The following is a 54313-nucleotide window of genomic DNA, read 5'->3' as shown; positions in this document are numbered from 1 at the left end:
CTTGCTGACTTAATTCCATTCAAGCTAAATGGTTTCGCATCATTCTCACCTGTATTATCTAGCGTGTAGGTAACGGTTACAGTAAACGTGCTATTTGCTGGAACGGTAATCGCAGCACTGCCATTTTCAATTGTGAATAATGTGCTAGAAATCTCTTTAATGGTATATTTATGTGTATCCGTCTGCTTATCCGTAATAAATTGATAATCTAACGTAACATCCTGTTGGTATGTATTCGTAAAAGTGTGTTCAACGACAATCGTTTTCACCATACCGTTTTCTTTTTGAGACTTAATGCTAGCTTCCGCTTTTACCTCACCTTCGGTGTAGCCTACACAGAAATTTTTATCGCCCGACTTAGCAAAAGCTAAACTTGCAATATTTTCTAAACCGATTTTTTGAATGGCGTCAAATGTCATTGCTTGAGATTCTGCGCCTGTGCTCACGGCAAATAAACCATCATCTTTCAATTCAATGATATTGCCTTCTTGTGCGGAAACTTGCACATCGACTTTGTCATTTAAAATATCTAAGGCTTTACCTAAGTCTAATTCTGTTACAACTTTTACTGTTGCCATAATTTAATTTTCTCCTGTTACATTTGTAATCGTTTCACCGCCTAAACTTTCCCCTTTTTCAACATTTAAACTTTCACAATCAGGGTTATCTTTCAAACCATAATAGATTGTTTCACCATTTAAACGTACTACTGGGTCAAGATATTTCGCCAATACATCACATTCTGTCGGCTGTGCTGTTAGTTGTTTTTCAAGCTCTGCGATGCGTTCATTGGCGATATCTAAGTCAGCTTGTTTTTGTTCAGCTTTCTGCGTCATATTTTTTAAGTCTGACTTTAATTGGTCGATTTCTTCCGCATTAGCCAAAATAACATCATTCGCTTTTGCCATATCGACTTGAGCCTTGTCTAGCTCAGTTTGTTTCTCCGCAATCGTTTCATCTTTTGCGACTAAATCTGCCTGAGCTTGCGCCAATTCTGATTCAGTCGCTGAACAATCTGCGGTTGCTTTGCAGCTAAGTTCGCTTAACTTTTCTGCATATAAAGGTTTAATTGCCATAATTAGCACTCCGTAATTTGTGGGGCGGTTGCCGAATTGTTTACCGCATAGCCGATAATGCCATTTTCACATTCTGCAATCGGGACAGTATGCCCATCGCCTGCTTGTGGGTACGCATAACCGACAATGCCGTTACAATCGCTAATCGCTACCGTTGCGTCAGGGTCTCGGGTTTCATCAGGGTGGAATAGATAACCGATTTGCTTATCGCCACAACAGCTATCGTCCACATCAAACACAATCGGCACGCTAGCGTAATAACCGCAACGTTTTTTTGTTCGTGCCCAGCGTACATTACCGCAATTACTGATTTCTTCCTGTTCCACAAAATGCTGATTGCAACGTTCTGCCCCTGTGGTTTCCCACGTTTTGTCTAAACAGAATCCACAAGGATCGACGCCGACTTCTGCCTCAGTAAAAGTGCGGTCAGAAACGGGTTCTATTTCCACGACTAAATCCGTTGGGTTTCCATTCACCACAGGAATGTAATTGCCAGAGTCTGGAATAATAATGGTGTTGCGTTCTGGGGTAAGACTCGGTTCGCATGTGCCAATTTGATATTCAATCGCTGATGATAATTCGCTTTTGCTAGGGCTAATCAACGCACAGCCATTACGTTCAAAGCGTGGTTGCGAACTGCAATAATGCACTCTTTGGAAAGTAATGGTATCTTCGTTAGTTAAGCCGTAAGCCGTAACACGCACAGCGCTTTGTACCGAAAAGCCTTGGATATCCACAATATCAGGAGCAATCACCGTTAAGATATTTTTATCGCAACTCATGATTTACCCCCATACAGATTATCAAACAGCACGGCCACTAAGTCATGGAACTTGGTGTAGTCCTGCCCTTTGCGTGGTGTAAAGGCAATCGGTTGTTGCCACCACAATACTTTAAATCCACTTGCGTAACCGCCGTCTGTAAACGTCAGTACTTTAGTGGATTCGTTAAATTTCACGTCACAGGTATGAGTTTGAACACGTTGTACAATGCCGTAGCCGTAGCGGTCGTGCCAAACTTGGTCGCCCTGTTTGACTTCATCTAAATCAATTTTCATTTACATCATCCTTAAACTCCGTCCATCTAATCCGCTCGTTTGGCTTGCCATTTGAGCGTTGTTCAGGTCAGACTGCACACCATTACTTGGCATATAGCGGTCAGTATCAATGCCTGCTGATTCAAAATAATCTCGTACCATATCTTTTATCATCTGTTGTGGTACAAGCCCTTGTTGTGCGAGTTCACTTGCTTGTGGCACAAGACCTGCAAGCTCTTTCGCTTTATTCAACTCGGTTTTCAGCCCTAAAAGCCCAGTTGGTATAATTTCCGCATCCGCTTTTACGCTGTCGTCATCACCCAATAAATTATGAGCGTACATCAAAGTAATGGCGGGTCGGATAAAATATTCATCAATATTAAAGGCACAATCCTCTAGCCCTAACACTGCGTTGTCCGTCATCATGGCTAAACCGCCTAAGGTTTGCCCAGCTCCTTGTAATCCAGCATTGCCATTTAAGAATGACGGTAAACCGCATTCATCATCCGCAAGGCGAATTTCGTTAGTCATGAAAGTGAATAATTGCGGAAAGGTCAGTTGAATACTATGTTGAGTAATCCCTCGTCCATTATTTTCCCGAGTTGGATTGGAGAAAATTCTCGTGTAAGGTTCAAAAGTGATTTTGCTTGGGTCATTGAACTTATCCGCATCAATCTCCAACATAGGACCTGCCGAATACAAAGCATTCAGCAACATGGAATATTGCGTACGATTAATGGATTGTTGACGGTCGTAAATCATCATGCCTACCGATACGCCATAAGGTTCGCCGGCAATTCTCTTGTAGCTTGCACTAAAATAAGTGCGTTCCCCTTTCGGGTGTGCCACGATTTGGCAACGAATAACACGGTTATCGCATACTTCAATATCTACATTAAAAAAGTCACGACATTCACTGTCTTTGAGTTTCACCCCATAATCCATCAGTTCTTCGCCTTGAATCATCATCTGACAGCGTAATGTATGGATTTCATCATCGACTAACAGATAATCCAACACACCTTTGTCATCCGCATCTAAGCCTAGCCAATGCGTATCGCCATTATCAATCACCTCTTTCAACACATCATCATCGTAACCTAATTCTTCTTTGCCGATGAAAGATGACAACTGAGCCTTGGTGCGTTTAGTTAGCTCAATAAAAAAAGAACCGTCCTGAGCATTGGTGCTGTCAGGTGCGAAGAATGCGTTAACTGGATTAATTCGCCGAAATGTCGGACGAATCACTGTTACTTTCTCAAATTTGTTTTTGTTCCACTGGTAATCTACCACCGCCTCATTTTCATAGCCCACCACCATCACAGGATATAAGGCAATATCAAACAAGGTTTCGCTAAGCGTTTGAGCAAAATGGCTTTCCACCAACTGGTCTTTAATCAGTTTCACCATTTTTGCCGTAGCATCAGTCGCAATTTGCAATTCTTCCTGACGTAATAATTCTTTCGCTTGTTTACTTTGTTCTTCAATAAACCTTGCTACCTCAGGTAATAAAAAACCGTCTTCACCCATAATGGCCTCCGACGGTATGCCTGATTCAATCAGCTTGCTTAATAATTGCCCTTTCACTTTTTCCAAGCCTTGCTCTCGTTTGTTTTCGGGCAATTCCACAATCGGTGTAGGTGAAATATTAAACGGTGGATTGGCAGGGTTAGCGTATTTCGACCGCATATAACTGCCTACTGCATTAGTCTTAATCTGAACCAAGCCAAAGTAAGAACGCATATTCGGACGACTTGCTAATTCCTCAGGGTCGTGGATTTTATGGTACGCATCCTCTAGTCGTCTTATCCAATCTTCCACAGTCTTACCTTGAACCAACAAAGAAGAACGGTAGCTTTTTGCCTGTCGGAAACATTCCATCACCTTTTCAGCCAGTGAATCATGAACGTCTTCTAATTCTTCTTCGTTATCTGGCAGGTCAATTTGTTCTTTGTTTGTTGCCATTGGAAATCCTTAAATAAAAAATGCAATTAAACCTTAGCCCCAATCATACTGCCCCCATAAGTCGGAGCTTTACGCAATCCCTCGTATTCTTCGGATTGCTCCGACTTCGGCATCACATAATTTAATGCAAAAGTAAATGACAAGGCATCCGCCAAATCAGGCGAATGAGCCATTTCTTTTTTACTCTGCATTTTCAGCCGCCGTGAGCTGTCGTATTCTGCTGACAACATCAGCAAATCACTTTCGAAAATATCGTTATCAGGAATGTCAGCACCATTTTCAAGCCACTGATTCATTCTATCCCACATTTCCGCACGCTTATTAAAATACGCATCAGGTTCATCCGCTTTACGGCTTGCCTTAACATCCATTACACGGTCAGTATAACCGAGTTCAACCAAGCGAGAATGTACGCCCAAACCTAATCCCACGGCATCTACAAACATCATATCGACTTTATACTCGTGGATCACATCAACACAACGTCCTACAATCGCCATTAAATCGGGTTGTTTGAACCGCCACGCTTTTAACACCTTGCGTCCTTGACGTAACACAATGGCCGTGCTGTCTTTGCCACCTGCTGCGGGGTCAACACCACATACAATCGCACCAAACGGCTCAAATTCTGCCTTACGAGCCTCTCGTACTGCAATGCTATTAACAAACGCATTCTCACTAGATTGAAATGCCTCTTCAGGGGTAATGGGATATTGCTCACGAAACAAACTCAAACGTTCTTCAGGTGACCCTTTAAACTCTCGCATTTTGGCTTGTCGCCACGCTAACTGCTCGTCATCAATACCATACAAGGCTTGATAATCACGTTCTTCAGAACTAAACTCAATTCCCACCGCACTTTGTCGATATTCTGCCATGGCCGTCCACGGATAAAACACAGGGGTATATTCGTTTTCACCACGTAAGGCTTGTTCCCACGTTTGATGAAAATATTCACCAATACCATTCGCTGTACTCTCAAGGAAAATCATGGAGTTGTCGCCACTTGGTACAGTCTGCATTACCCCTGCCGTCATATCTGCTTGGTTTTTACTACGAGAAACTTCAGACCAATGCAAGCATTGAATAGTAGAACCGTGTCCCACATTCTTACTGCCAGCCGTAGCTGTTTTAAACGCACTATCAACATCCGTAAAGGCTAATTCATTAGTGCTATTGCGGTGAGCCTTTGGCTTAAATTCATCAGGGGCGTTGTCGTGGTAACGCTTAATCATCTCAAACAGCTCTTTAGTCGCACTGTCTAAATGCGTCAACACAAGGGCTTTCGTCCCCCTGTGGTAAATCGCCCACCAATAATACAACGCCCCAATAAAGGTCGATAACCCCATTTGTCGAGCTTTCAACACAATAAATCTTGCCCGATGTTGCATCTGCATTTGGTCGTAGAACTTATCCAATAAATCCAACTGCACCGAATTTAACGCAAAGGGAATCACACCTTTGTTTTTAGTTCGAATCTTCAAACAGTAATACGCAAAGGCCTGAAAGTTACGTCGAAATTCATCACGCAGACGATCGACTTGTTCCGAGTTCGCCATTATCAATATTCTCCAACCATTGAGCAAAATCCGTTGTAGTGCCAGTGGCTTGGTTTTCTGTGCTGGCTCCTAGGGCTAAGCGACTAATTATTTGTGTATCTTTCAATGTTCCCGATAAGGCTTTCAATGCCATAGGGCTATCTATTGACGGCAGTAACTCAATAACTTTTTTGTTAATCAATTCTGCCGTTTTGACACAATCATCGTCAACCTGAGCAAGTTTTGTAGCACGATTATTAACAGAAAACTCAATGCTTTTTTGTTCCGTTTGTGATCCAATCGTGATCCGTTCATCAAGCCATTTTCCTGCTCCAGCCTTTTTGCGTAAGGTTCCGTAAGGTATGCCATTTTGTTCCGCAAAGTCTTGCATTGGTAAATTAGAATTGATGAATTGAACTTTAATTGCTAACCAATCATAAGACTTCGCCATAACCTACCCCAACAAATACCCAACGATACCGCCTAACAGCAACCCTGCCATAATCCGATACCCTAAACAACATTGACAATTCGTCCCATAAGCAAATAACAATGCTAACTGCTTGCCTTGCTTAAATGGAAACGGCAACTCTTCTACAGGCTTATCACAAATCCATGCAATCTTTTGTTCAGCAAATAGATCTTCTTCCACTTCATCATAGCCCACATAGACTAATTCCGAACTAATCGCCCTTGCTTTGGATTTCGCTTCTCGCACCGTTTCCGCTAGAATGGCTAGGGTCTGATTTTCATCGTAGAATTTATAGATAAAATAACAATTTAACATTACACACTTTTCTCTCTGAATTAAAAAAGGCGACCTTTCAGTCGCCTAAAACAAACTGCGGTCGTTACACAGTTGGTTTTTGTTGGTTAGCATAGCAAGGTAGCAAGGCTCTTCACTGTAAAATCATCTTAACTACCTGCTCCCTGCCACGCCTTGCTATTTATTGCCTTTCTTTCGATTGGCGGTACGGGATAACACTTGCAAATTACCCCTTGCATTACTGCCCCCTTTGGATAAGGGACGCTTATGGTCAACTTCTTTTCCTTTCAATGCTGACTTACCTACTTCCTTTTCCATCTCTCGACGTGCTTGATTACGTTTCGCACGGTTGGCAACCTGCTCTGGTTTACCGTGGTATTCCCGATATTCTTTTTTGTAATCTCGTTTCTTTTTAGTTGCCATAAATTTACCCAAAACAAAAAGCCCCAAGCATCTCTGCTCAGGGCTGTAAATTCTTTCGTGCGTTTAAAATGCAAAAACCGCACTATAGCTAGAATCATACAACTTCCCTGCACCGATTACAACACTTTTTTACATTTTTTCTGCAAATTCTTTCACTAATTTTGTAATCAATTGATTTTGTGGTAAACCTGTCTTTACTGATAACATTTCAATCAACGAAATCGTTTCTATATTCAACTTAAACGACTTATTCTTAATGCCACGTTTTTCTTCTGAACGTTTTTGAATTTCTGCTAATGTCATTGCCATAATAAAAATCCCTTGCTTTTTCTGCCGCACTTAGTTAATATTGGAAACCGCAGGGGCAACTCCTACATCGCCCCTTTGGATTGTCTCTAATATGCTGGCATTACCAACATCAACAAGACAATTAAGAGAAAGATTTTAGTGTACATCTCTTAATTCCTTTGTAAGCCCCACTCTACACAGCGTGGGGTTTACTGTATCTAGCACCCTTGCTAGATGTGATTATTATAGGAATTCCTACAATAAAGTGCAAGGAATTTTTTAATCTATTTATGCCAACATCACACATTGATGACAATGCAACATCAATTTTAAACTCGTTTCAGCCGTTCGAATGTGGTAACGATATGTTCTATCACTCAATCCAAATCTCGTTAAAATCCCCCTTTGCGTCACCACCTTATACTTATTCCGCAAATCATACACTGGCAACCGATACGCATAAGTCGCCATAAACAAATCATACAACTCAGGTGTCACCTTTTTCATCACGCAAACACAACGGTCAATCTCCATTGCCAACTCGTCCTTAATCGGTACCACTCTCCTTGATTTCATCACTGGCGGAACAGGAATACTCACCGACAAATTCGGATATTCTGTACCTAATCGTGGCGTGGCCCAATAACCCCATTGAATACAAACGTCTTTAAAACTCATACTACCGCCTCAATCCGCATTCTAATCATCCCACCATCACGTACCACTAACTGCTTTCGCACTCGTAAATCAACAATCAGGCTATCATCTTCAATAATCCCTGAATGAGTCAACCCATCTAACAACGCTTTCAAAATATTATCCACATCACGCTTTCGCTTATCAGGCGGAAACATCAAAATATCAATAGACACATTGCCTTTTATCAACTTAAACGGCTCACAGGCTTGTTTACAGCTTGCCTGAAAGGCTTTCCCTTTCTCTGAAATATAATGCCGTCCATCTCTCGTATGTCGCCAATAGGTATTCACACTAGGCGGATAAGGCAAGGTGATTTCGACCCATTCGCTCATAGTTTCCCCTCTCGCTGCAAAATCGCTTGTGTACGAAATACACCCTCAGCATGAGCTAATCGTACAAAATCCGTTTCCAGTTTTCTTGTTCGACGGTCGCATTCGTCGTGGCAGCTACTGCAACACCACGCCCCGAAAATATCATTCGGCTTTTGCCCCATACCATTTAAGCCCGCCATACGATAATGAGCCAATACCACGGTTTCAGGATTGCCATTACACACACCGAATAATCGTACTTGGCACTCACGGCCTTTGGCCTCTTTTCTTAGATTTATTGTCATTGCTCACCCTATAAACGCTGTTTCAGTTCGTCAGTAAAAGTCTGATCTATGTCTAAAGATCGGGCTTTTTTCTTAAATTCTCGCTGATTAAAATAAACAGCAATATCTCTGCACCAATAATCAAACCGACGTTGCGGTCGCTCCATTGAAAGCAACTCATCCACAGAAAATTCATCACTAAATTCTCGTGAGAAAGTTTGTCCATCAATCGTCATCTTAATTTCAACAATTACTTTTTTCATTTTTCATCTCCCCTATTGACACCCATAATTTTTTCGTTTACTCTTTTTAACAGGTCTCAAAACCTTACAAGCGGTAATCCGCAACCGAAATCCTTTGCGGTTTTTTTATATCTAAAAAATGGTAAAACAATTTAATCTATGATCGAGTGGGCGACTAATACAATACCCGAAAGGGGAATACGTCCAGCTTCTTGTAGGCTTTTGAGCCACTCGATCACCCTATTTCGTAGGGTTTATTACTCAAAAAATTACAAGGATTTCTTATGTCACATTTAACCATTCTCAACACTTCAATTCGTACTATTGATAATCTTTATTCTCTAAACGATCTTCATCGTGCAAGTGGTGCTGAAGATAAACATTCACCATTCCGCTTTATGCGTAATGAACAGACAAAAGATCTTATTACCGAGATAAATAGCCAAACACCAAATTTGGTGGCTAGTAAAATTATTCGTGGTGGAACAGATTTAACAATTCGTGGCTACTGGGTCTGTAAAGAACTCGTTATCGCCTATGCTGCTTGGGTAAGTTCCAAATTTCATTTAACTGTGCTACAAGTATTCTTAAATCAAATGGAATCTCAACCCAAACAACCTACACTGCCAACACCCAAACCCGAACCATTGCTTTATCGAGCATTAACCGAAAGCGAATGGTTGCAATTTGCCGCTCACTGGTTCGCCTTGTATAACACCCTAAATCTACTCTCAGACTTAGAAGAACCATTGCGAGCTATCGGCTCTACTTTCGCCGTCACGGCTTATACACACGCTCACGAATACGCCAACAATTTAGGGCTAATGAAACGTATTCTTGAACCAATGCTAGAAGATTTAGAAGTCGACCCGATTGACGAACCTTTTAAATACAACGCTCTCAAAACCCTAAGAGAGTTCAAAGTAAAAGGCATTGCCAATGCGGTACGCCTATCAAATCAAACCCCAAGACCAGTTAAAAACTACGCCTTGCCCCAAAACTAACCCTAAATCAACCGCACTTCGGTGCGGTTTTTTATAGCCACAACACCGCCACCGCTAAGGAAAGGCAAGTTAAAAACACCAACATCTCTAACATATCAATCATTATTTCCACCGTTCAGGAACCCACTTCCAATCATTAAACCGTACCCTATTTTCAACGCCCCAACTGGTTACATATTCAATCAAACTCGCCATACGGCTAACGCTCATTTGTGCTGAACTTTCCCGAATATTGACAAATTCCCCCTCTAACCCTGCCACAATCTCAAAGCCCTGTTTAGTGGCTTGTGCGTGAGCAGAAATAAACAACACTTTCCATTGCTCCATACTGAGCTTTCTACCGTGAAATTCGCACTGATTCGCCACGTCTTGGCACATTGCATGGAACTTAGCATTCTGTTCAAGGTTACGAGTAATCGGCTTAATCTGCACCACTGACGGCTTTTTATCATCAATGGGCAACGTGCGGATAAACTCAATTAAATTTTACCGCACTTGCTCGGAGCGTAGGAAATATTGTTGATTCGCCATTCGCTACCCTTAAACCCGAAACTGATACCCAACAGTCATGAAAAACTGACTTGTACAGGCTTTTAAATCCCATAGGTAATAACCTAAAGTCATATTTTCATATTCATCATCGACTAATACTCTAGCAAATGCCACAGTATCATTTAACGCATTCGCACAACGGATATTGCTAGATAAAATAATATCAACCAACTCATAATTCAGATTCACCTTGGCGACTTTTGCCAATTCAACAAATAATTCTTTCAAACGTGAACGGCACTCTAAAACATTGTCTTCTTGAATATCCACACCATAAAGCGATCCTAGGCTTTCATAAAACATAGCTGTTAATTCAGGATCTGTTTCCCTGTCTTCAATAATAAACCACAGCTTACGATTTAAAATCTCCACTAAAAAATTCCCAATTCCACAAGATGGCTCATAAAACGTAGTACGATGATTAAGACAATTGTCGTAAACCATATCCAACATTGCTTTCACAATTTTCGTTGGCGTAAACACTTCACCAAAATCTTTCACTCGTTGTTTTGAAATAATCAAATCTTGTTCTGCCATTAATTCCCTCTCCCCGAATAATCTTTAGTAAAATTCTTCTTGCCGCTTGGCTGTTCATTTAACGCCTCTTGGGCCATTCGCTGGTCGCATTCGATAAACTGCCCTTGCTTAAATTCCACATACACCGTTCCCACCGTGCCAAAGCGGTTTTTGGTCACAATCCATTCGGTATATTGATTCGGCTCGCCGTCCTCTTTGTTGCGTTTGTTATGCACCATAATAATTTGGCTTGCATCTTGCTCCAGACTACCACTATCACGTAAATCGCCATTGCTTGGGCGACTGCCGTCAGCATTACGGTTTAACTGGGCCAACAACACAATCGGGCAATGTTGGTCTTTGCAGAACGTTTTTAACCGCTCCATGGTTTCCCCGATTTGATAAGTGCGGTTAATTCTGCCGTCTAATTTGCCGTGACGAATCAAGCCCACATAATCAATCATAATGGCTTTCGGCTTGCCGTGTTCCTGAATATGCCGTTCTGCAATAGCCAAAATATCGTCCACGGTTAAACCGCTTTTATCCACAATGAAAAACGGCTTATCTTGCAAAATCGTAATCGCTTGGCCAACCGCAGAATAATCCGTGTTCGTCATCCATGTTGGGTTACGCAATCGCACCGAACTCACACCGCTCACACTAGCAATCATTCTGTCCATAATCTGCTCACGGCTCATTTCCAACGAGAAAAACAACACTGCTCCGCCTTGGGTAATAATATTTTTCGTGAACGTAATCGCCGTTTCGGTTTTACCATTCCCCGCACGACCGGCCACAATGCAAATATCCGTGTCTCCAATGCCACAAAGTTTATCGTCTAAACAAGTCACCCCAGTAAACAACAACTGCTCTTTGTAGCTCGGCTGACTGCGTTTTTCCATCAAATCTACATAACCGTTTAACAAGCTCGACATGGCCACTGGCAACACCTTGCCGTCACGGACAAGCAACTTGCTTAACTCTGCCAACCCTTGTGTGGTAATCTCGTCCAGTTTATCGTCACGAGAACGGTTTAATTCATCCGCCACTTTCAAGATAATTTCCTGAGCTTTGCGGCGTTGGTGAAATAACCGTACTTTCTCCGCATAACCGTCCAAATTGGCGGCACTCGGTGTCTTGCGTGTAATATCCGCCAACATGGCCAAGTCCTGACCATAATCCGAATTCAGCAACACAATATCAATCACGTTGTCTTGCAAGGCTTGACGCTGAATCGCCTCGTACATAAACCGTAAATTGGCCGTAGCAAACATCTCAGGCATAAGCCATGTCAATACATCACGAGCGGCTGCGGTTAAGCCACCAAGCAATAACGAGCCAACCACGCTAAATTCCACCTCAAAGGTCACGGATTGAATATTTTTAGGGTTTGTCATAGCGAATCCTCAAGTGTCTTGGTGAACGTCTCCGCACGCATCACATAATCGAAATTGGCGACCCAACCAGTTTTGCCACCACCGAAATAAAACCGGTCTTTTCTGGCACTGACCTGTCGCAAGAAATCATTAAAATAATTTCTAAACGTCTCCACGTCACAGGTGCCGAATTGCTGATTGAGCAGTTTGGCAAGGCTGAGTATCTGTCGCCGTCGTTTGTCGTTCAACACTCGGACTTGTGAGATTGGGGTATCTTCCACACAATCATTAAATTCAACCACAATCCCAGCGTAATCCACGCTCAGTTTTTTATTTTTAGGCAAAGATGATTTCTCTGCCAACGGCGGCCCGTCGTCCTCTGCGTTAGCAGATTCCCCATTTGGGGGTAAGGGGGAGTTTTTATTTATATTTTTATTTATATTATTATTTATATATTTATCTGTCGGATTTGAATCCGAGTTTTTCGGATCTATTTCCGAGTTTTTCGGATCTATTTCCGAGTTTTTCGGATCTATTTCCGAGTTAAAGCTGTTCCAATCCTTACCCTTTTCAGTTAAACGGATTAAATCTTGACCATCAATTTTGCAATATTCAATCAATCCCTTTTGTTTCAAATCAATAAAGTGACGATAAACAGTATCTTTTTTGCTATAAAACAATGGTAATTGTTCAATTATTGCACTTCGAGAAACCCAATAAAAAACCGCACCGTCAACAACAATTTCTTTTGCCCAAGAACTTGCCTGATTAAGCAAATCAAATAATGCCCCCTGATTAGCATTTAAGCCCCATTCAAGGCATTTCTGGTTATTAATGTATGTGGAAAATCTCATTGTATTTCTACCTTAGTTCCTTTGCGTGAATTGCAAGAACGGCACATTGTTTGTAAATTATCTAGTGTGGTTTCTCCACCTTTAGATTCTGGGTGAATATGATCGCAGGTTAAATCAAGGTGAGTACCGCAAGAAACACATCTATATTCATCACGTTCAAAAACCTGTTTTCTTAAACGATTGGGTATTTTTTGTTTTTTAGGTTTAATTATGTTATCGGCATTTCTATGTTTATAGCGAGTATCTAAATCTAATTCATTTGATATAACTTCCAGAATCTCACTACCATATCCATCACCATAACGCCAAAAATGCTTAATGACATCACTATATTCATCAATCATATCTTTCAGTAATTCTTTTGCGTAAGAATCGGATAAAATCCCGCATTCATATAATGCTTTATTAAATATATCTTCTGATACTCCAAGTTCTTCCAGAACTTCATCAGGAGGAACGCCACAATAACGATAATATACGGTGACGATTCTTAATTCTTGATCAGATAATTGCGACATGTATTCATCAACAATAGAATTTGGCATGAAAAAACTATCAACAAACATCAAAAATCTCCTTATTCAATTCTGCTAGGCGTTTTTCTAACAACCGCTCCCAATAACGTTGCAACAGCACATCAATCCGCACAGGGCGATTAAAGCGTTTTAGTTGTTTTTGATTATTCATTCATCCCCCAAATACTTCTCACGCAAACGGCTATCCAAGCCATTTAACGCCAGTAATAACAATTCAAATTCCTTACGTTCAACGGCAATGTGCGTGGACTTATCCACTAACCCAAAACCATTGGCCGCAATGAAATTCAAAGCGTTTGTTAATTTCTCACCATTCTCACCCGTCAAACGGCAAAGCGTGGACGGATCGCAATCCATACGGTCTGCCACCTCCACTTGCTTTTGTGAGCGGTATTTCTTCATCAAAGGATCGGCAAGTTGCCTTGCGGATCTGGTTAACGTATTGCGTGCCATTGCGTTTGCCTTTCGGTAAATTAGTTCTCAACAGGGAAAATATCTTCCAGTGACACATTTGCACCTTGCTCATTTAGCTTTTTCACAATCTGTTGAGCAGTGAACAAAGAGGGAGTACGTAAACCTAGCTCATAATATGAAATACTATTTTGCTTACGTCCGATCATCTCTGCGAGCTGATACTGTGTCATACCAACTTTTTCCCTTGCTTTAGCAAGATTACTCATTTAAAACCCTTTTTGTGATTAAATTACCTTATATTAAATCACATTAAGTGATGCAAATCAAACACATTTTGATATTAGATGAATATAACAATGAGTGATATGATCGACTAAATTTGAATGGAGAAACCAAAATGAAAACATTAGGCGAAAAAATCAAAGAATTCAGAAATCAAATTGGGCTAAATCAAGCAGATTTTGCAAAGAAATGTGGAGAACTAGATAGACGTGATCGAGCATGGGGACAATCTCGTATAGCCAATTATGAAACCAATGCCAGAGAACCAAGCCTAGATGACATCAGAATTATTGCCAGAGCGTTAGGCATTAGCCCTGCTGATTTGGCTTTTACCGCTGATAATGTTACTCCTATAATCTTAAGATCAAATAAAGTCCCATTAATCAGCTACGTCCAAGCGGGCATGTGGACAGAAGTCAACTTAATGCAAGACAGCGAAGATTTTGAATATATCCTTACCGATTTAGATGTATCTGGTGATGCCTTTGCCTTGAAAATCAAAGGCGACAGCATGGAACCTGATTTTATCGAGGGTGATACCATTATCGTTGACCCGAAAGTTAAACCCCACGCAGGCGAATTTGTGGTGGCCCAAAATGGTGAATATGACGCTACATTCAAGAAATACCGTCCACTACAAGACTTTGACGACTACGGCAATCAACACTTTGAACTGGTACCACTTAACCCTGATTACGACAAACTCACCACGTTAAAACAGGATATTCGTATTGTGGGAACTATGGTTGAGCATCGGATCTATCGGCGGAAACGGTAGGAAAAATATGGCAAGTATTAATGAATTAATCATTCCACAATGGGAAATTGATGACATTATGCAACAAGAAAAGATTGTCAATTTCAATCATGCTATATGGAGTAAAAAGCAATTTAATCAGCCAGAGCCAGCCTGGTTAAAATTGACGTTACCTGTTTTTGATGAAAATCAACTACCTATTACCCATTTAAAATTACAATGGCAATATCGTCCAGCAAGAAGAACAGGCTTAATCCCTGAAATGAATTTTATGGCAATGTATAAAAACCGACGATTATTTGCGGTAGATCAGGGGCAAAATATCGCTCACCACAACGCATTTATTGATGTTTTTCCTACGCCACCAACACGTATTGAAGGCTGTCACTATCACTTATTACACGAAAAATACAACCAAGAAACGGGTTACCCCATAGAAAAAAAGATTGAAAAAACAGATGACTTTTTCTTTTTTTCGGAGTATTTTTTAGAACAATTTAATTGCTCTTATACGGGTAAAATCCCCCACCCAATTTATAGCAATAATGGACAAATGGAGTTAAGTTTATGATATGCAATAGTGTTTTATCGCATTTAGGCTATGATTGCCAACCGTTATCAAGCGGATTGGTAAGAATTAATACGCCATTTTTCCAAGATGATGGTGATGTTATTGGCGTGTATATTGAACAATTAGGCGATGATAAATTTTTAATTACTGATGACGCAAAAACCTTGATGAACTTAGAAAGTCGTGGTGTTTCAATTTCCACCAAACGCTTTAACTATATCAAACAAAATTTATCATATAGGGGGATTGAACTCAATCAACGGGCGGAAATAAACAGTGTAAGCAATTCTGTTACGCTTGCTCAACAGTTACAAAAAGTAATCCAAGGCTCAATTATCACGGGTGGCATGGCTCTAGATTGGTTTAGCTTGCCTGAAGATAAATTTGAAAAAGAAGTGAAAGGCTTATTTCGTCAAAAGAAAGATGATTTTAGTCAACAGCTCACCTTTGACAATAAATTTACAGGACTAAGCGGTCACATTGTAAATGTCCCTATTCTGCTACAAGGTTCAAACAAACCCAATAAACAAATTTTTACTGTTAGCGTAAAGGCCCAAGGAAACTGGAATAGTGCGTATAGTGTATTAGGTAAAATGACTGATTTGACCGATCCTACAAGCAACGCTCAAAACACTCAACAATTTGTCATTATTGACGACCACAATGTAGGCGACCAATTTAACAATCTTGTCTTACTTTTTAACGCACAAGCTCAAGTACTGCCTTATCAAAAACAGAATATTTGGCTGAATAAGCTCGCAGCATAACCCAAACCGCCCCACGGCGGTTTTTCTTTGCCAACAAAAAAGCCCCACATAATGCAGGGCTTGAACTTAGTTTTTTAAACAGCAGGTAGGGATTGGAAATGGGCGACTTTTCGCACGAATAATTCTCCCTGTTTTAGGATGCTTATACGACCAACGAAAAATCACACCGTGGCAACCACCACAATGTGAACAGTAAAAATGTTCCATTATAATTGCTCCGTCGAAAGGAGCTTACAAAACTTTCACCTTTACTTAACGCTTAAATATCTGTAAAATATTCAAACTTTCTCTTCCAAGAAAGGCAAAAGAGAACCAATAGCTCCACGAGAAATGGCTCTTTTGCGGTTAAGGTCATCACAAAAGATTTTGAAAGGTTCCATTGTGATAACCGTTTATTTGGCCCTAAGGGTTGCAGCCCTTAGGGTTTTCCTATATCTAGTAGCTAGAAAAGATTAATAACCACTAGATATTGTGTATGCTACGACAAACTGAGAATAAGATCAAGTGTAAAACATTGAATTTGATCACATTTTAGCGAGAATAAACGCCATACAGCCGATTTAATCAAAAATCCTATTCATCCTATCACTTCAAAACAAAACCTCTCAAATCGCCCCAAATTTGCTTTAATCACGTTCCAATAATTCATATCACATTTTCCTCACCATTAGGGGAATATTCCCCTAAATAAAAGAATATTCCCCTAAATTTCCACCGCACTTTTCCCCAATTAGCCACTTTTAGCTATTCATCTGTTTAAAAAACAAGCAATCAAACACATTTCTTAAAATTTTATTTCCTTAAAAATCAACCAAATAAACACAAAATGAAATTATTTTAATAAAAATATCACAAATTGTTATTTACAATTAAATCACATTGAGTGATAATACACACATCAAAACAAAACACCCACTAAGGAAAACAAAATGAACATCGAATTAGGCACAGAAAACACCCCATACTTAAGAGGCAAAACAATGGGAACTTGCAGAATTGAAGCAGCTTACAACTACTTAACCGAAAAAGTCATCATCAAAATTATGTCAATGGTTGATAACCGAGTAAAACAAGCTGAATTTGACCACGCAGAAGCCAACGCTACTTGGGCAAACTTAACAGGCGACAACGAACCCTTATTAACGTTCTGCTAAGAATCTTTATCAAAGCCCTTACCAAAGGGCTTGAATAAAGGTTTTTAACCACCCGAAAGGGATTGCTCTTTAACAATTTAATCAAAACTTGCTATTGCCAGATGGTGATGAGTTAGTCAAAGCGTGGAAGACCCTATAGACCCACCGCTCAAACAGTGCTATGTGAAAGCCATAGCCCGATAGCAAGTTTAGGCGAAATCTGGTCGCACATAATAAGGTGCAAGAAAGTAGCCGAAGATAACCCTAGGGTTGGGGATTCCCCTAAAAATCCCCATTCAAAACCGCATTTATTGCTTAATTTAAATTAGTAGGAAGGGTAAGTTAATAATTGAAAGGTGGCTTTAAGTGCGGTTTTGAATAACATCTCAATGGTCGGAAAGAGATAAAATACCACCATCCGTCACTACTAATGACATACCCCACGCAAGTGGGGATTTTTTAAGAGACTAGATAAAAATGAAACTAAAACAATGTTTATTAATTCTGCTCATGATTAACTTCAACCCTATCGGTTTGTGGCTTAACAGTTTGACGATTAACGCATTTATGGAAAATCGCATCAACGATGTCCCAAAATATGAGAAAACCTTGCCAAAAAGCTGTCGCTGCAACGAAATAGAACAGGTAGAGAAAAACATAAGGCGGTAACCCTGGCAATGGGTTTTCCATTAAATAATCTTGCATATCAATGGGAATATATAGCCAACAAAGAATAAACGACAAAAGCCATGTGGTAATACGCATAATAATATTATCAAAATGCTCCTTTAGAATTGAAATAACAGACGGGATTAATACTTCCCACATACTGAAACTCCTTTGTTGAGTGAATGAATTTTGACACTTCTATTCTACTCTATTGCCGAAAAGCTGCAAGGGAGTTTCAATATGGGGGCTTGACACCGCCCCCACTCCGCCCTATAATACCCCCAATTTCAAGCCGTCCCAAACGGCTTTTTTTACACCCAAAATTCACGGAGAACAGAATGAATCAAATCTTCGCAAGATTTCAAAATGTAGAAGGAATGAATGCAAAATCAAATGTCATTGTATCCCTGTTGTGGCTGTTCTTCCTAACCCTTACCGCCACAATAACAACGGCAATATGGATTGAAAACCCTCTTTTACTATACAGCTTAATCGCCTTTCTCACCGTTGAAATCGTTACTATTATCAGCGTTTATATTTACTTTGCCTTAAAAAATCCTGATTGTTTACGCTCCGAAACCTTTACCTTAAACAAAATGGCAATAGAAAAAGGACATATCGGCGACAACGGCGTAGGAATGGTAGAAAATCGCCCAACACCAACGGAAACACCAGTTATTATTGGGGGACAAAATGGCTAAATATATCATCATCGTAAATGAAGATTTAAGTGCAAAAGAAAAAGACCGAATTACCCATTATTTCCAACAACATCAAGCCAACATCTGGCATTGGATAAGCAATGTATGGCTAATTATTGACGAACAAAAGACGCTTGAACGTAATCAAATCAGACAGGATTTGATGAATTTGATTTCAGCAGGACCCGTCTTGGTCTTTGAAACAAACGAACCTAATTTATGTTCAGGCTTTGCCCCGCAAACACAAGCACAATGGATTATGAAAAACTGGGTAAGTGAAGAAATAAAATTCTAAATACCAGTTTACAAATCAAACCAACCGCCCAAAACACAAGGAAAAACAATGCTTCTTGACATCAAACAATACAAAAACTGGCTTATCCGCTACGCAGAACAAAACCAACTCACGTCCGAACAAGCGGCAGAAAAACTCATTGCGGATGCCTTGTTAGAAGACCACGACGCACAAGAAAACGAAGCCAATCACGAAACATTCAAACGTGTCATTCGTGGCAGTTTGAATGAATTAAACGTCAAACAACTTCGCCTAGTGTGGGAACTCATTTGCCAATTACAAGGCAAATAAAAACCTTGACACTAAAAACCAACTCATACTATAATCCGCCCCAAGGTGTCGAAACCTTTATCTACTGGCGGAAAAGAACAGGTCGCCAAAGCGACTTTTTTTATATCCGAAACCCAGACTATGTCGGGGGGGCGACTAATACAACACCGCAAGGGAATAAGTCCAGCCTAATCCAGTAGAAGGCTTTCGAACCCCCCGACACCTAATGTCGAAATTAGGTGAAATTATCGAAAAACTACTGGAGAAACCCAAATGACTACTCAATTAGCCATTCTCAATAACTCAATCCGTCAATTAGATAATCTTTATTCATTAACAGATCTACATAAAGCCAGTGGCGGAGATGAAAAACATAAACCAGCCTTATTTTTACGTTTAGAACAAACTCAAAATCTAATATCAGAAATTGAAAATGACAAAGTACAGATCTGTACTATGGCTGTCAAAACCATTCGTGGCGGTAAAAATCCAAGCACATACGCTTGCGAAGAATTAATACTCGCCTACGCAACCTGGATTTCCCCGAAATTCCACCTTGTTGTCTTACGAGCGTTCATCGCAATGCACCGTGGCGAACAAACCGCGGTGAAAATCGCCCCACTTTCCAAACAGCACCAACAAAACATCAAAGAGTTAGTGATGGGCAGAGCCAAAAGCCTACCGAAAGACCAACAAGCGAGAGCCACCATTACCCAATGGTCAGCACTCAAAACCCATTTCGGCAAAAGCTACAAAGACATCAACGATGACCAATATCTCGAAGCCATAAGCCTACTCGCACGCCTACCGCTAGACGGCGAACTCCTGCTAGACCAACCCCAAGCCCCACAAACAGGCATTGTTCTCACCCCTGACGAACTCGCCCTACTGTTGCGGTTATGGTCATCCAGCACCAACCTACACGAAAGCGGACACCACCTACTCCGCCGACTCAACGGCTTACTGGTCGGGCGTGAAGTGAACAGCCTACAATTCAACGTAAGGCTCCACACCGAACTACTCAAGGCAATTCATCCGTTAATTGAGCGACTAATGCCCCAGGTACAACAACCCCCAAAAACGTTGTTACTAGGACACGCAAAACACTAGGAATTACCACCGCACTTTACGCTTTGAAAATCAAAGTGCGGTGAGTTTTAACCTGAATTTAGGAATTTGTACGAAAAGCGAACGCAAGGACAATCCCATGAAAACGATTTTAGTTATAGACGACCTTGATTTTATTGAGATACCAAAAATAGGACAAGATGTTAAAAAAGCCACCTTGTTCACTGGCAAAACATTACGAGAAACCGCCCTAGATTTTGGTGCGGTAATTGTCAACGGCAAACTCATTCAAAACCGCTACGGCGATTTAGACATGCCGATTGAAGAACTATATCAACCCACTAAAGGAAAACCACCTATGAAACAATTAAAAACCTACTTACAAAACATTCTAACCGGCTTTGCTGTTGCATTCTTATTTATCGCCTCCATAGCCATTATTTCCAGTTGCCAACCCGCTCACGCTACTGAAAGCGACTACGCTACCCCACAAGAACGTTGTGCTGACAAAGGCGGAATATGGCGTAACGAATATTGCCACCCAAGGGATATGACCGACGCAGAAATCGAAGAGGCCCAACGTTGGGTGACATTGAAACAATTGGAAATACGAGAGGTGAAATAATGAAAGTCGATTTCAAAACCTATTTATACATTACCCCTGAAAGTAAATACCTTGCCAAGCTCGTGATTAATGGTGAGTTTTACTGCAAAACAGCAGTGTTTGATGAAAAGCGACATGCGATTGACGCTATCAATAAAGAGATTAAACGCTACAACTTTGAGCATAAAACCAGAATCCCATTAATGACGACATCACACCGAGTTGTGTTGTTAGCTCTGGGCGTGAATGATGAAAAAGGCAAGGCCAAACAAAAAGCCACGGCACAAGTTCAGGCACAAGCTGAACCAGAAGAAAAGCCCAAACCAAAAACACTACCCCGTAACAAACCTTTCACGCCTTACGGCATCATGGGTTATTTCATGGATAAACAAGGTAACACTCGCTTAATGTTAGACCGTAGATGCAATGCAAAAACTGTTACACTTGATTCTGATTGGGTGTTAACCATGGCAGACATTATCAGAAAAACACAGGAGCAACAGCATGAAAGATAATTTTAATGCTTGCCAATGGGCATGGGATAACATGGAGCCAGATAACTACGAAGACCGTATTTATTTCACCATGGACGAAGATTATGACGAACCTGATTATGACTATGACGGTGATTGTGATTACTGGGCCTCAAATTGCTACGACAGAGGCTAATTATGTTGGATGTAGATAAACAACCCTTATGGGAAAACCCCGAAACTGGCGTAGTTTATACCGTTTTACCAACGGACATTCAGCGCTTAACCGATATTTTAACAGAGGAAAAAAACCATGAAACTATACGAACTCACAGAACAATACAAGAACATTGCAGAACTTTTGGATAATCCAGAATTTACCGAAAATGAAGATGTTTTAACCGCACTTCAAAGCGTACAAGATGACTTCGACCACAAAGTGCAACAAATCGTCTTCCTTGCGAAAAACATTGAAAGCGAAATTGACCCAATCGACCAAGAAATTAAACGCTTACAGGCAATGAAAAAAGCCAAAGCTAACAGCGTAGATAACTTGAAAGGCTATCTAAAACACAATCTACAAACGACAGGTATTCACAAAGTCGATTGCGGATTATTCAAGGTTGCCTACCGTGAAAGCGCACAAAGTGCGGTGGAAATTGACGAAGATTTATTCTTGGCCAACAACACTAGCGAAGACTTTGTGACGGTTAAAATCACCCCAAACAAAACCGCCATTAAGCAAGCGTTAAAAGATGGTGTGGAAATACCAGGGGCGGTATTGGTAGACAGTCAAGTGTTGACGATTAGATAAGGAGTAGCAAAATGAGCATAGCAACGTTAATCCTCGGTGAAAGCGGTACCGGCAAAACCACTTCACTACGCAATCTGCCACCTGAAAATACCTTATTAATTCAGGTAATATCTAAGCCCTTGCCGTTTCGTTCTGGCAACTGGCAACCCGCCACCAAAGATAATCCGCAAGGCTCTATTTTTGTCACGGATAACAGCGCCAAAATTTGTGAGGCAATGAAACGAACGGCAAAAGACATTATTATTATCGACGATTTTCAATACCTCATGGCCAACGAATTTATGCGACGCTCCAAAGAAAAAGGCTTTGAAAAGTTTACCGATATCGGCAGAAATGCGTGGGATGTTTTTGATTTAAGTGGAAATCTGGCCCCAAATAAACGGGTTTATATTCTGGCGCATACTCAATCAGATGAATATGGCCGAACCAAAATCAAAACGATTGGCAAAATGCTAGATGAAAAAATCAGCCTTGAGGGCATGATGACCGTCTGCTTACGTACGAATGTCACCGACGGCAATTACACATTCAACACCCAAAACAACGGCAATGACACCGTAAAAAGTCCAATGGGATTATTTGAAAGCAGTTCCATTGATAACGACTTAAACCAAGTAGACAAAGCAATTTGTGACTTCTGGGGGATTAGATAGCCCTTGCATCTCGAATAGGTTTTAGACTATTACAAAAGTCATCTGCCTGTTGTTTGGTTTCAAATATACCCAACAACACCGAACCGGCTGGCGAATTTCGATGAAATGCGGAGAGGTTTTTTGCAATAAAGACCTCCTCAGTTTCAACAGTAAAAGATTCGAATTCGCCTTTATTCCAACCGACAAAATACATAGGGTACTCCTTATGATAAAAATTGCAATTCTTACATCAAAAGACCTCGCTAACCCCGAAATGGCAGACAAGCATATGGGGACATGGAAACTCAAAAACGGGGAGGACATGTTTGATGTTGAAATCAATAATACCATTGTGATTATGAATGGTAAATATGTAAAACACCGCTTAGGCGACCCCAAAGATGAGGTTGAACTTAACCAATTCATCAATTTTGATTACACCCCACTACAAGGAAACTAAACCATGGCTACAATCTTTACTTACAACCAAAACCAAGCAATCAAAGCCGGACAATCTTCATTCATCAATGAAACAGGCGCATACACCGGCAAAATTCTATTAGCAAAATGGACAACCTCACAAGGTGGTGCCAAAGCCCTTGAATTATCCTTTGAAACCGACGACGGCATGAAAGCGGATTACCTTTCCATTTACTACACCAAGCGTGACGGTTCAAATCTACCAAATGGGGAGAATATGATTCAAGCCATTATGGGTTGTACTGGCGTCAAAGAACTCACCATTGCACGCTATAAAGACAGTGATATTGCGCCAGAACTTACCGATAAACGCATTGGCTTGTTTTTGCAAAAAGTCTTACGCACCAAACAAGACGGCTCCGATACGCATGCTTTCCAAATCCTCTGCCCATTTTCAGCGGGTAGTCGCAAAACCTTGGCGGAACACCTTGAAAATAAACCGGCAGAGCGGATTGATTGGCTAGTCGCCAATACCAAAGACAAAGACGACCGCAACCGCCAACCACCGCAACAGACAGGTTATGCGGATTACAATCAGGTTTACGGCCAAGCGGTATCTGCTCCACCGCAAGGGCAAGAATTTAGTGATGATGATATTCCGTGGTAATACAAAGGCTCTCACGAGCCTTTCACCTGCTTAGATTCATCAGGAATCATCGCAGGCAACGTAAACACATATTGCAAAAACAGCTGAGTAAATAACCGCAGTTCTTCCAGTTCTTGCTGTGTAAATTCATTGTAAGTATGAGACGCTTCAGCACTAAGTGAACGGATATGCAATGCAAAATTCTTTAAATCAATGGTTAATTTCCCCTCTTCAAATAATTTCTCAATGCGTTTATTGAGTCTTGCTTGATTGTCATTGTCTGATAATTCACATAATGCACGCTCTAACACGGTTCGATACGCATTGCCTGATGGTTTTAAATAGTTTGGTTTCAGCTTAATATCTGCAAATAACTGCTCTGCTGTCATCAATTCTTCTTCTACGCTGTCAGGTAAATATTGAGGAATATTGATGTTATTTTGCTTGTCGGGGAAAAACTTAATCTTCCCTGTGTAAACTTCGTATAAATTGTAGTAGTAATCCTTGTGATTTAATTGGTGTCTAAAACCATCAATTTTCTCTTTACGGATACCATTATCAAAAATGGCAATATCAGAAATTATACTACCATCACAAGTATTGCAAATGGCAAGTAATGAAAATATTGACAAGTTATCGTGTTTTTTATTTTCATAGAATGAACGCACTTCAAACCCACCGTTTACCACACCGCAATGCGGACAATTATACCCAAAGGTAATCATTATGAACCCCTTACAAAAATTCACCAAATACATTGACGATACAATGGACGAATTACACGCCATTAGCTTATTGCATACATTTTACAGCAATCTGCCCGAACACGAAAAAGAAATCTTTGTCATCGCCCTAATCGGACACGTCACCACCACGCATAAATTGCTGGAACACGAGAAAATGAAATAATTTGACACCCCACCGCTCTTTCGCTATCTTCAACCCATTATTTACAAACAAGGAATCCCCAATGAACAAATACGAAGCCTTAGGCAGACTAGCAGAAACAGAACAACAACTTACCAAAGCACGCCAAGCAAGAGCGTTACTTGCTGAACAAATTCATCAAAAATCCGAAATGCTACGACTACGTCACAAAGACTCAGACGAAATCACGCATTTCACCAATGCAGCAAAAGATGTTGAAATCTTACTTGAAAGCTACCAAGCCAAAAATCAAGAAGTGGCTCAACAGCTTGACTATATCGCTGAATTAAAAAACTTCTGCTAACCATTTGACACCTCACCGCTCTTTCGGTAAGATAACCGCACTTACACAATTTACCAATAGCGGTTGTCCGCCCCGAAAGATTAGCGGTTTTTTTATACCTAAAATCTACCTGTGCAGATCTGCACAGCTCAATGATCGGGTCGAGAGAGCGATATACAATACACCTGAATAAGCTCCAACTGACTATTGGCAGTGTAAGTGAAGCCCGATCATCCCACTTACGGTGATTGGATTATTAACTTCTATCCAATAGGTATAAAAAATGTCAAACTTAATCATTCTTGATAAACCAATTCGTGCGTACGAAAATCTTTATTCATTAAATGAACTTCATCAACATCCATTAGTGGGTGCAGAAAGTAAGTATCGTCCAACTTTCTTTTTACGCTTAGATACAACAAAAGATCTCATCGCAGAAATGCAAAGTGAAGGACAACCATTAACATCAATTTGCGTGGTAAAAAATGGACTTGGCTCATATGCTTGTGAAGAATTAGTACTTGCCTATGCAATGTGGATTTCTCCCAAATTCCACCTTATCGTATTACGGGCGTTCATTGCAATGCACCGCAATGAAAATCAACAGCAACAGTTAGCCCTACCCGACCCCGAACCGCTTATCAGCAAGTCATTAACAAAAAGCGAATGGCTGGCGTTCGTGGGACACTGGTACGCACTCTATAACACCCTAGACCTACTGGCAGAGTTAGAGAAACCACTACAAGCCATTGGCTCACATTTCGCAGTCACCGCTTATACGCACACCCACGAATATGTGAATAACCTAGGCTTAATGAAACGGATCTTAGAACCCATGCTCGCCGAATTTGAAGTAGATCCAGTAGATGACCCATTCAAATTCAGAGCATTAAAAACACTGAGAGAATTCAAACCAAAAGGCTTAGCCAACGCTGTACGCTTATCTAACCAGTTGCCAAAACCAAAACCGGTGAAGAATTACGCTATACGCCAAAACTAAAGCAGAATTGACCGCACTTTTCTCAAAAGGTGCGGTTAATACTTTCAGTAATTTTCATTGAACCCTAAAAGGCTTTTTGTTAAGATAGCTAAAGTTCACAAAGAGTGATATTTACAACAGGAGAAAGAAATGAAATACGTATTAAATGAAGGTTGGGATTTCTAATGATTGAAAACACCGCCCTATTTTGGGGCGAGAGTCTAGGTTTTTGGGTGCAGACTGGAGCGATAATCTTATCTGCACTTTTTGCAGGTGTTCAATTAAGAGCCTTGAGAAAACAACAGTCAAGTAACGATCTGCAATGGCGACAACGTGCCACAATTGATGCGGTAATGTCCGATAGAAAAGATAATGGACTAATTCAATCTCGCCGATTATATGCCCAGATGAAAAGTCAAAAAGAAAACTTTGATGCTTTAGGATCTAATCCATTATTAGATAACGAAGACAAAAACCACGCTATTTTAGACATTCTAAATAATTATGAATTTATGGCTTCCGGTATTAAAGAAGGGGCATTTGATGAAGAAATTTACAAGAGAATGAAATGTTCACTTATCATTCAGGATTGGGAAATTCTTGATATATACGTTAAAGCATTAAGAAAAAGAGAGAATAGACCAAAGCTATTTTGCGAATTTGAATGGCTTGCAACAAAATGGAATAATGAATAACACAAAGGCTCAACAGAGCCTTTTTTCATCCCTAAAATCCACCGCACTTTTTCAAACAAAGTGCGGTTTTTTATTATCAAAAGGAAACCCTATGAACGAAATACAAATCAACTTACCCCTTTCTGTTTTTCAAGAATGGGCAATCGCTACAACACGCTACCGAATGACCCGATGTGGCCATATGTCATTCTCTGGAGTTGGTGATGTCAAACGCTACTGGACAATGTTTACTAGCAGAACCCGAAAGGTTATTCAAAACGACATTGAGCAATTTCTACAGGATTATGACCACTGGAAACAGGATGAAGATTTATCTCTTTTCTATAATGCGTGGCAAAACTTACTCGCTTGGATTAAAACCCAAAAACACCAACCTACCCCACATCAAAGCTATGTGGAATTACCCATCATCTCACAGGAGAAATGCAATGCTAAACAAAATTAAACAATGGTTTAAAACCAAACAGCAGTTGATTAACCTAATTCAACAATTAGAAAGAAAATGCCGCCTAAATAATGATGAATTGGAACTTTCTAGAGAATGGAGTAGCAAACTTTTGCAACAAAGAGTAGACCTACAAGCTAAACTACACAACCAAAAAATCCAACACGAAAACAAAGTATCAGGCTTGCAAAAGATTATTGAAAACCAAGCTCAAGATATTTTGCAACTCAAAGCAAAAGTCGAAAAGAAAAAACAACGGTATTTTAAGAAAGGGAAAAAGTAAGGGGGAGAAAATGGAAATTAACCTTTATGCAGATTTTCTTTCTGACGAAGAAATTGAGCATTTAACAGGAAGAAAAAGATATAAGTCAATTATTGAAAAATTAAACGAACAAGGCATACCCTTTGTCATCAATGCTCACGGTAAAGCCATTGTAAGGCGAGATTACCCGACACAAAACAAAGTAAAGCCCCAAATCATAACACCTATCACAACACCCAACGAAAACGAATGGATGCCTGCTGTTCTAACCAACTAAGGGGGAATTATGGCTCGCCCACGCAAACGAGAAAATCAAGGCTTGCCGCAAAATATGCTTTGCCGTACACGTAAACGGAAAAATGGCAATGTCATCTATTATTTCTATGTACTCGCTGACGGCAAAGAAAAACCACTCGGCAAAGATAAAGCCTTAGCCATTTTAGAAACCGCTAAACTCAATTTAGACCGCACTTTGCCAACTGGTATCATCACGTTCATTGATGTCATTGCTAAGTATGAAGTAGAAGTGATTCCCAATAAAGCAAGAAGCACCCAATTTGCCCACCGTTGCTATATCAGTAAATTAAAAGCGTTTTTTGGCAACCCACCAGCCACTCTCGATCAAATAGAACCAAAGCATATCAAAATGTATTTGGAATGGCGGAAAAAAAGTCCAGCCTCGGCAAACAATGAAGTGAAAATATTTCATCATATTTGGCAAATGGCGAGAGAATGGGGCTATACAAAATATCCTTGTCCAAGCGAAGGAATTAGCAAGCATAAACTTGATAAAAGGGATGTGTATATTGAAGACCATATTTATCAAAAGGTCTATGAATTATGTGATCAAGATATGAAAGATTTGATGGATGTCGCCTATTTAACGGGACAACGCCCTGTAGATGTTGTTAACATTCATCAAAATCATATTTTTGACGGCGTTCTTCACATAACACAACAAAAAACAGGTGCTAAGTTGAGAATGGCAATTAAGGGGGATTTAAAAGAAATATTAGACCGCAGACAAGCTAAATATTCAGGCTATTTATTTCTTAATTCGCGTGGAAGAAAATTAACCCCTGCTATGCTCTCCATTAGATTTAGAAAAGTGAGAAAGCTCGCCATCGCCACTTACCCCTCACTTGAGAACGAAATAAAACAATTTCAATTTAGAGATCTTCGTGCTAAAGCAGGTACGGACAAATCCCTCACTGCAGGAGATGACGCTGCCAGAAAACAACTAGGTCACACATCCATCCAAATGACAAAACGTTACATCAGAAGAGATGCCGTCGTGGATCCGACTAAAGTCTAGTTTCGGAACATTTTACTATATTTCGGAACAGGTTTTTAGTTATCTTCTATAATAGATTGATTTTGAAAGTTAAAATATTAGCTTTATTCTTTTTTCATTTACCGTTAGTATATAGAAATTCTCGAAATTTGTCGTTATTAGGATAAAAAGAATGTCGGATATTGACGAACGCTCACTTTTTTTGCAAGAAATCAAAGGCATTAAGCCGTTAAAGCAAGACACTTATGTACCACCACAAAAGCTGAATAAATTCAAACTTCAGCAAAAAGCAGCGATTAAAAATGATCGAGAAAAGCAAGACACCTTGTTTTATTTTTCAGATGAATACGAACCCCTATTAAATGAAGAAAGTGCGGTGAAATATTTGCGAGAAAATGAAAACAGCTATTTGTTAAAACAACTTCGCCGTGGTGATTTTGCTCCTGAAATTTTTTTAGATTTACATGGATTAACCCGAGAACAAGCCAAATTAGAACTGGCAAGCCTAATTCAAGCCTGCGAAAACGACAATCTTTTTTGTGCAAGCATTATGACGGGCTACGGCACCTTTACCCTAAAAAAACAAATCCCCCGTTGGCTAGTGCAACATCCTAAAGTACGAGCATTACATCAAGCCCCAAGAGAATGGGGCGGTGATGCGGCAATTTTGGTGTTGGTGGGGTGATTAATCATAAGCAAATCCACCACAAGCACCTTTTTGAAGTTTCTCACCTTTTTCAAACAAGGCTTTCGCTTTTTTTCATCTATCGCAAGAAGTGGCGGGACATTCTCATCATCAGATGAAATGCCATGCTGATAATAAAAACCCATACCACATATGGCCCGAGCATGTCCTTGGGCAGCGGCTTTTTCAAACCATACCATAGAAGCAAGGGAGTCTAATGCATCGCCCATAAGATAATTTATCCCAACAATAAATTGTGCTTCCGCATTGCCTTGTGTCGCAGCCCTCACATACCAATACATCCCACTGGATTTATCAATTTCTGTGCCAAATCCATAATAATAAAGATCGCCAAGGAGAAGTTTAGCAGTGGTAATATCAGCACTTTTTGCCAAAGCATTAAGCGATAATCCCATTAAGGTGGAAAGTAACAGCACTTTAAATTTCATTGTAAGCCCTGGCAGTTGAAATAACAAACGGAATAACATAGAGAATAGCTAGGAGCTTGACATATTCATCTTACATTTTCAATAGGGAAAAACAAGAAAAAAGAATACTTTTTAAAGTATCCTTTCTTTTAATTGGGTTGATTAAAAGTTTGAGGTAAATCTTAAGCACAAGCCACTGCATTGAAATAAAACGGCTGAACATTTTCTGTGCGTTCTTGCTTTAATTCCCATAAATCATATTTGGTCTGCAAATTGAGCCATAATCTTGCGGAACTAATGCCTGATTCTTCCAAACGCAAAGCAAGATTTGCCGTCATTGGTGTTTTTCCATGCAATACCCGAGAAAGCGTTTCACGAGAAAAACCCAAATGTTCGGCTAATTCCTTAATTTTAATTTGATTAGGTTCAATAAAACCGTCTAATAAAATTTGTCCTGGATGAGCTGGTTTTCGCATATTTTGCTCCTTAATGATAATCTTCATAATTCAAAATATAAGCATCACCGTTGATAAATTCAAAAGTAATCCGCCAATTACCATTGACTGTCATTGCATATATTCCCTTTCGGTCGCCTTTTAATTCGTGACATTGATAAAAAGGCATAAATTCTGTCACATTTTCCGCACAATCAATTAAATCTAAAATACCGTCTAATTTACGTTGATGATTGGCTTGAATGCCTCTGGTTATACCTTTTTCAAAGTACTGTTTTAATCCTTTGTGTTTAAAACTTTTAATCACAACAATGTTCTCTTTTACAAGTGTGATATTATTATATCACAAATAAAACAAAAAGCTCAAGGCAACCCTTGAGCTTATCAAAACCAATTTACAATTAAATTAGAAGGTTGAAGTATCCTGAAACAATCCCACTTTCAAATCCGTCGCCGTGTAAATCACACGTCCATCAACCAACACTTCGCCATCTGCTACGCCCATAATTAATTTACGGTTGATCACGCGTTTGAAATGAATTTTATAGGTCACTTTTTTATTGGTCGGCAACACTTGACCAGTGAATTTCACTTCGCCAACACCTAACGCTCGGCCTTTGCCCTCGCCACCGATCCAACCGAGATAGAAACCAACCAACTGCCACATAGCGTCTAAACCTAAACAACCTGGCATAACTGGATCGCCGATAAAATGACAATCGAAGAAGAATAAATCTGGTTTAATATCTAATTCAGCTTCGACATAGCCTTTACCGAATAAACCGCCCGTTTCGTTCATTTCCACAACTCTATCCATCATTAACATGGTTGGTGCAGGAAGTTGTGGGCCTTTTTCGCCGAATAATTCACCACGTCCAGAGGCTAATAAATCTTCATAATTGTAAGCATTTTTTCGTTCTGGCATTGCATTTGGTGTACAGGTGTTAGTCATTTTTTTCTCTTTTAAATTAAATAATATGGTGTTTTTCAGTGATTTCACTGAATTAACGCCATATTAACAGAGTTTGATTTAAAAAGATATAGCTAACACGTGTTCGCTAAACAGTTCCGAGCAGTTATTTTTTATTAAACCATTTTAACCAAAATGGCGGTGCATGATGTTGTTCAGCATATTGCTCAATACGTTTTGTGATCAGTTGAGCGATAGCACTTTTTTCTTGCACTGGCTGCTCGGCAATTAATGGACGATCAAACAAAATTTCACAAGCCTCGAACACATCATTCACTACCCAAATAGAAAATTGATTATTTTTCACCGCAGTGACCACGTCATCTGTCAATGAAAGCTGATACAAACAGGATTCAGGAATAATTACTCCCTGTTTTCCGTTTAATCCTCGGCCCTGACAAATAGCAAAAAAGCCTTCAATTTTATCGTTCACACCGCCCACGGAATGCACCAAACCAAACTGATCAATGGATCCCGTCACCGCAATGGATTGTGGAATCGGTAAATCCGACAACGCACTGGCTAGCACTAAAAAAGCCGCTAAAGACGCACTGTCGCCGTCAATTTCGCCATAAGATTGTTCAAACACTAGCGAGGCAGAAAAAGGCAGTTGGGACGGCATGTCTAAAATATTGGCTAGACAGTTTTCTGCGATCATCATGCCTTTGCCATGTACGTTGCCAGCCAGTTCGCTTTTTCTTTCTATATCAATAACTTCACCATCACCAAATTGCACAATACAACTGATTCGAGAGGGTTCGCCAAAGGACATTGGCGTGCCGCTAAATTCCACCACCGATAATCCGTTAATTTGCCCAACCGCCTCATTTTCCGTTTCAATATAGACTTGATGATAAAAAATATCCGCATAGGCTTGTTGACGCAGAAAACCTTGTTGCTGAGATTGCTGTTGAAAATATCGTTCAATATCCACCGCACTTAACGCATGGTGATTTGCGCTTAACTGACTGGCACCACTGAGAATTTGTGTGAGTTTCAAAGGAGAAGTATTGATCAATACTCGACTTTCACTTTCCCTGACGAGCCATTGATATAATTTATCCAAACCGTCAGGGGTTAAAGGCGAAAATTGTTGTTCGGCAAAAGACAACACATATTGTTGCCATGCCTGTTGCTGTGGCGCTTTTTCCACACTGACATAGCTTTCAATTTCGCTATACTCTGCAAGATGATAAAGATCTGGCACGAGGTCATTCAAGGTCGCTAATTCTTCTCTATTGCCGAGTAAAATCACCTTTAAATTTAATGGATAACTGGGAATCTCGCACGGCAAGGCTTTAAACGGATGGGCGGAATACCAATCAAATTGCTTGGTGGCCAAAATATGTTTTAAGCGTTCCCAACAATCAAAATGGTTTAACAACTGGCTCACGCTTAAAATTAACACGCCATGATTCAGTTGATGTACCAAACCGGCGTTAAGCTGAATATCATGGGAAGTCGGATGAATCCGAATTGCGCCGAACAAACTTGCATGATCAAAATACAGTGCCGTGGCGACGGTTTTTTTGCTAGCAAAATTATCTTGCACGGATTGGGCCGGTTGAACGTTCACTTGGGCAAAGGAAAAACTATCCCCTTGTTCCACTTCATACTGAACCCCCGATACCTGTAACGGTGCTTGTTGTGATTTGACCCATTTTTCCACCGCACTTGCATATTCGCTTTGATCGTCCGCCTTTAACACCAACAAACTGCGGTGCGAATTTTGCAAGAATTGGGTTAAAGCCGAACATGCTCGTGGTTGTAAGGCGAAAAAATCTCGCAGATGTTGTTCCCCTGCCTCTGTTGCCAATGCCGTCAAATGCGGTTGTAATGCGGTCCACGCTAATTTTTGTTCGGATAACGCCACGTTTCTTTCTCTTATCAAATCAAATAATCACGCATTATCTCACATTTCATCAAAATTCAAAAAATCTACTAGAAAAAAAAACAAAATAAAGGTATATTATTTTCAGTTACCACGTCACTAATAATGAGAAAACAATGAAATATCAAAAACTTGAAAATCAAGAAACCCAATGGAAATGGCTTTATCTCACCAAGAAACACCGAGATGGCGAAAATATCACTCGCTATCAAGAAAAAAGTTTAGCGGAAGATAAGGTAATCGCCTTGATTGCTTGCAAAAATCAGCCCGAACAAATTGATGCTTGGATTGCCGATCATTTATCTGAACACTTAGTCATTAAATTAGATCAAGCCATTCGAGCCAGACGTAAACGCTTTTTCAATGCGGAAAAACAACATACTAAAAAGAAATCCATTGATTTAGAATATGCGGTCTGGCAACGCCTATCTAAATATTCTCGCAAAATGGGCATGACGTTGTCACAAACCATTATGTATATGATTGATGAACGAGAAAACAAAGCCCAATATGAAAAGAAAATGTCAGTGATGAAAGCCAGTTTAAAGGATTTGCTAAAATAAAGGCGAGCTTAATACTCGCCTTTCGTCGGTCTAAAAAATTACTTGGTTTTCATGCTTTGAGAAATATAATAGCCATTCACACAAGCCACAAAGATATTCAACCCCGCCACTGGCCATGAACTAATCAGCAAGCCATAAATAATAAAGCAGATTGCCCCAATCAAATTGACTAAACGTAATTTCACAATATCTTTTAATAAAAACGATCCTGATACCAAAATCATGGCCACATAGCCCAATATTTCAATATAATCCATGCGTTATTTCCTTTCTGTTATGGTTATGGAGCGTTAGTCTAACAAGGAATGGAAAATAACACAAAACCGCAAAGGTTTGCGTGGGGAAATTTTTTAAATGACCAGATTGTTGAATAGAAACAAGGGAATTTAATCACTAAAACGGAGAATTTTTATACGTTTGATGAGTATATTCGCTATTACAATAAAGAACGTATTCAGTTAAAATTAAAAGGACCAAGTCCGATACAATATCGTCGTCAGTCCTTGAGGTAAAAGTCTAACTTTTTTGAGTAAGATCAAAACGTTTATTTTTTACACTGCGTTTTTTCATTATTCTTCGCTAATTAATTTTAGCGCTCTTACTCGAACCTGTTCTTTTAAGATTTGCACAAATTCATCGACATCATAAGTACCTAAATCCGCCCCTTTACGCGTTCTTACCGCAATTTTGTTTTCAGCGATTTCTTTATCACCACAAACAAGCATATAAGGCACTCGGCGTAAGGTGTGTTCACGGATTTTGAAACCGACTTTTTCGTTACGTAAATCAGATTTCACACGCAAACCTGCGTCAGATAATTTTTTCGTTACGGCTTGAACGTAGTCTGCTTGGCTATCAGTAATATTCATCACCACCGCTTGCACAGGAGCTAACCATGCAGGGAAGAAACCTGCGTATTCTTCGGTGATAATGCCGATAAAACGCTCGATTGAACCTAAGATCGCACGGTGGATCATCACTGGCGTACGGCGGTCGTTATCTTCAGCAACATACGACGCATTTAAGCGACCTGGTAAAGCGAAGTCTAACTGAATCGTACCGCATTGCCATTCACGACCTAGGCAGTCACGCAAGGCAAATTCGATTTTCGGTCCGTAAAATGCCCCCTCGCCCTCTTGAATTTCATATTCAAGACCATTGTGACGTAACGCATTGGCTAACCCTTCTTCGGCACGATCCCACATTTCATCCGAACCAATACGGCTTTCTGGACGAGTGGATAATTTTACGGCAATATTAGTGAAACCAAAGGTGCTGTAAATGTCGTAAACCATTTTAATACAACTGGTGACTTCACTTTCAATTTGTTCTTCGGTACAGAAAATATGCGCATCATCTTGAGTAAAACCACGCACACGCATTAAACCGTGCAACGAACCAGACGGCTCGTTACGGTGGCATGAACCAAATTCCGCCATACGAATTGGCAAATCACGGTAGGATTTCAAGCCTTGGTTAAAAATCTGTACGTGACCTGGGCAGTTCATCGGTTTAATTGCATATTCACGATTTTCCGATTGGGTGGTGAACATTAAATCACCGTAGTTTTGCCAGTGACCTGTACGCTCCCAAAGCACTCTGTCCATCATGAAAGGCCCTTTCACTTCTTGATAATCGTACTGTTTTAATTTTGTACGCACGAAAGTTTCCAATTCACGGAAAATCGTCCAACCATCATTATGCCAGAACACCAAACCTGGGGCTTCTTCTTGCATATGGTATAAATCCAAGGCTTTACCGATACGGCGATGATCCCGTTTTGCAGCCTCTTCAAGGCGGGTTAAATGCTCGGTTAATTGTTTTTTATCTGCCCACGCCGTGCCGTAAATGCGTTGCAACATTTTATTTTTGCTGTCACCACGCCAATAAGCCCCCGCCACTTTCATTAATTTAAAATGGTGGCAAAAACGCATATTCGGCACATGCGGTCCACGGCACATATCAATGTATTCTTGGTGATGGTATAACGCAGGGGTTGCCGTGCGTTCAATGTTTTCATCTAAAATCGCCATTTTATACGGCTCGCTACGTTGTTCAAAGGTATCACGGGCTTGTTTCCAAGTGACAGGCTTTTTCACCACATCATAATTGGTTTTCGCCAATTCAAGCATACGTTTTTCCAACGCATCAATATCTTCTTGGGTTAATGAACGATCTAAATCCACATCATAATAAAAGCCATTTTCGATAGTCGGACCGATGGCCATTTTGACATCAGGGAATAATTGTTTAATGGCATGTCCCAATAAGTGAGCCGTTGAATGGCGGATAATTTCCAAACCATCTTCATCTTTAGCGGTGATAATCTCTAATTTGCTGTCTTCTGAAATCATATCGCAAGCGTCTTTACGCTCGCCATTAACACGCCCTGCAATAGTAGCTTTGGCAAGACCTGCCCCAATATTTTGTGCCACTTCTAAAACAGAAACAGGGTGATCGAATTGACGTTGTGAACCGTCTGGTAAAGTAATAATAGGCATGTTGTATCCTTGTTTACAGTGGTCGCCCATACGAAAGGCAACTTGTTGAGTTTAAATAAAATAAAATCACATACAAAAATGTAGGGGCGTATTGCGTACGCCCAAAACACGAAACGTTGGGCGCATGCAATACGGCCCTACAAGTTTGCAACAAAAAAGTGCGGTACATTTTAACATAATTTTTTTCAAATTTCCCATAAGGATTTTATTTCACAGTCCTAGACGGTGAAAAAATCCCGTTGTACAATCCTGTAAAGACTCTGTCATCTGAAAGATAAAATTATGGCAAAACAAATAAATAATGTTATCCAATAAATCATTTCCCTCGATTAGGATAAAAGAATAACCAATTTAATTGATTTTCTTGTAAAATGATTAAACTTTAGCAAATAACAGGAATACTAAATGGCACGCTCATCAAAAAAAACCGAAACCGAATTAGATTTTGAAAGCACACTAACCCAATTAGAACAAGTGGTCAATCAATTAGAAAGTGGCGATTTACCCTTAGAAGAGGCGTTAAAAACCTTTGAAAATGGGGTAAATTTAGCCAAGTTAGGGCAACAACGTTTGCAACAGGCGGAGCAACGTATTCAGATTTTGTTACAAAAAAATGCCACCGCAGAATTGAACGACTATCATCAAGGGCAACAAGATGACGACATACAATTTTAAGCAAGATTTAAGCGAGATTCAGCAACGCATTAACGCTTTTATGCTGGCGCAATTTGATGATATTCAATGTTATTCGTCACCCTTGGCGAAGGCAATGAAATACGGCTTATTGCTCGGTGGTAAACGGATTCGTCCGTTTTTGGTGTATGCCACGGGGCGAATTTTGGGGGCTAACCTTGAACAGTTGGATTATGCGGCGGCGGCGTTGGAATGTATTCATGCCTATTCGCTGATTCATGATGATTTGCCTGCCATGGATAATGACGATCTCCGCCGTGGACAGCCGACTTGTCATATTGCTTTTGACCACGCCACAGCGATTTTAGCGGGCGACGCTCTGCAAGCCTTTGCCTTTGACATTCTCACCAAAAACACCGCACTTTCAGCCGAACAAAAACTTGCGTTAGTGCAAGTGTTAAGCCGAGCGTCTGGCGTGCAAGGCATGTGTTTGGGGCAAAGTTTGGATTTGTTGGCTGAACATAAACAGGTGTCACTCAACGAATTAGAAACCATTCACCGCAATAAAACAGGCGCCTTATTGTCTGCGGCGGTCACCATGGGCTTTATTTGTTCACCGGAATTTGGCAATCAAAAATTGGCGCAACATTTGGATAATTATTCTAACGCCATTGGTTTAGCGTTTCAGGTACAAGATGATATTTTGGATATTGTGGGCGATCAGGCTGAAATCGGCAAACCCGTTGGATCGGATGTCGATTTAGATAAAAGCACTTACCCCAAATTACTCGGGCTAGACGGCGCAAAACAAAAAGCGCAAGAACTCTACCAAACTGCGGTGCAAAATTTGCAAGAAATCCCATTTGATACGTCGGCACTTCGATCTTTAGCGGAATTTGTAGTAAACCGAAAAAACTAGTAGAATACACGCAACTTTTATATTTAATCTTAAACCAACGGCCTATGACTGATTACAACCTACTCTCACATATTAATTCGCCTGACGATTTGCGTTCGCTTAGCAAAGAAAAATTGCCTCAAGTTTGTGATGAACTTCGCCAATATTTGCTTGAAAGTGTGAGCCAAAGTAGCGGTCATTTAGCCTCAGGATTGGGCTGCGTGGAATTAACTGTTGCACTGCATTATGTGTATAAAACCCCGTTCGATCAACTGATTTGGGACGTCGGACATCAAGCCTATCCGCATAAAATCTTAACGGGTCGCCGTGATCAAATGTCAACCATTCGCCAAAAAGACGGCTTGCACCCGTTTCCATGGCGTGAGGAAAGTGAATTTGATGTGTTAAGCGTCGGGCATTCTTCCACCTCCATCAGTGCCGGTTTAGGTATCGCTATTGCCGCAGAAAAAGAAAACGCAGGACGCAAGACGGTTTGCGTAATTGGTGACGGCGCCATTACCGCAGGCATGGCCTTTGAGGCATTGAATCATGCGGGGGCGGTGCATACCGATATGTTGGTAATTTTAAATGATAACGAAATGTCCATTTCCCAAAACGTGGGGGCATTAAACAATCATTTAGCACGGATTTTTTCGGGTTCCATGTATTCGACGGTGCGAGATAGTAGCAAAAAAATTCTGGATAAAGTGCCGACCATTAAAAACTTTATGAAGAAAACCGAAGAACATATGAAAGGCGTGGTGTTCTCGCCAGAAAGCACGCTATTTGAAGAACTCGGTTTTAATTATATCGGCCCGATTGATGGCCATAATATTGAAGATCTGGTGGCGACGCTCAGCAATATGCGTGAGCTCAAAGGCCCGCAATTTTTGCATGTTCGCACCAAAAAAGGCAAAGGCTATGCACCGGCGGAAAAAGATCCTATCGGTTATCATGGCGTGCCAAAATTCGATCCGAACTGTTATGAATTACCCAAATCGAACAGCAAACCCACCTATTCCAAAATCTTTGGTGATTGGCTGTGTGAAATGGCGGCACAAGATCCTAAAATCATCGGCATTACCCCCGCTATGCGTGAGGGCTCAGGCATGGTCGCCTTTTCGGAACGTTTTCCTGAGCAATATTTTGATGTGGCCATTGCGGAACAACATGCCGTCACCTTTGCGGCGGGTTTAGCCATTGGTGGCTATAAACCTGTGGTGGCTATTTACTCTACGTTCTTGCAACGAGCTTACGATCAGTTAATTCATGATGTGGCGATCCAGAATTTACCGGTGTTATTCGCCATTGACCGCGCAGGCATTGTGGGCGCAGACGGACAAACGCACCAAGGGGCATTTGATTTAAGTTTTATGCGCTGTATTCCAAATATGGTGATTATGACGCCAAGTGATGAAAATGAATGTCGCCAAATGCTTTACACAGGCTTACATTGTGGCCAGCCTGCCGCTGTGCGTTATCCCCGTGGCAATGCCATTGGGGTCGATCTTGAACCTTTACAAGCCTTAGACATTGGTAAAGCCAAAACCATTAAGTGCGGTGAAAAAATTGCGATTTTAAATTTCGGTACCTTGTTACCCAATGCTCTTGCCGTGGCGGAAAAAATCAATGCAAGCGTAATAGATATGCGTTTTGTAAAACCATTAGACATCGACTGCATTCGCCATGTCGCAGAAACGCATGATGTCATTGTGACCTTAGAAGAAAACGCTATTTTAGGCGGGGCGGGTACTGGCGTAACAGAAATATTAAATACATTGCAAAAAAACACCGCAGTTTTACAGTTAGGTTTACCCGATAAATTCATTGCACAAGGGACACAACAAGAAATGTTGGCGGAAATTGGATTGGATGCAGACGGGATTGAAAAACAAATTCAGGCTTTTTTACAAAAAAATGAAAAAAATCTGAACTAATTTTAATTTGCCTAGTCTGAGTAATTGCTAGTGCACTGCATATCTTGATGATCCTTTATATCGCAGTCGTTTTTTTCAAAATTCTTTATTTTAAAGATCCACCGCTATCCCTTTTCGATAGCGGTTTTTTTCTTTTATCGGGTTAAGAAATTACCTGAATTTTCACCGCACTTTTCTCCGTATTTTCCATTAATTGCCCCACTGAAATTAATTCAATTCCCGCTTGTTGAGCAATATCAAGTACCTGTTGCTGCGCTTGCGGTTCAACAGCAATTAATAATCCGCCCGAGGTTTGCGGGTCACATAAAATCGCTTTTTGCACCTCGGTTAATGCCGAGATTTTATGTCCATAACTGATAAAATTACGTTCGGTGCCACCTGGTACACAACCTTGGGCAATATAATCCAATACGCCGTCAAGGGTTTTGATCTGATAAAATTGCACTTCCGCATTCAAATCCGCCCCCTCGCACATTTCCAACAAATGCCCGAGTAAGCCAAACCCTGTCACATCCGTCATGGCTTTTACCCCGTCAATTTTTGAAAATTCCGCCCCGATATTATTCAATTTCGTCATGGTCGCCGTGGCCAGTCCTTTATGCTGTGCTTGCAACTTGCCTTTTTTCTCCGCCGTAGTCAGAATCCCAATCCCCAACGGTTTGGTTAAATAAAGCTGACAGCCTGCGGTGGCGGAAGCATTTTTCTTCACTTTTTCAGTGCCAATAATGCCTGTGACCGCTAAACCAAAAATCGGTTCTGGCGCATCAATGGAATGACCACCGGCTAAAGCAATCCCCGCTTGATGACAAGCCCAACGCCCACCGTCAACAATTTTCTGCGCAATTTCAACGGGTAAGACTTTTGTCGGAAAGCCTAAAATCGCAATCGCCATTATCGGCTTACCGCCCATGGCATAAATATCACTGATCGCATTGGTCGCCGCAATCCGTCCAAAATCAAAGGCATCGTCTACAATCGGCATGAAAAAGTCCGTGGTGCTGATAATCCCAACACCATTGCCAATATCATACACTGCCGCATCATCTGCCGTATCATTGCCCACCAATAAATGGGGATCGACAAACTGCGCCAGTTGCGATTGTAAAATTGTCCCTAAATCCTTAGGCGAAATCTTACAGCCTCAACCGGCGCCGTGGCTGTATTGGGTGAGTCGCACAGGTTCTGTGGTCATGTTGAATCCTTTGTGATAAATAATCGGTGATTATACTGTAATTTTGCCGATTTAGTTGTATTATAGTAAAAATTAGTCCTAAAAATTATCCAGTTAGCTTTATTTGACTATGCAAACCAAGAAAAAACGCCCTACCCTACAAGATATTGCCAATCATCTTGGTATTACCAAAATGACAGTTAGTCGCTATTTGCGAAATCCTGATACGGTGGCAGCGGAAACTCGTGAACGTATTGCTATTGCCATTGAACAATTTGGCTATATTCCGAATAAAGCCCCTGATATGCTATCCAATGCCAAAAGTCGGGCGATTGGGGTATTGTTGCCGTCTTTAACCAATGCGGTGTTTGCGGATGTATTAAAAGGCATTGAGATTATCACCGATCAAGCGAGCTATCAAACCATGTTGGCTCACTATGGTTATAGTCAACAAAAAGAACAACAACGGATTGAAAGCCTGCTGTCCTATAATGTGGACGGCTTGATTTTAGCGGAAAATCAACACAGTAAACGCACCTTAAAAATGCTGGAAATTGCCAATATTCCTGTGATTGAGATTATGGACACTACGGAGCTAGGGATTCAGCAAGTGGTGGGGTTTGACAATATTTCGGCGGCACAGGCAATGGTTGAAACCATGATTTTGCGTGGTTATCAACATATTGTGTATTTTTCCTCTCGCCAAGATAAACGCACCTTGTTAAAACAGCAAGGCTATGAAAAAGTCATGAAAAAACACCATTTAACCCCGATTACCGTGGGTTCACAACAGCCATCATCCTTTACACTCGGAGCAGAATATTTACAACAAGCCTTAAAGCAGCACCCTGAAATCAATGGTATTTTTTGTACCAATGACGACTTAGCCATTGGGGCGTTATTTGAATGTCAACGCTTAGGGATTCAAGTTCCAGAACAAATTGCTATTGCGGGATTTCATGGACATGACGTAGGGCAATCACTCACGCCACAACTCGCAACAGTGATCACCCCAAGATTGGAAATTGGCAAAGTCGCCGCTCAAGAATTACTCAATCGCATTAACGGACTACCTCAACAAAGCCGCATTATTAATTTGGGGTATGAGATTCATTTGGGGGAAACGGTTTAACTTTGGTTTGCTCAATCACTTGTTTAGAACTGGCTTTTGCTTGTTCTAATGTAAAACCCAACCCAATTTGTTTTTCTTCCCGTCCCTTGCGGACACATTCATTCAAAAATTCATTATAATCTTTCTCTTTAATCATCATATTGTTCCTTATTCAAGAAAGGTTCCAACGCCACCACACACCGCTCCACTACTTCATCAAAACTGCCATCAATATCAACCGCAATCACATCTGGTTCATCGGCTTGTGGAATTTCCAAGGTATCAAATTGGCTTTTGAGCATTTCTTCTTTCATAAAATGCCCTTTGCGTTGTTTCATTCGCTGTAAAATCAGCTCAAAACTGCCGTGTAAAAACAAAAATTTCACATTTTCATTGCCATCTCGGATCAAATCACGGTATTTTTTCTTTAAGGCTGAACACACAATAATGCCTTTTTCGCTTTTTTGCTCCAAACTAAAAGCGGCATCTCGGATGCGTTCTAGCCAAGGCAAACGATCTTCATCATTAAGCGGATGCCCTTGTCGCATTTTGATAATATTGGCTCTCGGGTGCAAATCGTCCCCGTCTATGAGTTTTAACCCCAATTTATTGGCAACCGCTGTGCCAACGGAAGTTTTGCCTGTACTAGAAACGCCCATTAAAATAAAACTTGAGCCTTGATATGTTTTCTCAGTCATCCATTTTCCCCTTAAATTCTGTCTTTTCTCTATTCTAACCAAAAAAATGCCATAATGGTTACTGGTAACATTTATTTTTGTGATCTGGATCACTTATTTTTATTTTCCATTGCGTAAATTTTCACTATTTCTAAAAAAAATGTGATGCATGTCACAATTCTAACAAAAGAAACTTTACCTATATCTGAAAAATGATTATGTTACCAGTAACAATTCAACTAGAAGGAAAATACTATGTTAATTTTAACACTTATTGCATCCATCATTCTGTTACTGGTGTTAATCATCAAGTTCAGAGTTCACGCCTTTGTGGCATTGGTTTTAGTCAGTCTATTAACGGCTTTGGTGACTGGTATTCCCGTCAATAAAATTATTTCGACAATGTTAAATGGCTTTGGCGGAACGCTTGCTAGTGTAGCATTGTTAGTCGGATTGGGGGCTATGATCGGTCGACTGCTTGAAATTACAGGCGGTGCCAAAGTGCTAGCGGACACCCTAATCAATAAATTCGGGGAAGAAAAAGCCCCATTTGCATTAGGTGTGGCATCATTATTATTCGGTTTCCCGATTTTCTTTGATGCAGGTCTTGTGGTGATGTTGCCGATTATCTTTAGCGTAGCCAAACAATTTGGCGGATCATTATTCCGTTATGCGTTTCCTGCTGCAGGAGCATTTGCCGTTACCCACGCTTTCTTACCACCACACCCAGGCCCTGTGGCATCAGGGGATTTATTGGGGGCAAATATTGGTTTACTTACCCTAGTTGGTATTGTCATCGCCCTACCGACTTGGTATTTTGGTGCTTATTTATACAGCAAGTTTTTAGGTCATAAATATCATTTAGATCTTCCAAAATCTTTTTTAAATGCCGCACCGATTAATGAAACTGCGGTGCAAAATCCGCCTAAATTCGGCAAAGTGATGTTTATTTTATTACTGCCACTTTGCTTGATTATGTTGGATACCGTGTTAAATACCTTTTCCGTAATGAAATTAATCGACGGTTCTGCACTTTGGGTTGAAAGCCTACGTTTATTGGGTAAAACACCTGTTGCATTATTAATCACGTTGTTAGTGACCATCATTTTATTAAAAGAACAACGCAGCGTAGAACAAATTGAAAAAATTTGTGACAATGCTCTCGGACCAATTTGTGCAATCGTGTTAGTGACCGGAGCTGGCGGTATGTTTGGCGGTGTTTTACGTGCAAGTGGCATTGGCGATGTCGTTGCCAATATGCTGTCAGATATGGGTGTACCTGTCATTATTGCGGCATTTTTAATTTCCACCGCTTTGCGTGTAGCTCAAGGTTCTGCCACCGTTGCTATTACCACTACATCAGCATTAATTGCCCCAACCGTGGCTGCAACCACTGGGCTCAGCGAACTCGATCTCTGTTTCATCGTGATTTCCATCGCATCGGGTGCAACCGTACTTTCTCACGTCAATGACAGTGGATTCTGGCTAATTAGCCGTTTCCTTGAACTGGATACCAAAACGGCATTTAAAACGTGGACAGTACTCGAAACATTGATTGGTTTAGTTGGATTTGGATTTGCTTTGATTGGTAGTATTATTTTTTAATCCTTTGATTTAATAGGGAAAACTGCGGTATTTTGTACCGCGGTTTTTTACTTCTCATCCTGAGTAAATTCCTTTCTCAACTGCTCCGCCACCATTTTAATCGCCTGCCCCACTGGAATCCCCTGTTCCATTAACTTTTGGATTTGTTCCACGGCTTGTTGTTGCTGTTCATGGGTTAAGCCGAGTAATGCGTTATCTAACATATTGGTTTCCTTAATAATTAATCTTTCTATAGTTTAGTCTTTTAGAGTTTCAAAAATCGTTTCCGCCAACGCCTTAGAAATCCCTGGCACACTGGCGATTTCATCTAAAGTCGCTTTTTTCACCCCTTGCAAACCGCCGAGGTATTTTAACAGGGCTTGTCGGCGTTTTGCCCCCACCCCTGCAATGGTTTCAAGACCACTTTGGGTAAAGGCTTTTTGGCGTTTTTTGCGGTGGCCTGTGATGGCGTGATGGTGGCTTTCATCACGGATTTGTTGAATTAAATGCAAGGCCAAATCATCAGGATCAAGATGAATTTCTTTACCGAATTTACTTAAAATCAGGGTTTCTTGCCCTGCTCGGCGATCCACGCCTTTTGCCACACCGATTAAGTGCGGTCTTTTTTTATCCCATTTTACATTTAACTGTTCAAACACTTGCAAAGCCCGATTTAATTGCCCTTTGCCACCGTCAATAAAAATTACATCAGGGATTTTGTCGGTTTCTAGTTCTCGCTCATAGCGTTTTTTCAGGGCTTGTTCCATGGCTGCATAGTCATCGCCGCCTGTGATGCCGTCAATATTAAAACGGCGATAATCGGATTTTAACGCCCCGTTTTCATTGAACACCACGCAAGATGCCACGGTTTGACTACCTTGTGTGTGACTGATGTCAAAACATTCCATACGCTGAATTTTTTCAATGCCGAGTAAATTCTGAAGTACGGTATAACGTTCGCTGATTAAGCTAGTTTCTTTTAATTTCAGGCTCAACGCTGCTTTAGCGTTCATTTGGGCGAGATGTAAATATTTGCTTTTGTTGCCTTTTACCGCATCTTGAATAACGACTTTGCGACCCGCTTGCTCACTAAGCAAGGTTTCCAATTCAGATTTCTCGTCTAATTTATGATCTACCACAATCGTATTCGGCACGGTTCGCCCTTGGTGAGCTTGCAAATAAAATTGTCCTACAAAAGTCGCTGTCAACTCGCTCAAATCTGTATTAGCTGGCACTTTGGGGAAATAACTGCGATTGCCTAATACCTTACCTTGCCGAATAAACAGCACCTGTACGCAGGCTACGCCCAACTGGTAAGCGATGGCAATAATATCCATATCATCTAGCCTGTCTTGGCTAACAAATTGTTTTTCAATAATGGATCGCACCGCTTGAATTTGATCCCGATAACGAGCGGCATTTTCAAAATCCAACGTAGCACTTGCCTTTTCCATTTTACCGATTAAATGCTCTAGCACTTGGCTATCTTTACCTTGCAAAAACAAACGAGCGTAATTCACTTGTGCATTGTAGTCTTCATCCGTCACAAAACCGGTCACACAAGGCGCAGCACAACGCCCGATTTGATACTGCAAACAAGGACGAGAACGGTTATTGTACACCGCATTTTCACATTGCCGCACGGGAAATAATTTTTGCAAAAGTGACAGGGTTTCACGCACCGCTCCTGCGTGAGGGTAAGGTCCAAAATATTCCCCTGCAATTTTCTTTGAACCACGATAGGCGGTCAATCTCGGATGGCGTTCTTTGGTCAACAAAATATAAGGATAGGATTTATCATCACGCAGTAGCACGTTATAGCGTGGTTGATAGGTTTTGATGTAATTATGTTCGAGCAACAGTGCCTCGGTTTCGCTACTTGTAATCGTGGTTTCAATACGATAAATGGCTGCGACTAATGCCTCGGTCTTTTTACTGGATAAATTGGCACGAAAATAGCTCGACAGGCGTTTTTTCAGATCCTTAGCTTTTCCCACATAAATCACCGTATCGGTTTTATCAAACATGCGATAAACCCCTGAATCATGGGTGATATTTTTGAGAAAAGTTTTGTGATCGAACATTATCAATTATCTTGTGATTAAAAAATAAAAACCTTGTACTTATATACAAGGTTTTATATAATATGTCTGCTTTTGAGAAAGCTCAAAAGTAGGTGGATCTGCATTGCAATCCGCCAGTTAGCCCCTGATGGGTTGCAAGTAGATCCTTGTTGTTTTAATTTTTACCAATGAGGATAAAAATATGAAACTAAAAACTATATTAATTATAGTTAAATGGTTGATTATTGTGCTGCTTTGTGTATCGCTCAAGGGTGATACCGCTGGCATGATGTAGCATTCATCTCATTTAACTCAAAAGGAACAATTTTGTCGAAGAAACTGTTCCCTTTTATTATGTCAAAACAGCCAACAGATTGCAACCACCTCACAACGCCTTTTCTACGTTTGCGAAAGCCATGAAAAACTACGCCACCGCTCGCAATCGTTTGCCTAGGACTACAAGATTATGTTATTCTAACGCCTGTTTTTTATCATTTATTTTTCTCATGGAAATCAAACATGTCTACTCAAAATCCACAAATTGCCATTGTCATGGGCTCCAAAAGCGACTGGGCGACCATGTGCGAGGCGACGCAAATTTTAGATGAATTGCAACTGCCTTATCATGTTGAAGTCGTGTCTGCCCATCGCACGCCCGATAAATTGTTTCACTTTGCTGAAAATGCGGCGCAAAAAGGGTATAAAGTGATTATTGCGGGTGCAGGCGGTGCGGCGCATTTGCCTGGAATGATCGCCGCAAAAACCTTGGTGCCAGTATTAGGCGTGCCAGTAAAAAGTGCTATGTTAAGCGGTGTAGATAGTCTCTATTCGATTGTGCAAATGCCCAAAGGGATTCCCGTAGGCACCTTGGCCATTGGGCCTGCGGGTGCAGCCAATGCGGGGTTGTTAGCTGCGCAAATTTTAGCCGCTTGGGATACCGCATTATTCGGTCGTTTACAAGCATTCCGTGAAAATCAAACCAATGTCGTGTTGGATAATCCCGATCCAAGAAGTTAATCCATTTTAACCGCACTTTGCCATAAAAGTGCGGTACGTTTTTTGAGATTTTTACTATGCAACAAAGTACTTTATATCCAACCGTTTACGTATTAGGCAATGGTCAACTTGGGCGAATGTTGCGTTATGCGGGCGCCCCGTTAGATATTCAGGTTGAGCCGTTGGCCTTTAACGCTCCCCTTTTTGATTTACCCGAAAACGCCATTATTACAGCAGAAATTGAGCGTTGGGAATCCACGCCCTTAACAGAGATGTTGGGCAACCATGCCAATTTTGTCAATCAAAAAGTCTTTGCCACGACAGCCGATCGGTTTAGCCAAAAATCCCTGTTAGATGAACTCAATCTTCCCACTTCCCCTTGGGCATTGCTAAAAAGTGCGGTGGATTTTGAGCGAATTTTTGCAGACATAGGTGAAAAGGTTGTGGTGAAACGCCGTACAGGTGGTTATGATGGCCGAGGACAATGGATTGTTACTGCGGAAAATCAAGACGTGATAACAGATGACTTATTCGGCGAAGTGATTGCAGAAAAATTTATTCCCTTTGATGGTGAAGTTTCTCTTGTCGGTGCCCGATTCCGCAACGGTGAAACCCGTTTTTACCCCGTCACCCACAATTTACAACAAAACGGCATCTTGCGTTATAGCGTAGCCGACAGCTCCAATGCCCATTTACAAGCGCAAGCAGAACAGATGCTTGGCAAGGTGATGGCAAAACTGGATTATGTCGGCGTGATGGCGATGGAATGCTTTGTGGTGAATAATCAGTTGCTGATCAACGAATTAGCGCCACGGGTGCATAACAGCGGACACTGGACGCAACTGGGCTGTTCCATTAGTCAATTTGAACTGCATTTACGGGCATTATTAGATTTACCGACCCCAACATTACAAGTGTTTGCACCAAGTGTCATGATTAATCTTATCGGCACCGCACACAACCCGAACTGGCTCAATACCCCATTCAGTCAGTTACATTGGTATGGTAAAGAAGTCCGTGCGGGGCGAAAAGTGGGGCATATTAATTTGACCCATGTTGACAACACGCAACTGATCCAACAATTACAAAAATTAAGCAATGAATTGCCTGAAGATTATCAATCAGGACTTGCATGGGCAATGGATAAACTAAAATTTAGCGATTTTTAACCGCACTTTTTTACACTTAACGCAATCTGGCGTTAAATGGTTTAACTACCGAGAAGAACTACTTGCAATTTCAAGTCATTAAGAGTATAAATTTTACATCGTTAACAAACTATTTACATTTTAAAAGGACTAGCATTATGTTTGAACATATCACGCCCGCACCGGCGGATCCTATTTTGGGTTTAGGCGAGGCATTTAAATCTGAAAATCGTGCCAATAAAATCAATTTAGGCATCGGGGTATATAAAGATGCCCACGGCAACACGCCAATTATGAAAGCGGTGAAAGAGGCTGAAAAACGCATCTTTGATATTGAAACCACCAAAAACTATCTCGCCATTGATGGCGTGGCAGATTTTAACGAACGCACCAAAGGGTTATTGTTCGGCGAAGATTCTGATATCATCAAAAACCGTCGCGCCAAAACCGTCCAAAGCCTTGGTGGAACTGGCGCATTACGTATCGCAGCAGAATTTATTAAACGCCAAACCAAAGCACAAAACGTGTGGATCAGCTCACCAACATGGCCAAACCACAATGCGATTTTCAATGCCGTTGGCATCACCATTCGTGAATATCGTTATTATGATGCTGAACGCAAAGCCTTAGATTGGGATAATTTAATTGCGGATTTAAGCAACGCAAGTGAGGGCGATGTGGTGTTATTACACGGTTGCTGTCATAACCCAACAGGTATCGATCCAACACCTGAACAATGGAAAATCTTAGCCGATATGTCAGCCAAAAATGGTTGGTTGCCTTTATTTGATTTTGCCTATCAAGGCCTAGGCAACGGCTTAGAGGAAGATGCCATTGGCTTACGCACTTTTGCGGCGAACCACAAAGAGCTATTAGTGGCCAGTTCTTATTCTAAAAACTTTGGCTTATACAATGAACGTGTTGGCGCCTTTACCTTAGTGGCAGAAACCGAACAAGTGGCCGCCACGGCGTTAACCCAAGTCAAAGCCATTGTACGCACGCTTTACTCCAACCCTGCCTCACATGGCGCCGCAACCGTCGCCGTGGTATTGGCCGATCCAGCCTTACGCCAACAATGGGAGCAAGAATTGGCAGAAATGCGCAACCGCATTAAAGCCATGCGAACTAAATTTGTTGAATTGCTAAAAGAATTTGGTGCCAACCAAGACTTTGGCTTTATCACCCAACAAAATGGCATGTTCTCTTTCAGCGGCTTAAACGCTGATCAAGTGGATCGCTTAAAAGATGAATTTGCCATTTACGCCGTGCGTTCTGGCCGAATTAATGTTGCGGGCATCACGGAAGACAATATTCGTCACTTATGTGAAAGCATTGTGAAAGTGCTTTAATCTCATTCAACGCTCATATTTAACCCTGTACATAAAAGTACAGGGTTATTTTTTGCCTCAAACAACCCCATACGAAACACCGTAATTAAATATGTAAAAATATATAGTAAATAAAATCCGAAATGTTATAATAGAAATTCTGGCGATCGTCAGAAACAAGAAACCCCACCTTGCAGAACGTGGGGCATCTTAAAAAAGGAGTTAGGATATGCTAGCTTATATCATTATCCTAATTATCTTGTTATTAATTTCAACTTCTGTTTATTAATAACTCGATAATCCTGAGGGGGATTGCCGTCCCCCGATGGCTCCAATATTAACTATTCATCAGACAAAAATCAAGCCGTTTTATTAAAAAATTGATTAAAAATGCCCCGCACTTCCACACAAAGGTTTTTCCTTCGCACTACAAATATAACGCAATATGAACAATGTAAAAATATATAGTAAATAAAATCCGAAATGTTATAATAGAAATTCTGGCGATCGTCAGAAACAAGAAACCCCACCTTGCAGAACGTGGGGCGTCTTAAAAAAGAAGTTAGGATATGACCTTTCAAATTATTATCCTAATTATCTTGTTATTAATTTCGACTTACGTTTATTAATAATTCGATAATCCTGAGGGGGATTGCACTCCCCCGATGGCTCCAATATTAGCTATTCATCAGACAAAAATCAAGCCGTTTTATTAAAAAATTGATTAAAAATGCCCCGCACTTCCACACAAAGGTTTTTCCTTCGCACTACAAATATAACGCAATATAAATAATGTAAAAATATATAGTAAATAAATCCGAAATGTTATAATAGAAATTCTGGCGATCGTCAGAAACAAGAAACCCCACCTTGCAGAACGTGGGGCATCTTTAAAAGGAGTTAGGATATGTTCCTATACATCATCATCCTAATTATCTTATTATTGGTGAGCTTTTCAGCTTACTAGAAGATAATCCTAAGGGGGATAGCCGTCCCCCTATGGCTCCAATATTAACCATTCACGCAATAAAAATCAAGCCGTTTCACAAAAAATTCATTAAAAATCCCCCGCACTTTCACAGTAAGAGAGCGTGGGAAATTTACACCCCCCCTCGATCCCATTGGGCCCCGTCTTTGCCGCCTGAAAATGATTAAATTTGTAGGAAAAGTTGTACTGTCTGAGCGCAGCGAGTTTACAACTTTTCCGTTAAGCAAATTTAATCATTTTCAGGAAACAAGGCAAAATCGGGGTGTGCTTTCTTTTTGCTTACTTTTTCTTTGCACAAGCAAAGAAAAAGTCAGTCGCCCTACGGGCGAAACCCGCCCTTAAAAAAAGCGAAAAAAACCTCAACAACAACAACAACAACAACAACAACAACAACAACAACAACAACAACAACAACAACAACAACAACAACAACACTCAACCGCTCAATTTATATACAAATTTTGTTTAATTTACTTGTTTTTTCTTGCAACTCATCGTACCATATCGCCTAGTTACAAAACTCTTTTACTCACGAGAATATCTCCTACATACCCATGCGTATCGTTTCAGAATAATCGCCACAAAAAGTGTATTTTGTATCCATCCCCCGATAAGCACGAATGAATGAATCAAACGAAATATTCATCGGGCGTCTTATCGGCTATGTTATTTTTAAGTTATTCAACTAGGTTATTTTATGAATAAAATTTTTAAAGTCATTTGGAATCACGCAACGCAGTCTTTCGTAGTGGTGTCCGAATTAACGAAAGCAAAAGGCAAATCATCATCAAGCACTGATGAGCGCTCACGCCTTAAACCCTTAGCGATTGCCTCATTAGTGGCAGGTGCATTAGTCAGCGGTAATGCAATGGCAGCATCTGCAACTGCAACTGCGGGTTATGCATTTGCAACAACCACTGGTGCAATTAAAACAACAGGTGCGGGTACTGCAGGTTCTGCGGTTGCGTCAGGTGCAGCATCAAGTTCAAATAGCGGTACAGAAGAAAACATCGTAATTGCGGGTGTGAATGTCGTTTCATCAAATGGCGCAAATAACACCGTGGCTTATGGTGTGAACATAACTCAAGGCGGTTACTATGGTAATGCGATTGGTACAGATTTAACTACTGGTAAAGGTAGCTATAATGCTACAGTGATTGGTCATAACGTAACTGGCGGTGCAAGTGCTATAAATACCTTAGCAGTCGGTTCAGACATTTCTACTGGTGGTCATAATGCGACTGCAATCGGTAATAACATCAACATTACAGGTTCTGGCGGTGTAAACAAAGTTGCTGTGGGTAGCAATATTTCTTTAAACACTGGTAGTAACTCTGTTGCCGTAGGTAATAACATTACTTCAGCAGCAGACACCGTTTCTATCGGTTCAAATGCGAATGCAACAGCACAATTTGCGATTGCGGTGGGTAACCAAAGTACTGCGGCAGGTAAAGAAACTATTGTTATAGGGCATAACTCAACTGCAACGGGTGTAAACCACACGATTGTGGGTTCTAACGCAACGGCTGCCAATGAATTTGCAACCGCTTTGGGTTATAACGCTGTGGCGAACCATACCCAAGCGTTAGCGGTGGGTTCTGCTGCTTATGTTCACGGTGCACAAGCCAGTGCTTTAGGTGCAAACGCTGTGGCATTAGGGAATACTTCTATCTCTATCGGTGGTGATGATATTAACTTAGCCCGAGCTCAGATGCAAAAAATTCCAGAGTTTAGCAAAGGCGTACAAATGGAATCGGCTAAGCCTATCTTTCAAAATACTACGACAGATACTGCGTACTCAACGGCAGAAAGAGCATTGAAATTTACAAATAACGAATGCAGTTCTAAATATGTTTCTACCACAGCAGGTGGTGATGCCTCTGTAGCGATTGGTACAGCGGCACAAACCGTTGGCGTAGCATCACAGGCCTTTGGTGTGAATGCGATTGCTTATAATATGTCAGGTATTGTGATTGGTACATTGGCACGTCAAGCAGGTAATAACTCTATCGCAATGGGTACTGTGGCTAACTCAACTTCTGATGAGTCTGTGGCGATCGGTCATAATGCAACCGTACACGGCGACAATGCAATCTCATTCGGTTTAAATGCCTCTGCAGGTACCACTGGCGCTAAAGTAGTAAACAGCGACGGTACTCCAAACTACACTGCAACAAGCGGTAATAACTCTATCGCAATGGGTACAGATTCTCTAACCCGTGGCGATGATGCCATTGCAATCGGTCATAGTGCGAATGCAACAGGTAACCAGTCTATTTCTATCGGTTATGGTAACAAAGTTAGCGGTAACTTCTCTGGTGCGTTGGGTGATCCAAGCACGGTAACCGGTAACGCGTCTTACTCTATCGGTAACAACAACACCCTTTCAGGTAACGATTCATTTATTTTAGGTACGAACGTTACTTTAGCCACTAACAACTCTGTAGTGTTAGGTAATGGTTCTGCACAAGCCAATGTGACAGATGCTGCAATAGCCACAATTACAGCAAAAGACGGTACAGCAGTAACTTACACTGGCTTTGCAGGTGTGCAACCAACATCGAATTTTGGTAATTTTGTGAGCGTGGGTTCAGCAGGTTCTGAACGTCAAATTAAAAACGTAGCAGCAGGTGTGGTGAACTCCACGTCAACCGATGCGATCAACGGTTCACAACTTTATACCGTAGCGGCAGGCTTAACCAACGGCTTTAACGTTTCTGCAAGTGCAGCGACTGGCACAAGTGGTGTAGCGACAGGTACAACAAATGCACAAGTATTAATTGGTAAAGACGAGTCAATCAACTTTATCGCAGGCGATAATGTGAAGATTGTTCAAGACAACCAAAACTTCACTTTCTCTGTAACGGCCTCTACACCAACGACAACTTTGGCAAGTGGATTCAACCAAACCACAGGTACAGCACCAGCTGACACAATTAACCCAGATGAACTCGGTGCAACTTTAGGCGACGTGATGAATTCAGGTTGGAACTTGCAAGACAACGGCGCTGCGATTGACTTCGTTACCCCATACGACACCGTAAACTTTGTTAATGGTAACGGTACTTATACCACTGCTGAAGTGAAATCAAATGGTACAATCGCAACGGTTCAATACAGCATTAAAACCGACAACAAAACCGTTCACATCAACGCTAACAACGAAGTTGAGGCAATTACCACTTCAATTCTTAAAGCAGACAAAACTGAGTATGAAACAGGTAAAGTTGAGTTAGAAGATACAACTGCAGGTTCAGCTTTAGTAAATGCAAGCACTGTAGTTGATGCGATTAACTCTGCGTTCTTTACTGTAACTGCGGTAAATAACGATACACAAGTTGATGCGGAAGACGACACTGACGGCAGCCGAATTTCTGCGGCAGATAACATCACTTATGCAGCAGGTAAAAACTTAAATG

General features: G+C 40.8%; 72 protein-coding genes and 1 pseudogene (1 of these 73 cut by a window edge). 36 read left to right on the top strand and 37 right to left on the bottom strand.

Annotation, left to right across the window (positions count from 1 at the left end):
- The 14 genes from ACTG7Q_RS07430 to ACTG7Q_RS07365 form a co-directional block, all read right to left on the bottom strand.
- Nucleotides 1-578: the 5' portion of a hypothetical protein gene (locus ACTG7Q_RS07430; RefSeq protein WP_439242440.1), read on the bottom strand. The gene continues 100 nt to the left of window position 1, outside the view; 578 of the gene's 678 nt are visible here — the first part of the coding sequence; it begins with the start codon at nt 576-578; its stop codon lies beyond the left edge, outside the window.
- 3 nt (nt 579-581) lie between these two features.
- Nucleotides 582-1076, bottom strand: coding sequence for a coiled-coil domain-containing protein (locus ACTG7Q_RS07425; RefSeq protein WP_439242438.1), 495 nt, complete (start codon nt 1074-1076; stop codon nt 582-584).
- A 2-nt stretch (nt 1077-1078) separates the two neighbouring features.
- Nucleotides 1079-1858, bottom strand: coding sequence for a hypothetical protein (locus ACTG7Q_RS07420; protein ID WP_439242436.1), 780 nt, complete (start codon nt 1856-1858; stop codon nt 1079-1081).
- Nucleotides 1855-2133, bottom strand: a complete 279-nt coding sequence (locus ACTG7Q_RS07415; RefSeq protein WP_439242434.1) for a hypothetical protein — start codon at nt 2131-2133, stop codon at nt 1855-1857. Before ACTG7Q_RS07415 ends, ACTG7Q_RS07420 begins: the two co-directional genes overlap by 4 nt.
- Nucleotides 2134-4077 carry a hypothetical protein gene (locus tag ACTG7Q_RS07410; RefSeq protein ID WP_439242432.1) on the bottom strand — a complete coding sequence of 648 codons (1944 nt, stop codon included), beginning with the start codon at nt 4075-4077 and terminating at the stop codon, nt 2134-2136.
- Nucleotides 4078-4103: 26 nt separating this feature from the next.
- A complete protein-coding gene (locus ACTG7Q_RS07405; RefSeq protein ID WP_439242430.1) occupies nt 4104-5636 on the bottom strand; it encodes a hypothetical protein in 1533 nt (510 codons plus the stop codon).
- Nucleotides 5602-6066, bottom strand: coding sequence for a hypothetical protein (locus ACTG7Q_RS07400; RefSeq protein WP_439242428.1), 465 nt, complete (start codon nt 6064-6066; stop codon nt 5602-5604). Before ACTG7Q_RS07400 ends, ACTG7Q_RS07405 begins: the two co-directional genes overlap by 35 nt.
- A gap of 3 nt (nt 6067-6069) precedes the next feature.
- The gene (locus tag ACTG7Q_RS07395; protein WP_439242426.1) at nt 6070-6402 is read right to left on the bottom strand and encodes a hypothetical protein; all 333 of its coding nucleotides are present in this window, start codon (nt 6400-6402) and stop codon (nt 6070-6072) included.
- Nucleotides 6403-6558: 156 nt separating this feature from the next.
- A complete protein-coding gene (locus tag ACTG7Q_RS07390) occupies nt 6559-6804 on the bottom strand; it encodes an HNH endonuclease signature motif containing protein (protein WP_439242424.1) in 246 nt (81 codons plus the stop codon).
- A gap of 129 nt (nt 6805-6933) precedes the next feature.
- Entirely contained in the window at nt 6934-7113 is a 180-nt protein-coding gene (locus tag ACTG7Q_RS07385) for a ribbon-helix-helix protein, CopG family (RefSeq protein ID WP_439242422.1), read from the bottom strand.
- A 267-nt stretch (nt 7114-7380) separates the two neighbouring features.
- Nucleotides 7381-7770, bottom strand: coding sequence for an antiterminator Q family protein (locus tag ACTG7Q_RS07380; protein WP_439242420.1), 390 nt, complete (start codon nt 7768-7770; stop codon nt 7381-7383).
- Nucleotides 7767-8123, bottom strand: coding sequence for a RusA family crossover junction endodeoxyribonuclease (locus ACTG7Q_RS07375; RefSeq protein WP_439242418.1), 357 nt, complete (start codon nt 8121-8123; stop codon nt 7767-7769). The genes ACTG7Q_RS07380 and ACTG7Q_RS07375 overlap by 4 nt, the downstream gene beginning before the upstream one ends.
- The gene (locus ACTG7Q_RS07370; protein ID WP_439242417.1) at nt 8120-8407 is read right to left on the bottom strand and encodes a DUF1364 domain-containing protein; all 288 of its coding nucleotides are present in this window, start codon (nt 8405-8407) and stop codon (nt 8120-8122) included. Before ACTG7Q_RS07370 ends, ACTG7Q_RS07375 begins: the two co-directional genes overlap by 4 nt.
- 8 nt (nt 8408-8415) lie before the next feature.
- Nucleotides 8416-8649 carry a hypothetical protein gene (locus ACTG7Q_RS07365; RefSeq protein ID WP_439242415.1) on the bottom strand — a complete coding sequence of 78 codons (234 nt, stop codon included), beginning with the start codon at nt 8647-8649 and terminating at the stop codon, nt 8416-8418.
- A 263-nt stretch (nt 8650-8912) separates the two neighbouring features.
- Between ACTG7Q_RS07365 and ACTG7Q_RS07360 the strand changes: the two genes are divergently transcribed.
- The gene (locus ACTG7Q_RS07360; RefSeq protein ID WP_439242413.1) at nt 8913-9632 is read left to right on the top strand and encodes a P22AR C-terminal domain-containing protein; all 720 of its coding nucleotides are present in this window, start codon (nt 8913-8915) and stop codon (nt 9630-9632) included.
- A gap of 102 nt (nt 9633-9734) precedes the next feature.
- Here ACTG7Q_RS07360 and ACTG7Q_RS07355 read toward each other — a convergent pair whose 3' ends face one another.
- From ACTG7Q_RS07355 to ACTG7Q_RS07320, 8 genes are all read right to left on the bottom strand, one after another.
- Nucleotides 9735-10112 (bottom strand): recombination protein NinB, encoded by a 378-nt coding sequence (locus ACTG7Q_RS07355; RefSeq protein WP_439242613.1) that lies wholly within the window; start codon nt 10110-10112, stop codon nt 9735-9737.
- 60 nt (nt 10113-10172) lie between these two features.
- Nucleotides 10173-10721: an N-6 DNA methylase gene (locus ACTG7Q_RS07350; RefSeq protein WP_439242411.1), complete on the bottom strand. Its 549-nt coding sequence runs from the start codon at nt 10719-10721 to the stop codon at nt 10173-10175.
- Entirely contained in the window at nt 10721-12097 is a 1377-nt protein-coding gene (locus ACTG7Q_RS07345) for a replicative DNA helicase (protein WP_439242409.1), read from the bottom strand. Before ACTG7Q_RS07345 ends, ACTG7Q_RS07350 begins: the two co-directional genes overlap by 1 nt.
- Complete coding sequence (locus tag ACTG7Q_RS07340; protein ID WP_439242407.1) at nt 12094-12852, bottom strand: hypothetical protein; 759 nt, start codon at nt 12850-12852, stop codon at nt 12094-12096. The genes ACTG7Q_RS07345 and ACTG7Q_RS07340 overlap by 4 nt, the downstream gene beginning before the upstream one ends.
- A 74-nt stretch (nt 12853-12926) precedes the next feature.
- Nucleotides 12927-13496, bottom strand: coding sequence for an HNH endonuclease (locus ACTG7Q_RS07335; RefSeq protein ID WP_439242405.1), 570 nt, complete (start codon nt 13494-13496; stop codon nt 12927-12929).
- Entirely contained in the window at nt 13486-13617 is a 132-nt protein-coding gene (locus tag ACTG7Q_RS07330; protein WP_439242403.1) for a hypothetical protein, read from the bottom strand. Before ACTG7Q_RS07330 ends, ACTG7Q_RS07335 begins: the two co-directional genes overlap by 11 nt.
- The gene (locus tag ACTG7Q_RS07325; RefSeq protein WP_439242401.1) at nt 13614-13919 is read right to left on the bottom strand and encodes a hypothetical protein; all 306 of its coding nucleotides are present in this window, start codon (nt 13917-13919) and stop codon (nt 13614-13616) included. Before ACTG7Q_RS07325 ends, ACTG7Q_RS07330 begins: the two co-directional genes overlap by 4 nt.
- Before the next feature lie 20 nt (nt 13920-13939).
- Complete coding sequence (locus ACTG7Q_RS07320; RefSeq protein ID WP_439242399.1) at nt 13940-14146, bottom strand: helix-turn-helix transcriptional regulator; 207 nt, start codon at nt 14144-14146, stop codon at nt 13940-13942.
- Nucleotides 14147-14277: 131 nt separating this feature from the next.
- Here ACTG7Q_RS07320 and ACTG7Q_RS07315 point away from each other — a divergent pair, with 131 nt between their 5' ends.
- From ACTG7Q_RS07315 to ACTG7Q_RS07300, 4 genes are all read left to right on the top strand, one after another.
- Nucleotides 14278-14940, top strand: a complete 663-nt coding sequence (locus tag ACTG7Q_RS07315) for a LexA family protein (RefSeq protein ID WP_439242397.1) — start codon at nt 14278-14280, stop codon at nt 14938-14940.
- A gap of 7 nt (nt 14941-14947) precedes the next feature.
- The gene (locus ACTG7Q_RS07310) at nt 14948-15490 is read left to right on the top strand and encodes a hypothetical protein (RefSeq protein ID WP_439242395.1); all 543 of its coding nucleotides are present in this window, start codon (nt 14948-14950) and stop codon (nt 15488-15490) included.
- Entirely contained in the window at nt 15487-16257 is a 771-nt protein-coding gene (locus tag ACTG7Q_RS07305; RefSeq protein ID WP_439242393.1) for a DUF1828 domain-containing protein, read from the top strand. The genes ACTG7Q_RS07310 and ACTG7Q_RS07305 overlap by 4 nt, the downstream gene beginning before the upstream one ends.
- A 929-nt stretch (nt 16258-17186) precedes the next feature.
- Nucleotides 17187-17411 carry a hypothetical protein gene (locus ACTG7Q_RS07300; RefSeq protein WP_439242391.1) on the top strand — a complete coding sequence of 75 codons (225 nt, stop codon included), beginning with the start codon at nt 17187-17189 and terminating at the stop codon, nt 17409-17411.
- Nucleotides 17412-17888: 477 nt separating this feature from the next.
- Here ACTG7Q_RS07300 and ACTG7Q_RS07295 read toward each other — a convergent pair whose 3' ends face one another.
- Nucleotides 17889-18218, bottom strand: a complete 330-nt coding sequence (locus ACTG7Q_RS07295) for a hypothetical protein (protein WP_439242389.1) — start codon at nt 18216-18218, stop codon at nt 17889-17891.
- A 179-nt stretch (nt 18219-18397) separates the two neighbouring features.
- Between ACTG7Q_RS07295 and ACTG7Q_RS07290 the strand changes: the two genes are divergently transcribed.
- The 9 genes from ACTG7Q_RS07290 to ACTG7Q_RS07250 all read left to right on the top strand — a co-directional run bounded on the left by ACTG7Q_RS07290 (nt 18398) and on the right by ACTG7Q_RS07250 (nt 22937).
- The gene (locus ACTG7Q_RS07290; protein ID WP_439242387.1) at nt 18398-18760 is read left to right on the top strand and encodes a hypothetical protein; all 363 of its coding nucleotides are present in this window, start codon (nt 18398-18400) and stop codon (nt 18758-18760) included.
- Entirely contained in the window at nt 18753-19055 is a 303-nt protein-coding gene (locus ACTG7Q_RS07285) for a hypothetical protein (protein WP_439242385.1), read from the top strand. Before ACTG7Q_RS07290 ends, ACTG7Q_RS07285 begins: the two co-directional genes overlap by 8 nt.
- A gap of 48 nt (nt 19056-19103) precedes the next feature.
- The gene (locus ACTG7Q_RS07280) at nt 19104-19346 is read left to right on the top strand and encodes a hypothetical protein (protein WP_439242383.1); all 243 of its coding nucleotides are present in this window, start codon (nt 19104-19106) and stop codon (nt 19344-19346) included.
- A 252-nt stretch (nt 19347-19598) separates the two neighbouring features.
- Nucleotides 19599-20435: a KilA-N domain-containing protein gene (locus tag ACTG7Q_RS07275; protein ID WP_439242381.1), complete on the top strand. Its 837-nt coding sequence runs from the start codon at nt 19599-19601 to the stop codon at nt 20433-20435.
- A gap of 97 nt (nt 20436-20532) precedes the next feature.
- Nucleotides 20533-21018 (top strand): hypothetical protein, encoded by a 486-nt coding sequence (locus ACTG7Q_RS07270; protein WP_439242379.1) that lies wholly within the window; start codon nt 20533-20535, stop codon nt 21016-21018.
- Complete coding sequence (locus ACTG7Q_RS07265) at nt 21018-21512, top strand: hypothetical protein (RefSeq protein WP_439242377.1); 495 nt, start codon at nt 21018-21020, stop codon at nt 21510-21512. Before ACTG7Q_RS07270 ends, ACTG7Q_RS07265 begins: the two co-directional genes overlap by 1 nt.
- Entirely contained in the window at nt 21502-21666 is a 165-nt protein-coding gene (locus tag ACTG7Q_RS07260; protein WP_439242375.1) for a hypothetical protein, read from the top strand. The genes ACTG7Q_RS07265 and ACTG7Q_RS07260 overlap by 11 nt, the downstream gene beginning before the upstream one ends.
- Nucleotides 21667-21783: 117 nt before the next feature.
- Entirely contained in the window at nt 21784-22284 is a 501-nt protein-coding gene (locus tag ACTG7Q_RS07255; RefSeq protein WP_439242373.1) for a siphovirus Gp157 family protein, read from the top strand.
- A gap of 11 nt (nt 22285-22295) precedes the next feature.
- Nucleotides 22296-22937, top strand: coding sequence for an ATP-binding protein (locus ACTG7Q_RS07250; protein WP_439242371.1), 642 nt, complete (start codon nt 22296-22298; stop codon nt 22935-22937).
- On the opposite strand, the gene ACTG7Q_RS07245 is transcribed toward ACTG7Q_RS07250, so the two are convergent.
- The gene (locus tag ACTG7Q_RS07245; RefSeq protein ID WP_439242369.1) at nt 22930-23130 is read right to left on the bottom strand and encodes a hypothetical protein; all 201 of its coding nucleotides are present in this window, start codon (nt 23128-23130) and stop codon (nt 22930-22932) included. The genes ACTG7Q_RS07250 and ACTG7Q_RS07245 overlap by 8 nt on opposite strands.
- Nucleotides 23131-23142: 12 nt before the next feature.
- Between ACTG7Q_RS07245 and ACTG7Q_RS07240 the strand changes: the two genes are divergently transcribed.
- On the top strand, nt 23143-23376 hold the full coding sequence (locus ACTG7Q_RS07240; RefSeq protein ID WP_439242367.1) for a hypothetical protein: 234 nt from the start codon (nt 23143-23145) through the stop codon (nt 23374-23376).
- Nucleotides 23377-23379: 3 nt separating this feature from the next.
- The gene (locus tag ACTG7Q_RS07235; RefSeq protein ID WP_439242365.1) at nt 23380-24003 is read left to right on the top strand and encodes a hypothetical protein; all 624 of its coding nucleotides are present in this window, start codon (nt 23380-23382) and stop codon (nt 24001-24003) included.
- An 11-nt stretch (nt 24004-24014) separates the two neighbouring features.
- On the opposite strand, the gene ACTG7Q_RS07230 is transcribed toward ACTG7Q_RS07235, so the two are convergent.
- Nucleotides 24015-24707 (bottom strand): DUF4145 domain-containing protein, encoded by a 693-nt coding sequence (locus tag ACTG7Q_RS07230; protein ID WP_439242363.1) that lies wholly within the window; start codon nt 24705-24707, stop codon nt 24015-24017.
- A gap of 1 nt (nt 24708) precedes the next feature.
- On the opposite strand from ACTG7Q_RS07230, the gene ACTG7Q_RS07225 reads away from it, so the two are divergent.
- The 9 genes from ACTG7Q_RS07225 (at nt 24709) to smrB (ending at nt 29552) form a co-directional block, all read left to right on the top strand.
- Nucleotides 24709-24891, top strand: coding sequence for a hypothetical protein (locus tag ACTG7Q_RS07225; RefSeq protein WP_439242361.1), 183 nt, complete (start codon nt 24709-24711; stop codon nt 24889-24891).
- 61 nt (nt 24892-24952) lie between these two features.
- Nucleotides 24953-25213: a hypothetical protein gene (locus ACTG7Q_RS07220; RefSeq protein ID WP_439242359.1), complete on the top strand. Its 261-nt coding sequence runs from the start codon at nt 24953-24955 to the stop codon at nt 25211-25213.
- A gap of 262 nt (nt 25214-25475) precedes the next feature.
- The gene (locus ACTG7Q_RS07215; RefSeq protein WP_439242357.1) at nt 25476-26192 is read left to right on the top strand and encodes a P22AR C-terminal domain-containing protein; all 717 of its coding nucleotides are present in this window, start codon (nt 25476-25478) and stop codon (nt 26190-26192) included.
- A gap of 164 nt (nt 26193-26356) precedes the next feature.
- Nucleotides 26357-26866: a DUF4760 domain-containing protein gene (locus tag ACTG7Q_RS07210; RefSeq protein ID WP_439242355.1), complete on the top strand. Its 510-nt coding sequence runs from the start codon at nt 26357-26359 to the stop codon at nt 26864-26866.
- A gap of 91 nt (nt 26867-26957) precedes the next feature.
- Entirely contained in the window at nt 26958-27311 is a 354-nt protein-coding gene (locus ACTG7Q_RS07205) for a hypothetical protein (protein ID WP_439242353.1), read from the top strand.
- Nucleotides 27295-27594, top strand: coding sequence for a hypothetical protein (locus ACTG7Q_RS07200; RefSeq protein ID WP_439242351.1), 300 nt, complete (start codon nt 27295-27297; stop codon nt 27592-27594). The genes ACTG7Q_RS07205 and ACTG7Q_RS07200 overlap by 17 nt, the downstream gene beginning before the upstream one ends.
- A gap of 10 nt (nt 27595-27604) precedes the next feature.
- Complete coding sequence (locus ACTG7Q_RS07195) at nt 27605-27850, top strand: DUF4224 domain-containing protein (RefSeq protein ID WP_439242349.1); 246 nt, start codon at nt 27605-27607, stop codon at nt 27848-27850.
- A gap of 9 nt (nt 27851-27859) precedes the next feature.
- Nucleotides 27860-28888 (top strand): tyrosine-type recombinase/integrase, encoded by a 1029-nt coding sequence (locus ACTG7Q_RS07190; protein WP_439242348.1) that lies wholly within the window; start codon nt 27860-27862, stop codon nt 28886-28888.
- A gap of 151 nt (nt 28889-29039) precedes the next feature.
- Nucleotides 29040-29552 carry an endonuclease SmrB gene (smrB, locus tag ACTG7Q_RS07185; protein ID WP_439242346.1) on the top strand — a complete coding sequence of 171 codons (513 nt, stop codon included), beginning with the start codon at nt 29040-29042 and terminating at the stop codon, nt 29550-29552.
- On the opposite strand, the gene ACTG7Q_RS07180 is transcribed toward smrB, so the two are convergent.
- From ACTG7Q_RS07180 to ACTG7Q_RS07160, 5 genes are all read right to left on the bottom strand, one after another.
- The gene (locus ACTG7Q_RS07180; RefSeq protein ID WP_439242344.1) at nt 29498-30001 is read right to left on the bottom strand and encodes a tetratricopeptide repeat protein; all 504 of its coding nucleotides are present in this window, start codon (nt 29999-30001) and stop codon (nt 29498-29500) included. The two genes, smrB and ACTG7Q_RS07180, sit on opposite strands and share 55 nt — an antisense overlap.
- A gap of 161 nt (nt 30002-30162) precedes the next feature.
- Entirely contained in the window at nt 30163-30456 is a 294-nt protein-coding gene (locus tag ACTG7Q_RS07175) for a HigA family addiction module antitoxin (RefSeq protein WP_439242342.1), read from the bottom strand.
- A 10-nt stretch (nt 30457-30466) separates the two neighbouring features.
- Nucleotides 30467-30742 (bottom strand): type II toxin-antitoxin system RelE/ParE family toxin, encoded by a 276-nt coding sequence (locus ACTG7Q_RS07170; protein WP_439242340.1) that lies wholly within the window; start codon nt 30740-30742, stop codon nt 30467-30469.
- Nucleotides 30743-30841: 99 nt separating this feature from the next.
- Complete coding sequence (gene fabA, locus ACTG7Q_RS07165) at nt 30842-31387, bottom strand: 3-hydroxyacyl-[acyl-carrier-protein] dehydratase FabA (RefSeq protein WP_439242338.1); 546 nt, start codon at nt 31385-31387, stop codon at nt 30842-30844.
- A 124-nt stretch (nt 31388-31511) separates the two neighbouring features.
- A complete protein-coding gene (locus ACTG7Q_RS07160; protein ID WP_439242337.1) occupies nt 31512-33278 on the bottom strand; it encodes an AAA family ATPase in 1767 nt (588 codons plus the stop codon).
- Nucleotides 33279-33412: 134 nt separating this feature from the next.
- Here ACTG7Q_RS07160 and matP point away from each other — a divergent pair, with 134 nt between their 5' ends.
- A complete protein-coding gene (matP, locus tag ACTG7Q_RS07155; protein ID WP_439242336.1) occupies nt 33413-33859 on the top strand; it encodes a macrodomain Ter protein MatP in 447 nt (148 codons plus the stop codon).
- Between the two features lie 38 nt (nt 33860-33897).
- On the opposite strand, the gene ACTG7Q_RS07150 is transcribed toward matP, so the two are convergent.
- Nucleotides 33898-34116, bottom strand: coding sequence for a YgjV family protein (locus tag ACTG7Q_RS07150; RefSeq protein WP_439242335.1), 219 nt, complete (start codon nt 34114-34116; stop codon nt 33898-33900).
- A gap of 156 nt (nt 34117-34272) precedes the next feature.
- Between ACTG7Q_RS07150 and ACTG7Q_RS07145 the strand changes: the two are divergent.
- Nucleotides 34273-34371: pseudogene (locus ACTG7Q_RS07145) on the top strand (IS3 family transposase); the annotation flags it as partial.
- Between the two features lie 57 nt (nt 34372-34428).
- Here ACTG7Q_RS07145 and thrS read toward each other — a convergent pair.
- On the bottom strand, nt 34429-36360 hold the full coding sequence (gene thrS / locus ACTG7Q_RS07140) for a threonine--tRNA ligase (protein WP_439242333.1): 1932 nt from the start codon (nt 36358-36360) through the stop codon (nt 34429-34431).
- A 405-nt stretch (nt 36361-36765) separates the two neighbouring features.
- Here thrS and xseB point away from each other — a divergent pair, with 405 nt between their 5' ends.
- From xseB to dxs, 3 genes are read left to right on the top strand one after another with little or no spacing between them, the layout of a single operon-like run.
- Complete coding sequence (gene xseB / locus ACTG7Q_RS07135; RefSeq protein WP_439242331.1) at nt 36766-37035, top strand: exodeoxyribonuclease VII small subunit; 270 nt, start codon at nt 36766-36768, stop codon at nt 37033-37035.
- Nucleotides 37016-37912, top strand: a complete 897-nt coding sequence (gene ispA, locus ACTG7Q_RS07130) for a (2E,6E)-farnesyl diphosphate synthase (RefSeq protein ID WP_439242329.1) — start codon at nt 37016-37018, stop codon at nt 37910-37912. The genes xseB and ispA overlap by 20 nt, the downstream gene beginning before the upstream one ends.
- Before the next feature lie 44 nt (nt 37913-37956).
- On the top strand, nt 37957-39828 hold the full coding sequence (gene dxs / locus ACTG7Q_RS07125; protein WP_439242327.1) for a 1-deoxy-D-xylulose-5-phosphate synthase: 1872 nt from the start codon (nt 37957-37959) through the stop codon (nt 39826-39828).
- 142 nt (nt 39829-39970) lie between these two features.
- Here the strand turns inward: dxs and selD are convergent, their stop codons facing one another.
- On the bottom strand, nt 39971-41020 hold the full coding sequence (gene selD / locus ACTG7Q_RS07120; RefSeq protein WP_439242325.1) for a selenide, water dikinase SelD: 1050 nt from the start codon (nt 41018-41020) through the stop codon (nt 39971-39973).
- 109 nt (nt 41021-41129) lie between these two features.
- Here selD and gntR point away from each other — a divergent pair, with 109 nt between their 5' ends.
- Nucleotides 41130-42131, top strand: a complete 1002-nt coding sequence (gene gntR, locus ACTG7Q_RS07115) for a gluconate operon transcriptional repressor GntR (protein WP_439242323.1) — start codon at nt 41130-41132, stop codon at nt 42129-42131.
- Here gntR and ACTG7Q_RS07110 read toward each other — a convergent pair.
- Nucleotides 42091-42267 (bottom strand): hypothetical protein, encoded by a 177-nt coding sequence (locus ACTG7Q_RS07110; protein WP_439242321.1) that lies wholly within the window; start codon nt 42265-42267, stop codon nt 42091-42093. The two genes, gntR and ACTG7Q_RS07110, sit on opposite strands and share 41 nt — an antisense overlap.
- Nucleotides 42260-42808 carry a gluconokinase gene (locus ACTG7Q_RS07105; RefSeq protein ID WP_439242319.1) on the bottom strand — a complete coding sequence of 183 codons (549 nt, stop codon included), beginning with the start codon at nt 42806-42808 and terminating at the stop codon, nt 42260-42262. The genes ACTG7Q_RS07110 and ACTG7Q_RS07105 overlap by 8 nt, the downstream gene beginning before the upstream one ends.
- A gap of 234 nt (nt 42809-43042) precedes the next feature.
- Between ACTG7Q_RS07105 and ACTG7Q_RS07100 the strand changes: the two genes are divergently transcribed.
- Nucleotides 43043-44392: a GntP family permease gene (locus ACTG7Q_RS07100; protein ID WP_439242317.1), complete on the top strand. Its 1350-nt coding sequence runs from the start codon at nt 43043-43045 to the stop codon at nt 44390-44392.
- A 47-nt stretch (nt 44393-44439) separates the two neighbouring features.
- Here the strand turns inward: ACTG7Q_RS07100 and ACTG7Q_RS07095 are convergent, their stop codons facing one another.
- Complete coding sequence (locus tag ACTG7Q_RS07095) at nt 44440-44595, bottom strand: YoaH family protein (protein ID WP_439242315.1); 156 nt, start codon at nt 44593-44595, stop codon at nt 44440-44442.
- A 33-nt stretch (nt 44596-44628) separates the two neighbouring features.
- Complete coding sequence (gene uvrC / locus ACTG7Q_RS07090; protein ID WP_439242313.1) at nt 44629-46455, bottom strand: excinuclease ABC subunit UvrC; 1827 nt, start codon at nt 46453-46455, stop codon at nt 44629-44631.
- A 498-nt stretch (nt 46456-46953) separates the two neighbouring features.
- Between uvrC and purE the strand changes: the two genes are divergently transcribed.
- The 4 genes from purE to ACTG7Q_RS07070 form a co-directional block, all read left to right on the top strand.
- Nucleotides 46954-47451, top strand: coding sequence for a 5-(carboxyamino)imidazole ribonucleotide mutase (gene purE / locus ACTG7Q_RS07085; protein WP_439242311.1), 498 nt, complete (start codon nt 46954-46956; stop codon nt 47449-47451).
- A gap of 56 nt (nt 47452-47507) precedes the next feature.
- Entirely contained in the window at nt 47508-48599 is a 1092-nt protein-coding gene (purK, locus tag ACTG7Q_RS07080; RefSeq protein WP_439242309.1) for a 5-(carboxyamino)imidazole ribonucleotide synthase, read from the top strand.
- 137 nt (nt 48600-48736) lie between these two features.
- Complete coding sequence (locus tag ACTG7Q_RS07075) at nt 48737-49927, top strand: amino acid aminotransferase (protein ID WP_439242307.1); 1191 nt, start codon at nt 48737-48739, stop codon at nt 49925-49927.
- Between the two features lie 1664 nt (nt 49928-51591).
- The coding region (locus ACTG7Q_RS07070; RefSeq protein WP_439242305.1) for a YadA family autotransporter adhesin at nt 51592-54313 on the top strand (2722 nt) is incomplete at its 3' end.

This window comes from Lonepinella sp. BR2474, assembly GCF_051851555.1.
In the GTDB taxonomy this organism is placed as follows: domain Bacteria; phylum Pseudomonadota; class Gammaproteobacteria; order Enterobacterales; family Pasteurellaceae; genus Lonepinella.
Note: the sequence above shows the minus strand (reverse complement) of the source record. Positions and strands in the feature narration are given on the sequence as shown.

Bases quoted from the DNA above. Each gene is read 5' to 3' on its own strand.
- ispA (WP_439242329.1), top strand. From the start codon at position 37,016: ATGACGACATACAATTTTAAGCAAGATTTAAGCGAGATTCAGCAACGC.
- ACTG7Q_RS07260 (WP_439242375.1), top strand. From the start codon at position 21,502: ATGAAAGATAATTTTAATGCTTGCCAATGGGCATGGGATAACATGGAG.
- ACTG7Q_RS07350 (WP_439242411.1), bottom strand. From the start codon at position 10,721: ATGGCAGAACAAGATTTGATTATTTCAAAACAACGAGTGAAAGATTTT.
- ACTG7Q_RS07105 (WP_439242319.1), bottom strand. From the start codon at position 42,808: ATGACTGAGAAAACATATCAAGGCTCAAGTTTTATTTTAATGGGCGTT.
- ACTG7Q_RS07305 (WP_439242393.1), top strand. From the start codon at position 15,487: ATGATATGCAATAGTGTTTTATCGCATTTAGGCTATGATTGCCAACCG.
- ACTG7Q_RS07250 (WP_439242371.1), top strand. From the start codon at position 22,296: ATGAGCATAGCAACGTTAATCCTCGGTGAAAGCGGTACCGGCAAAACC.
- purE (WP_439242311.1), top strand. From the start codon at position 46,954: ATGTCTACTCAAAATCCACAAATTGCCATTGTCATGGGCTCCAAAAGC.
- ACTG7Q_RS07325 (WP_439242401.1), bottom strand. From the start codon at position 13,919: ATGGCACGCAATACGTTAACCAGATCCGCAAGGCAACTTGCCGATCCT.
- ACTG7Q_RS07205 (WP_439242353.1), top strand. From the start codon at position 26,958: ATGAACGAAATACAAATCAACTTACCCCTTTCTGTTTTTCAAGAATGG.
- thrS (WP_439242333.1), bottom strand. From the start codon at position 36,360: ATGCCTATTATTACTTTACCAGACGGTTCACAACGTCAATTCGATCAC.
- ACTG7Q_RS07345 (WP_439242409.1), bottom strand. From the start codon at position 12,097: ATGACAAACCCTAAAAATATTCAATCCGTGACCTTTGAGGTGGAATTT.
- ACTG7Q_RS07210 (WP_439242355.1), top strand. From the start codon at position 26,357: ATGATTGAAAACACCGCCCTATTTTGGGGCGAGAGTCTAGGTTTTTGG.
- ACTG7Q_RS07315 (WP_439242397.1), top strand. From the start codon at position 14,278: ATGAAAACATTAGGCGAAAAAATCAAAGAATTCAGAAATCAAATTGGG.
- ACTG7Q_RS07335 (WP_439242405.1), bottom strand. From the start codon at position 13,496: ATGTTTGTTGATAGTTTTTTCATGCCAAATTCTATTGTTGATGAATAC.
- ACTG7Q_RS07275 (WP_439242381.1), top strand. From the start codon at position 19,599: ATGACTACTCAATTAGCCATTCTCAATAACTCAATCCGTCAATTAGAT.
- ACTG7Q_RS07255 (WP_439242373.1), top strand. From the start codon at position 21,784: ATGAAACTATACGAACTCACAGAACAATACAAGAACATTGCAGAACTT.
- ACTG7Q_RS07245 (WP_439242369.1), bottom strand. From the start codon at position 23,130: ATGTATTTTGTCGGTTGGAATAAAGGCGAATTCGAATCTTTTACTGTT.
- ACTG7Q_RS07370 (WP_439242417.1), bottom strand. From the start codon at position 8,407: ATGACAATAAATCTAAGAAAAGAGGCCAAAGGCCGTGAGTGCCAAGTA.
- ACTG7Q_RS07265 (WP_439242377.1), top strand. From the start codon at position 21,018: ATGAAAGTCGATTTCAAAACCTATTTATACATTACCCCTGAAAGTAAA.
- xseB (WP_439242331.1), top strand. From the start codon at position 36,766: ATGGCACGCTCATCAAAAAAAACCGAAACCGAATTAGATTTTGAAAGC.
- ACTG7Q_RS07220 (WP_439242359.1), top strand. From the start codon at position 24,953: ATGAACAAATACGAAGCCTTAGGCAGACTAGCAGAAACAGAACAACAA.
- ACTG7Q_RS07240 (WP_439242367.1), top strand. From the start codon at position 23,143: ATGATAAAAATTGCAATTCTTACATCAAAAGACCTCGCTAACCCCGAA.
- ACTG7Q_RS07100 (WP_439242317.1), top strand. From the start codon at position 43,043: ATGTTAATTTTAACACTTATTGCATCCATCATTCTGTTACTGGTGTTA.
- ACTG7Q_RS07270 (WP_439242379.1), top strand. From the start codon at position 20,533: ATGAAAACGATTTTAGTTATAGACGACCTTGATTTTATTGAGATACCA.
- ACTG7Q_RS07195 (WP_439242349.1), top strand. From the start codon at position 27,605: ATGGAAATTAACCTTTATGCAGATTTTCTTTCTGACGAAGAAATTGAG.
- ACTG7Q_RS07215 (WP_439242357.1), top strand. From the start codon at position 25,476: ATGTCAAACTTAATCATTCTTGATAAACCAATTCGTGCGTACGAAAAT.
- ACTG7Q_RS07375 (WP_439242418.1), bottom strand. From the start codon at position 8,123: ATGAGCGAATGGGTCGAAATCACCTTGCCTTATCCGCCTAGTGTGAAT.
- uvrC (WP_439242313.1), bottom strand. From the start codon at position 46,455: ATGTTCGATCACAAAACTTTTCTCAAAAATATCACCCATGATTCAGGG.
- ACTG7Q_RS07225 (WP_439242361.1), top strand. From the start codon at position 24,709: ATGAACCCCTTACAAAAATTCACCAAATACATTGACGATACAATGGAC.
- ACTG7Q_RS07365 (WP_439242415.1), bottom strand. From the start codon at position 8,649: ATGAAAAAAGTAATTGTTGAAATTAAGATGACGATTGATGGACAAACT.
- ACTG7Q_RS07360 (WP_439242413.1), top strand. From the start codon at position 8,913: ATGTCACATTTAACCATTCTCAACACTTCAATTCGTACTATTGATAAT.
- matP (WP_439242336.1), top strand. From the start codon at position 33,413: ATGAAATATCAAAAACTTGAAAATCAAGAAACCCAATGGAAATGGCTT.
- ACTG7Q_RS07285 (WP_439242385.1), top strand. From the start codon at position 18,753: ATGGCTAAATATATCATCATCGTAAATGAAGATTTAAGTGCAAAAGAA.
- purK (WP_439242309.1), top strand. From the start codon at position 47,508: ATGCAACAAAGTACTTTATATCCAACCGTTTACGTATTAGGCAATGGT.
- ACTG7Q_RS07200 (WP_439242351.1), top strand. From the start codon at position 27,295: ATGCTAAACAAAATTAAACAATGGTTTAAAACCAAACAGCAGTTGATT.
- ACTG7Q_RS07390 (WP_439242424.1), bottom strand. From the start codon at position 6,804: ATGGCAACTAAAAAGAAACGAGATTACAAAAAAGAATATCGGGAATAC.
- gntR (WP_439242323.1), top strand. From the start codon at position 41,130: ATGCAAACCAAGAAAAAACGCCCTACCCTACAAGATATTGCCAATCAT.
- ACTG7Q_RS07095 (WP_439242315.1), bottom strand. From the start codon at position 44,595: ATGTTAGATAACGCATTACTCGGCTTAACCCATGAACAGCAACAACAA.
- ACTG7Q_RS07190 (WP_439242348.1), top strand. From the start codon at position 27,860: ATGGCTCGCCCACGCAAACGAGAAAATCAAGGCTTGCCGCAAAATATG.
- ACTG7Q_RS07420 (WP_439242436.1), bottom strand. From the start codon at position 1,858: ATGAGTTGCGATAAAAATATCTTAACGGTGATTGCTCCTGATATTGTG.
- ACTG7Q_RS07230 (WP_439242363.1), bottom strand. From the start codon at position 24,707: ATGATTACCTTTGGGTATAATTGTCCGCATTGCGGTGTGGTAAACGGT.
- ACTG7Q_RS07295 (WP_439242389.1), bottom strand. From the start codon at position 18,218: ATGTGGGAAGTATTAATCCCGTCTGTTATTTCAATTCTAAAGGAGCAT.
- ACTG7Q_RS07110 (WP_439242321.1), bottom strand. From the start codon at position 42,267: ATGATTAAAGAGAAAGATTATAATGAATTTTTGAATGAATGTGTCCGC.
- dxs (WP_439242327.1), top strand. From the start codon at position 37,957: ATGACTGATTACAACCTACTCTCACATATTAATTCGCCTGACGATTTG.
- ACTG7Q_RS07415 (WP_439242434.1), bottom strand. From the start codon at position 2,133: ATGAAAATTGATTTAGATGAAGTCAAACAGGGCGACCAAGTTTGGCAC.
- ACTG7Q_RS07320 (WP_439242399.1), bottom strand. From the start codon at position 14,146: ATGAGTAATCTTGCTAAAGCAAGGGAAAAAGTTGGTATGACACAGTAT.
- ACTG7Q_RS07395 (WP_439242426.1), bottom strand. From the start codon at position 6,402: ATGTTAAATTGTTATTTTATCTATAAATTCTACGATGAAAATCAGACC.
- ACTG7Q_RS07425 (WP_439242438.1), bottom strand. From the start codon at position 1,076: ATGGCAATTAAACCTTTATATGCAGAAAAGTTAAGCGAACTTAGCTGC.
- ACTG7Q_RS07385 (WP_439242422.1), bottom strand. From the start codon at position 7,113: ATGGCAATGACATTAGCAGAAATTCAAAAACGTTCAGAAGAAAAACGT.
- ACTG7Q_RS07175 (WP_439242342.1), bottom strand. From the start codon at position 30,456: ATGCGAAAACCAGCTCATCCAGGACAAATTTTATTAGACGGTTTTATT.
- ACTG7Q_RS07075 (WP_439242307.1), top strand. From the start codon at position 48,737: ATGTTTGAACATATCACGCCCGCACCGGCGGATCCTATTTTGGGTTTA.
- ACTG7Q_RS07280 (WP_439242383.1), top strand. From the start codon at position 19,104: ATGCTTCTTGACATCAAACAATACAAAAACTGGCTTATCCGCTACGCA.
- ACTG7Q_RS07410 (WP_439242432.1), bottom strand. From the start codon at position 4,077: ATGGCAACAAACAAAGAACAAATTGACCTGCCAGATAACGAAGAAGAA.
- ACTG7Q_RS07330 (WP_439242403.1), bottom strand. From the start codon at position 13,617: ATGAATAATCAAAAACAACTAAAACGCTTTAATCGCCCTGTGCGGATT.
- ACTG7Q_RS07310 (WP_439242395.1), top strand. From the start codon at position 14,948: ATGGCAAGTATTAATGAATTAATCATTCCACAATGGGAAATTGATGAC.
- smrB (WP_439242346.1), top strand. From the start codon at position 29,040: ATGTCGGATATTGACGAACGCTCACTTTTTTTGCAAGAAATCAAAGGC.
- ACTG7Q_RS07290 (WP_439242387.1), top strand. From the start codon at position 18,398: ATGAATCAAATCTTCGCAAGATTTCAAAATGTAGAAGGAATGAATGCA.
- ACTG7Q_RS07235 (WP_439242365.1), top strand. From the start codon at position 23,380: ATGGCTACAATCTTTACTTACAACCAAAACCAAGCAATCAAAGCCGGA.
- ACTG7Q_RS07405 (WP_439242430.1), bottom strand. From the start codon at position 5,636: ATGGCGAACTCGGAACAAGTCGATCGTCTGCGTGATGAATTTCGACGT.
- ACTG7Q_RS07380 (WP_439242420.1), bottom strand. From the start codon at position 7,770: ATGAGTTTTAAAGACGTTTGTATTCAATGGGGTTATTGGGCCACGCCA.
- ACTG7Q_RS07400 (WP_439242428.1), bottom strand. From the start codon at position 6,066: ATGGCGAAGTCTTATGATTGGTTAGCAATTAAAGTTCAATTCATCAAT.
- ACTG7Q_RS07300 (WP_439242391.1), top strand. From the start codon at position 17,187: ATGAACATCGAATTAGGCACAGAAAACACCCCATACTTAAGAGGCAAA.
- fabA (WP_439242338.1), bottom strand. From the start codon at position 31,387: ATGACTAACACCTGTACACCAAATGCAATGCCAGAACGAAAAAATGCT.
- ACTG7Q_RS07180 (WP_439242344.1), bottom strand. From the start codon at position 30,001: ATGAAATTTAAAGTGCTGTTACTTTCCACCTTAATGGGATTATCGCTT.
- ACTG7Q_RS07150 (WP_439242335.1), bottom strand. From the start codon at position 34,116: ATGGATTATATTGAAATATTGGGCTATGTGGCCATGATTTTGGTATCA.